The organism is Phycicoccus avicenniae, assembly GCF_050496545.1.
Lineage (GTDB): Bacteria > Actinomycetota > Actinomycetes > Actinomycetales > Dermatophilaceae > Phycicoccus > Phycicoccus avicenniae_A.
This window is the reverse complement of the sequence record NZ_JBNVZV010000008.1, coordinates 54,962-110,500: the sequence shown is the minus strand read 5'-3', so window position 1 is coordinate 110,500 and position 55,539 is coordinate 54,962. Positions and strand designations below refer to the sequence as shown.

Annotated in this window: 55 protein-coding genes and 3 tRNA genes (2 of these 58 only partly in view); 35 read left to right on the top strand and 23 right to left on the bottom strand. The window is 71.4% G+C overall.

Annotated elements, in window-relative coordinates:
* The 4 genes from dxs to ACQZ2A_RS09180 form a co-directional block, all read left to right on the top strand.
* Window positions 1–1,373, top strand: the 3' portion of a protein-coding gene (gene dxs / locus ACQZ2A_RS09195) for a 1-deoxy-D-xylulose-5-phosphate synthase (RefSeq protein ID WP_430209852.1). It extends 496 nt beyond the left edge of the window; only the last 1,373 of its 1,869 coding nucleotides appear in the window; its start codon lies beyond the left edge, outside the window; the stop codon is at window positions 1,371–1,373.
* A 4-nt stretch (window positions 1,374–1,377) separates the two neighbouring features.
* Window positions 1,378–2,037, top strand: a complete 660-nt coding sequence (locus ACQZ2A_RS09190) for a class I SAM-dependent methyltransferase (RefSeq protein WP_430209849.1) — start codon at window positions 1,378–1,380, stop codon at window positions 2,035–2,037.
* Between the two features lie 44 nt (window positions 2,038–2,081).
* On the top strand, window positions 2,082–2,867 hold the full coding sequence (locus tag ACQZ2A_RS09185; RefSeq protein WP_430209846.1) for a maleylpyruvate isomerase family mycothiol-dependent enzyme: 786 nt from the start codon (window positions 2,082–2,084) through the stop codon (window positions 2,865–2,867).
* A gap of 301 nt (window positions 2,868–3,168) precedes the next feature.
* Window positions 3,169–3,795, top strand: a complete 627-nt coding sequence (locus ACQZ2A_RS09180) for a hypothetical protein (protein WP_430209844.1) — start codon at window positions 3,169–3,171, stop codon at window positions 3,793–3,795.
* Here the strand turns inward: ACQZ2A_RS09180 and ACQZ2A_RS09175 are convergent.
* The 3 genes from ACQZ2A_RS09175 to ACQZ2A_RS09165 are packed head-to-tail and all read right to left on the bottom strand — an operon-like array spanning window position 3,783 to window position 7,299.
* Complete coding sequence (locus ACQZ2A_RS09175; RefSeq protein ID WP_430209842.1) at window positions 3,783–5,147, bottom strand: glycosyltransferase; 1,365 nt, start codon at window positions 5,145–5,147, stop codon at window positions 3,783–3,785. The two genes, ACQZ2A_RS09180 and ACQZ2A_RS09175, sit on opposite strands and share 13 nt — an antisense overlap.
* 26 nt (window positions 5,148–5,173) lie before the next feature.
* On the bottom strand, window positions 5,174–6,217 hold the full coding sequence (locus ACQZ2A_RS09170) for a hypothetical protein (RefSeq protein WP_430209840.1): 1,044 nt from the start codon (window positions 6,215–6,217) through the stop codon (window positions 5,174–5,176).
* Complete coding sequence (locus tag ACQZ2A_RS09165; RefSeq protein ID WP_430209838.1) at window positions 6,214–7,299, bottom strand: glycosyltransferase family 1 protein; 1,086 nt, start codon at window positions 7,297–7,299, stop codon at window positions 6,214–6,216. The genes ACQZ2A_RS09170 and ACQZ2A_RS09165 overlap by 4 nt, the downstream gene beginning before the upstream one ends.
* Window positions 7,300–7,574: 275 nt before the next feature.
* Between ACQZ2A_RS09165 and ACQZ2A_RS09160 the strand changes: the two genes are divergently transcribed.
* Window positions 7,575–7,772 carry a hypothetical protein gene (locus ACQZ2A_RS09160; RefSeq protein ID WP_430209836.1) on the top strand — a complete coding sequence of 66 codons (198 nt, stop codon included), beginning with the start codon at window positions 7,575–7,577 and terminating at the stop codon, window positions 7,770–7,772.
* Window positions 7,756–8,094: a type II toxin-antitoxin system PemK/MazF family toxin gene (locus ACQZ2A_RS09155; protein WP_430209834.1), complete on the top strand. Its 339-nt coding sequence runs from the start codon at window positions 7,756–7,758 to the stop codon at window positions 8,092–8,094. Before ACQZ2A_RS09160 ends, ACQZ2A_RS09155 begins: the two co-directional genes overlap by 17 nt.
* Before the next feature lie 52 nt (window positions 8,095–8,146).
* Here the strand turns inward: ACQZ2A_RS09155 and ACQZ2A_RS09150 are convergent, their stop codons facing one another.
* From ACQZ2A_RS09150 to ACQZ2A_RS09140, 3 genes are read right to left on the bottom strand one after another with little or no spacing between them, the layout of a single operon-like run.
* Window positions 8,147–8,431 (bottom strand): ASCH domain-containing protein, encoded by a 285-nt coding sequence (locus ACQZ2A_RS09150; RefSeq protein ID WP_430209831.1) that lies wholly within the window; start codon window positions 8,429–8,431, stop codon window positions 8,147–8,149.
* Window positions 8,432–8,457: 26 nt separating this feature from the next.
* A complete protein-coding gene (locus tag ACQZ2A_RS09145) occupies window positions 8,458–10,005 on the bottom strand; it encodes an acyl-CoA synthetase (protein ID WP_430209828.1) in 1,548 nt (515 codons plus the stop codon).
* A gap of 18 nt (window positions 10,006–10,023) precedes the next feature.
* Entirely contained in the window at window positions 10,024–10,815 is a 792-nt protein-coding gene (locus ACQZ2A_RS09140; RefSeq protein WP_430209825.1) for an SDR family NAD(P)-dependent oxidoreductase, read from the bottom strand.
* Window positions 10,816–10,919: 104 nt separating this feature from the next.
* Here ACQZ2A_RS09140 and ACQZ2A_RS09135 point away from each other — a divergent pair, with 104 nt between their 5' ends.
* From ACQZ2A_RS09135 to ACQZ2A_RS09110, 6 genes are all read left to right on the top strand, one after another.
* Window positions 10,920–11,552: a TetR/AcrR family transcriptional regulator gene (locus ACQZ2A_RS09135; RefSeq protein WP_430209822.1), complete on the top strand. Its 633-nt coding sequence runs from the start codon at window positions 10,920–10,922 to the stop codon at window positions 11,550–11,552.
* 71 nt (window positions 11,553–11,623) lie between these two features.
* Window positions 11,624–12,178: an RNA polymerase sigma factor gene (locus ACQZ2A_RS09130; protein ID WP_430209819.1), complete on the top strand. Its 555-nt coding sequence runs from the start codon at window positions 11,624–11,626 to the stop codon at window positions 12,176–12,178.
* Window positions 12,175–12,996, top strand: coding sequence for a zf-HC2 domain-containing protein (locus tag ACQZ2A_RS09125; RefSeq protein ID WP_430209816.1), 822 nt, complete (start codon window positions 12,175–12,177; stop codon window positions 12,994–12,996). The genes ACQZ2A_RS09130 and ACQZ2A_RS09125 overlap by 4 nt, the downstream gene beginning before the upstream one ends.
* Window positions 12,993–13,859 carry an ATP-binding cassette domain-containing protein gene (locus ACQZ2A_RS09120; RefSeq protein ID WP_430209813.1) on the top strand — a complete coding sequence of 289 codons (867 nt, stop codon included), beginning with the start codon at window positions 12,993–12,995 and terminating at the stop codon, window positions 13,857–13,859. The genes ACQZ2A_RS09125 and ACQZ2A_RS09120 overlap by 4 nt, the downstream gene beginning before the upstream one ends.
* Complete coding sequence (locus ACQZ2A_RS09115; protein WP_430209810.1) at window positions 13,856–14,743, top strand: hypothetical protein; 888 nt, start codon at window positions 13,856–13,858, stop codon at window positions 14,741–14,743. Before ACQZ2A_RS09120 ends, ACQZ2A_RS09115 begins: the two co-directional genes overlap by 4 nt.
* Complete coding sequence (locus ACQZ2A_RS09110) at window positions 14,743–15,363, top strand: hypothetical protein (protein ID WP_430209807.1); 621 nt, start codon at window positions 14,743–14,745, stop codon at window positions 15,361–15,363. The genes ACQZ2A_RS09115 and ACQZ2A_RS09110 overlap by 1 nt, the downstream gene beginning before the upstream one ends.
* On the opposite strand, the gene ACQZ2A_RS09105 is transcribed toward ACQZ2A_RS09110, so the two are convergent.
* The 8 genes from ACQZ2A_RS09105 to ACQZ2A_RS09070 form a co-directional block, all read right to left on the bottom strand.
* The gene (locus tag ACQZ2A_RS09105) at window positions 15,332–15,577 is read right to left on the bottom strand and encodes a hypothetical protein (protein WP_430209805.1); all 246 of its coding nucleotides are present in this window, start codon (window positions 15,575–15,577) and stop codon (window positions 15,332–15,334) included. The genes ACQZ2A_RS09110 and ACQZ2A_RS09105 overlap by 32 nt on opposite strands.
* A 155-nt stretch (window positions 15,578–15,732) precedes the next feature.
* Entirely contained in the window at window positions 15,733–17,274 is a 1,542-nt protein-coding gene (locus ACQZ2A_RS09100) for a helix-turn-helix domain-containing protein (RefSeq protein ID WP_430209802.1), read from the bottom strand.
* Window positions 17,275–17,447: 173 nt separating this feature from the next.
* On the bottom strand, window positions 17,448–19,574 hold the full coding sequence (locus ACQZ2A_RS09095) for a 3-hydroxyacyl-CoA dehydrogenase NAD-binding domain-containing protein (protein ID WP_430209799.1): 2,127 nt from the start codon (window positions 19,572–19,574) through the stop codon (window positions 17,448–17,450).
* A gap of 3 nt (window positions 19,575–19,577) precedes the next feature.
* A complete protein-coding gene (locus tag ACQZ2A_RS09090) occupies window positions 19,578–20,789 on the bottom strand; it encodes a thiolase family protein (protein ID WP_430209796.1) in 1,212 nt (403 codons plus the stop codon).
* Window positions 20,790–20,918: 129 nt separating this feature from the next.
* Window positions 20,919–21,311, bottom strand: coding sequence for a VOC family protein (locus ACQZ2A_RS09085; protein ID WP_430209793.1), 393 nt, complete (start codon window positions 21,309–21,311; stop codon window positions 20,919–20,921).
* Window positions 21,308–21,613, bottom strand: a complete 306-nt coding sequence (locus ACQZ2A_RS09080; RefSeq protein ID WP_430209790.1) for an ArsR/SmtB family transcription factor — start codon at window positions 21,611–21,613, stop codon at window positions 21,308–21,310. Before ACQZ2A_RS09080 ends, ACQZ2A_RS09085 begins: the two co-directional genes overlap by 4 nt.
* 29 nt (window positions 21,614–21,642) lie before the next feature.
* A complete protein-coding gene (locus ACQZ2A_RS09075) occupies window positions 21,643–22,899 on the bottom strand; it encodes an HRDC domain-containing protein (RefSeq protein WP_430209787.1) in 1,257 nt (418 codons plus the stop codon).
* Between the two features lie 7 nt (window positions 22,900–22,906).
* Window positions 22,907–23,491 (bottom strand): DUF3000 domain-containing protein, encoded by a 585-nt coding sequence (locus ACQZ2A_RS09070; protein WP_430209784.1) that lies wholly within the window; start codon window positions 23,489–23,491, stop codon window positions 22,907–22,909.
* A 92-nt stretch (window positions 23,492–23,583) separates the two neighbouring features.
* On the opposite strand from ACQZ2A_RS09070, the gene ACQZ2A_RS09065 reads away from it, so the two are divergent.
* Genes ACQZ2A_RS09065 through ACQZ2A_RS09050 form a run of 4 tightly spaced genes read left to right on the top strand, consistent with a single transcriptional unit; the run spans window position 23,584 to window position 26,534 of the window.
* The gene (locus ACQZ2A_RS09065) at window positions 23,584–24,408 is read left to right on the top strand and encodes an EamA family transporter (RefSeq protein WP_430209781.1); all 825 of its coding nucleotides are present in this window, start codon (window positions 23,584–23,586) and stop codon (window positions 24,406–24,408) included.
* 26 nt (window positions 24,409–24,434) lie between these two features.
* On the top strand, window positions 24,435–25,520 hold the full coding sequence (gene hemE, locus ACQZ2A_RS09060) for a uroporphyrinogen decarboxylase (protein WP_430209778.1): 1,086 nt from the start codon (window positions 24,435–24,437) through the stop codon (window positions 25,518–25,520).
* 38 nt (window positions 25,521–25,558) lie between these two features.
* On the top strand, window positions 25,559–26,014 hold the full coding sequence (locus ACQZ2A_RS09055) for a DinB family protein (protein WP_430209987.1): 456 nt from the start codon (window positions 25,559–25,561) through the stop codon (window positions 26,012–26,014).
* 4 nt (window positions 26,015–26,018) lie between these two features.
* Window positions 26,019–26,534 carry a GNAT family N-acetyltransferase gene (locus ACQZ2A_RS09050; RefSeq protein ID WP_430209775.1) on the top strand — a complete coding sequence of 172 codons (516 nt, stop codon included), beginning with the start codon at window positions 26,019–26,021 and terminating at the stop codon, window positions 26,532–26,534.
* A 9-nt stretch (window positions 26,535–26,543) separates the two neighbouring features.
* Here ACQZ2A_RS09050 and ACQZ2A_RS09045 read toward each other — a convergent pair whose 3' ends face one another.
* A complete protein-coding gene (locus ACQZ2A_RS09045; protein WP_430209773.1) occupies window positions 26,544–27,542 on the bottom strand; it encodes a DUF4349 domain-containing protein in 999 nt (332 codons plus the stop codon).
* Window positions 27,543–27,704: 162 nt separating this feature from the next.
* On the opposite strand from ACQZ2A_RS09045, the gene hemG reads away from it, so the two are divergent.
* Both hemG and hemQ read left to right on the top strand, forming a co-directional pair.
* On the top strand, window positions 27,705–29,138 hold the full coding sequence (gene hemG / locus ACQZ2A_RS09040; RefSeq protein ID WP_430209770.1) for a protoporphyrinogen oxidase: 1,434 nt from the start codon (window positions 27,705–27,707) through the stop codon (window positions 29,136–29,138).
* The gene (gene hemQ / locus ACQZ2A_RS09035; protein WP_430209767.1) at window positions 29,135–29,860 is read left to right on the top strand and encodes a hydrogen peroxide-dependent heme synthase; all 726 of its coding nucleotides are present in this window, start codon (window positions 29,135–29,137) and stop codon (window positions 29,858–29,860) included. The genes hemG and hemQ overlap by 4 nt, the downstream gene beginning before the upstream one ends.
* A 90-nt stretch (window positions 29,861–29,950) precedes the next feature.
* On the opposite strand, the gene msrB is transcribed toward hemQ, so the two are convergent.
* Window positions 29,951–30,382 carry a peptide-methionine (R)-S-oxide reductase MsrB gene (msrB, locus tag ACQZ2A_RS09030; protein WP_430209764.1) on the bottom strand — a complete coding sequence of 144 codons (432 nt, stop codon included), beginning with the start codon at window positions 30,380–30,382 and terminating at the stop codon, window positions 29,951–29,953.
* Window positions 30,383–30,461: 79 nt separating this feature from the next.
* Here msrB and ACQZ2A_RS09025 point away from each other — a divergent pair, with 79 nt between their 5' ends.
* Window positions 30,462–32,630, top strand: a complete 2,169-nt coding sequence (locus ACQZ2A_RS09025) for an ATP-dependent DNA ligase (protein ID WP_430209761.1) — start codon at window positions 30,462–30,464, stop codon at window positions 32,628–32,630.
* 5 nt (window positions 32,631–32,635) lie between these two features.
* Window positions 32,636–33,796, top strand: coding sequence for an alpha/beta hydrolase family protein (locus ACQZ2A_RS09020; protein WP_430209985.1), 1,161 nt, complete (start codon window positions 32,636–32,638; stop codon window positions 33,794–33,796).
* 7 nt (window positions 33,797–33,803) lie between these two features.
* Here ACQZ2A_RS09020 and ACQZ2A_RS09015 read toward each other — a convergent pair whose 3' ends face one another.
* A complete protein-coding gene (locus ACQZ2A_RS09015) occupies window positions 33,804–34,541 on the bottom strand; it encodes a dihydrofolate reductase family protein (RefSeq protein ID WP_430209758.1) in 738 nt (245 codons plus the stop codon).
* 41 nt (window positions 34,542–34,582) lie between these two features.
* Between ACQZ2A_RS09015 and ACQZ2A_RS09010 the strand changes: the two genes are divergently transcribed.
* Window positions 34,583–35,557: a polyphosphate kinase 2 family protein gene (locus tag ACQZ2A_RS09010; protein ID WP_430209755.1), complete on the top strand. Its 975-nt coding sequence runs from the start codon at window positions 34,583–34,585 to the stop codon at window positions 35,555–35,557.
* Here ACQZ2A_RS09010 and ACQZ2A_RS09005 read toward each other — a convergent pair.
* Entirely contained in the window at window positions 35,547–37,199 is a 1,653-nt protein-coding gene (locus ACQZ2A_RS09005) for an acyl-CoA dehydrogenase family protein (protein WP_430209752.1), read from the bottom strand. The two genes, ACQZ2A_RS09010 and ACQZ2A_RS09005, sit on opposite strands and share 11 nt — an antisense overlap.
* 32 nt (window positions 37,200–37,231) lie before the next feature.
* Here ACQZ2A_RS09005 and ACQZ2A_RS09000 point away from each other — a divergent pair, with 32 nt between their 5' ends.
* The 4 genes from ACQZ2A_RS09000 (at window position 37,232) to ACQZ2A_RS08985 (ending at window position 38,738) form a co-directional block, all read left to right on the top strand.
* Window positions 37,232–38,371, top strand: coding sequence for a YihY/virulence factor BrkB family protein (locus ACQZ2A_RS09000; RefSeq protein ID WP_430209750.1), 1,140 nt, complete (start codon window positions 37,232–37,234; stop codon window positions 38,369–38,371).
* 109 nt (window positions 38,372–38,480) lie between these two features.
* Window positions 38,481–38,553 (top strand) — tRNA-Gly (locus ACQZ2A_RS08995).
* Between the two features lie 23 nt (window positions 38,554–38,576).
* A tRNA-Cys gene (locus tag ACQZ2A_RS08990) sits at window positions 38,577–38,647 on the top strand.
* Between the two features lie 16 nt (window positions 38,648–38,663).
* A tRNA-Val gene (locus tag ACQZ2A_RS08985) sits at window positions 38,664–38,738 on the top strand.
* 132 nt (window positions 38,739–38,870) lie between these two features.
* Here the strand turns inward: ACQZ2A_RS08985 and ACQZ2A_RS08980 are convergent.
* Window positions 38,871–39,077, bottom strand: coding sequence for a helix-turn-helix domain-containing protein (locus ACQZ2A_RS08980; RefSeq protein WP_430209747.1), 207 nt, complete (start codon window positions 39,075–39,077; stop codon window positions 38,871–38,873).
* Between the two features lie 307 nt (window positions 39,078–39,384).
* Here ACQZ2A_RS08980 and mobF point away from each other — a divergent pair, with 307 nt between their 5' ends.
* Together mobF and ACQZ2A_RS08970 are read left to right on the top strand one after the other, a co-directional pair.
* A complete protein-coding gene (mobF, locus tag ACQZ2A_RS08975; protein WP_430209744.1) occupies window positions 39,385–43,209 on the top strand; it encodes a MobF family relaxase in 3,825 nt (1,274 codons plus the stop codon).
* Window positions 43,210–43,946: 737 nt separating this feature from the next.
* Window positions 43,947–44,519 (top strand): ATP-binding cassette domain-containing protein, encoded by a 573-nt coding sequence (locus tag ACQZ2A_RS08970; RefSeq protein ID WP_430209982.1) that lies wholly within the window; start codon window positions 43,947–43,949, stop codon window positions 44,517–44,519.
* A gap of 1,924 nt (window positions 44,520–46,443) precedes the next feature.
* On the opposite strand, the gene ACQZ2A_RS08965 is transcribed toward ACQZ2A_RS08970, so the two are convergent.
* A complete protein-coding gene (locus tag ACQZ2A_RS08965; protein WP_430209741.1) occupies window positions 46,444–47,610 on the bottom strand; it encodes a tyrosine-type recombinase/integrase in 1,167 nt (388 codons plus the stop codon).
* 303 nt (window positions 47,611–47,913) lie between these two features.
* Between ACQZ2A_RS08965 and ACQZ2A_RS08960 the strand changes: the two genes are divergently transcribed.
* From ACQZ2A_RS08960 to ACQZ2A_RS08925, 8 genes are all read left to right on the top strand, one after another.
* Entirely contained in the window at window positions 47,914–48,141 is a 228-nt protein-coding gene (locus tag ACQZ2A_RS08960) for a hypothetical protein (protein ID WP_430209738.1), read from the top strand.
* Between the two features lie 26 nt (window positions 48,142–48,167).
* Window positions 48,168–48,590 carry a hypothetical protein gene (locus ACQZ2A_RS08955; RefSeq protein WP_430209735.1) on the top strand — a complete coding sequence of 141 codons (423 nt, stop codon included), beginning with the start codon at window positions 48,168–48,170 and terminating at the stop codon, window positions 48,588–48,590.
* 80 nt (window positions 48,591–48,670) lie between these two features.
* Complete coding sequence (locus ACQZ2A_RS08950) at window positions 48,671–49,177, top strand: hypothetical protein (protein WP_430209733.1); 507 nt, start codon at window positions 48,671–48,673, stop codon at window positions 49,175–49,177.
* 62 nt (window positions 49,178–49,239) lie between these two features.
* Window positions 49,240–49,698: a helix-turn-helix transcriptional regulator gene (locus tag ACQZ2A_RS08945; protein ID WP_430209731.1), complete on the top strand. Its 459-nt coding sequence runs from the start codon at window positions 49,240–49,242 to the stop codon at window positions 49,696–49,698.
* A gap of 653 nt (window positions 49,699–50,351) precedes the next feature.
* Window positions 50,352–50,666 carry a hypothetical protein gene (locus tag ACQZ2A_RS08940; protein WP_430209728.1) on the top strand — a complete coding sequence of 105 codons (315 nt, stop codon included), beginning with the start codon at window positions 50,352–50,354 and terminating at the stop codon, window positions 50,664–50,666.
* 286 nt (window positions 50,667–50,952) lie between these two features.
* Complete coding sequence (locus ACQZ2A_RS08935) at window positions 50,953–51,468, top strand: hypothetical protein (RefSeq protein WP_430209725.1); 516 nt, start codon at window positions 50,953–50,955, stop codon at window positions 51,466–51,468.
* A gap of 80 nt (window positions 51,469–51,548) precedes the next feature.
* Window positions 51,549–52,274, top strand: coding sequence for a helix-turn-helix transcriptional regulator (locus tag ACQZ2A_RS08930; protein WP_430209722.1), 726 nt, complete (start codon window positions 51,549–51,551; stop codon window positions 52,272–52,274).
* Between the two features lie 572 nt (window positions 52,275–52,846).
* Window positions 52,847–53,542 (top strand): hypothetical protein, encoded by a 696-nt coding sequence (locus ACQZ2A_RS08925; RefSeq protein ID WP_430209720.1) that lies wholly within the window; start codon window positions 52,847–52,849, stop codon window positions 53,540–53,542.
* 27 nt (window positions 53,543–53,569) lie between these two features.
* Here the strand turns inward: ACQZ2A_RS08925 and ACQZ2A_RS08920 are convergent, their stop codons facing one another.
* The 3 genes from ACQZ2A_RS08920 to ACQZ2A_RS08910 all read right to left on the bottom strand — a co-directional run.
* Entirely contained in the window at window positions 53,570–53,959 is a 390-nt protein-coding gene (locus ACQZ2A_RS08920) for a hypothetical protein (protein ID WP_430209716.1), read from the bottom strand.
* Window positions 53,960–54,404: 445 nt separating this feature from the next.
* Window positions 54,405–54,911 carry a hypothetical protein gene (locus tag ACQZ2A_RS08915; RefSeq protein ID WP_430209714.1) on the bottom strand — a complete coding sequence of 169 codons (507 nt, stop codon included), beginning with the start codon at window positions 54,909–54,911 and terminating at the stop codon, window positions 54,405–54,407.
* Between the two features lie 41 nt (window positions 54,912–54,952).
* Window positions 54,953–55,539: the end of a right-handed parallel beta-helix repeat-containing protein gene (locus ACQZ2A_RS08910; protein ID WP_430209711.1), read on the bottom strand. The gene runs 997 nt beyond the window's last position; the window shows 587 of its 1,584 coding nt (coding positions 998–1,584); the start codon falls outside the window, past its right edge — the gene reads right to left on this strand; its stop codon occupies window positions 54,953–54,955.

The window sequence follows — 55,539 nt, the reverse complement described above, 5'->3', positions numbered from 1 at the left end:
TGCCGCTCGTGCTCGTCGTCAACGACAACGAGCGCTCCTACGCCCCGACCCGCGGCGGCCTCGCCGACCACCTCTCGACCCTGCGCACCACGCGCGGCTACGAGCGCTTCCTCGACTGGGGCAAGCGGAACGTCTCCCGCGCACCGGTCGTCGGCGGCGCGATGTACGAGACGCTGCACGGCGTCAAGAAGGGCATCAAGGACATCGTCGCCCCGCAGGGGATGTTCGAGGACCTCGGCCTCAAGTACGTCGGCCCGGTCGACGGCCACGACGAGCAGGCCATCGAGAACGCGCTGCGCAAGGCACGCGCCTTCGGTGGGCCGGTGCTCGTCCACGTCATCACCCAGAAGGGCCGCGGCTACGACCCCGCGATCTCCGACGAGGCCGACCAGTTCCACGCCGTCGGCGTCATCAACCCCGAGACCGGCCTGCCGCTCGAGATCGCCGGGCGCAGCTGGACCGACGAGTTCGCCGACACGATGGTCTCGCTGGGGGAGGAGCGCAAGGACGTCGTGGCGATCACCGCGGCGATGATGATGCCCGTCGGCCTCCAGCCGTTCTGCGACCGCTTCCCGGAGCGCACCTTCGACGTCGGTATCGCCGAGCAGCACGCGATGACCATGGCTGCGGGACTTGCCTTCTCGGGCCTGCACCCGGTGGTCGCCGTCTACGCGACGTTCCTCAACCGCGCCTTCGACCAGCTGCTGATGGACTGCGCGCTGCACAAGGCCGGTGTCACGGTCGTCCTCGACCGGTCCGGCGTGACCGGTCCCGACGGCGCGTCGCACCACGGCATGTGGGACATGACCATCTCGGGCGTCGTGCCGGGGCTGCACCTCGCGGCGCCGCGCGACGGCCAGCAGGTGGCGGCTGCCGTTCGGGCGGCGGTCGAGATCTCCGATGCCCCGTCGGTCGTGCGCTTCCCCAAGGGCACGGTCGCCGACCCGATCGAGGCCGTGCGCACCGTCGACGGCGTCGACGTCCTCGCCGAGCCGGACGAGGGCGACGTCGAGGTCCTGCTCGTCGGGGTCGGCTCGATGGCCGCCACCGCGCTGACGGCCGCCGAGAAGCTCGCCGCTGAGGGCCACCGGGTGCGGGTCGTTGACCCGGTCTGGGCGCTGCCGGTGCCGGATTCGCTTGTCGCACTGGCCCGGTCGGCCGGCCGGGTGGCCGTCGTCGAGGACAACGTCGTCGTCGGGGGCATCGGCTCGCAGGTCGCCCAGGCGTTGCGTGACGCCTCGCTCGATGTGACCGTCGACACCTTCGGCATCCCGCGCCGCTTCCTCGACCACGCGTCGCGCGGCCAGGTCCTCGACGCCGTCGGTCTCACCCCGGACGCGGTTGCCTCGGCCCTGCGCGCCCGCCTCGGCTGAGGTCGTGTCCGTGAAGGGCGGCAGCCGCGACGAGGTCCGCACCGCCTACGACACGATTGCCGAGGACTACGCGTCGACCTTCCCCGCCACCGAGGCCGAGGCGCCGGTCGACCTCGCGATGGTCGACCACTTCGTCGGCTGCGTCATGGCTGGGGGAGGCACCCTCGTCCTCGACGCCGGCTGCGGCACCGGCCGGATGGGCCGCTTCCTCACGGACCGCGGATGCTCGGTCGTCGGCGTCGACCTCTCGCCCGGGATGCTCGCGATGGCCCGACGCGACCACCCGGACCTCGACGTGCGCGAGGCGTCGATCACCGACCTGCCGTTCGAGGACGCATCCTTTGACGGAGTCATGTTCTGGTACAGCCTGATCCACCTGCCGGACGCTGACGCGGCGGTGGCGCTGGGGGAGGCGGCACGGGTGCTGCGGCCCGGTGGTTACGTGCTCGTCGCGTCGCAGAAGGGGGAGGGCACGCACGACGTCGGCGCGCGCCTGCGCGAGCGCGGCTACGAGGTCGACCTGCTCCGCTGGCACCGCGGCCCGCGCGAGCTCCTCACCCTGTTGCGCGGCGCCGGCCTCGAGCGCGTCGCCCGCCTGGTCCGCGAACCGCTCGGCCGTGAGCGCGAAGGCCAGGTCTTCGTCCTCGCCCGCCGCCCCGCCTGACCCTCGTCGGGAACATCCGTGACAGCCACCGGGTTGCGAGTCCCATGACGCCGACCCCTGATGCCACCGTCGCCGCCCTACGAGCCACCCACGACGACCTCGCCTCGGTCGTCCGCAGATTGGACGACGACCAGCTCCGCGCCCCATCGGGTGCGAGCGAGTGGCCCGTCGCGCAGGTGCTCTCACACCTCGGCAGCGGCGCCGAGATCGGTCTCGCGACTCTGCGCGCCGCCCTCACCGGCGACCCGGTGCCCGAGGGGTTCAACCAGTCGGTCTGGGACCGCTGGAACGCCCTGAGCCCGCGCGCCCAGGCCGATGGCTTCCTCGCATCCGACGCCGCGCTCGTCGAGGCCGTCGAAGGGCTGACGCCCGCACAGCGCGCGGGGCTCCGGGTCGACCTCGGCTTCCTGCCCGCTCCGTTGCCGGTCGGCGACTACCTCGGCATGCGTCTCAACGAGGCCGCGCAGCACTCCTGGGACGTGCGCGTCGGGACCGACGCGGCCGCGACGATCGACGATGCCACCGCGGCCCTGCTCGTCGAGCACCTTGCCGCTGGGCTGGGGTTCATGCTCGGTTTCACCGCGAAGGCGGACCAGGTGGCCGGTCCTGTGCGCATCGACCTCGTCCCGCTCGGACACGACCTCGCGATCGACGACTCGGTGACGCTCGTGCCGAGCGGTGGCGGGACGGACGCCCGGTTCGAGGGGTCTGCCGACGCCGTCGCCCGCCTGCTCTCGGGCCGGCTGACCGCGGCGCACACCCCTGCGGACGTCGCGGTGTCGGGAGCCGTCACGCTCGAGCAGCTGCGCAGGGTCTTCCCCGGGTACTGAGGGGCGCCGGGAGCTCATCGGGAAGGTGACCGACGACGACCTCAGCGGCGTCGGGGCCGGAGTCGCACGGCCGCTGGGGCGTCGGTCACGGCATCCGCACGAACACGACCTGAGCGGCGTGGACCCGTGGGCGCGACGTGCCTGGGCGCTCGGCTCCACTGCGGTCCTCAGATGCTGTCCGTGGCTCCGATCTTCGTGCACCGATCACGCGACGCGACGAGCCCGTCGCCGAGACTCCTCTCATGACACCTGCGTTCTGCGCCGCGCTACTTGCTATGCCTCTCGTCGACAGGATCCTCTGATGGCGTTGCTGGACCAAGGGGCCGGGCTTCTGTTCACGGCCGCACCCGGCACGGCGAGCACGGCGCTGCGCGCGGCTCTGCTCGACCGCGGTGGTGTCGTCGAGGTTCCCGCCGCCGACGAGGCACGGGTCGACGGCATCGACGTCAAGCACGCGACGGCTGCTCAGCTGTTGAGCGGTGGATTCCTGGCGTCGGACCACGGGCTGCGCGTGGTGACGACGACGCGTAACCCGTTCGACTTCTACGTCGCCGAGTACGAACGCAGCCGCCGTCGCTGGGTGCACGAGCTGAGACAGCCGGACTCCTGGGTGTACGCCACCCCCGGGGCGGTCGGGCGCATCGTGGACGCCGTGACGCTCGAGTTCGACCAGTGGCTGGCGCTGGCCATCGACGGCCCCGGCGAGCGTCGCATCAACCGCGGCCACGTCGACGAAGCCGATGTCGTGCTCCGCATGGAGCACCTCGAGCACGACATCCGCGGTCTCCTCGGCATCGAGCTCACCGTCGCGCCCACCAACGTCACCGACCGCGAGCGTGCCTACTGGCGTGCGTACGACGCCGCCAGCCGCGCCCTCGTGGAGACCGCCCACGCCGCGGACCTCGAGCGGTTCCGCTACGCGTTCTGACCGCGCGACCGACCCGGCCCCTCTGGTCCTGCGATCCCGGCCTTCAGCAGAAGACCCGCTACGCCGGAACCGGTGGGCGTGACGTCCGCCGCTGCGGCGGACACGGTGTGCGGCGTAGCGAGGCTCGGCCTGTCCCACAACGAGGCCCGGCGCAGCGCGCGCAACGACCGGACCTCGAGGAGCGGCCGGCCGTCGTGCTCGACGGCCACCCGTGCGGGGGCGTCGGCGCGGTCCACGTCGGCGAGCAGTCGGTGCCAGGTCGCGGGGGTGGCGTGGGCCGGCGCATGGACGTGGACGTGGCGCCGGAAACGCCCCGCCGCGTCCAGCAGCGTCATGTCGGGGACGTCGTCGACGTCCGCGTCGGGACGACGACGCACCCGGTGCTCGTCGGGCAGCAGCGCGGCGTGGCGACCACCCAGGAGCAGTCGCGCGGTCGGAGCGGCCTGGAGGAGAGGGTCGAGCGTGATGACGAGGCCCGCGAGGTCGAACCGGGGTGACACCGTCACCACCACGTCGTCCGCGCCCAGGTCGAGGGCACGGGTCGTGACTCCGGGAACGCCGACGCGAGCGGCGACGGCGAGCGACTCCAGGTCCTTCGCGTGGCCGGCGCCCTCGATACCCCAGGTCCGGGGCTCCGCGCCCGCGTCGGGCCCGTCGTGCCAGACGGTCGCGTCGGCGGCATGGGCCAGCAGGCCCCCGGCCTCCCACGCGCGCGCGGCCCACTCCCAGTCCTCGCCGCCGTAGGTCGTGAACCCCTCGTCGAAGCCACCGACGTGGTCGAACCACCATCGGCTGCACGCCATCGCCGCACCGATCACGTGGCGGAACGAGAGCGCGTCGGCGTGGAGCAGGTCGGACGAGCCGGCGTACGCCTCCCGCAGCCAGGCCGGCTCGGTCAGCTCGTGCTCGGGCCCAGAGGTCTCGATGGGCGCGTCCACCGGGACGGTCGCGAGGTCGGCGTGCCGTCGCCGGCCGACGACGACGGCCTCCGGCAGCAACCGGGGGAGCCGCGTGACGGCACGGAGGAACGACGGCTCGGGCGTGGAGTCGGCGTCGAGGAAGACGAGCACGTCTGCTCGGGTTCGCCGAGCACCGGCGTTGCGCGCGGCGGCAGCCCGGAAGCCGCGGTCCTCCTGGGTCACCAGGCCCACACCGTCGGGGACGCTCGGGGGCGGGTCGGTGCCGTCGTCGGTGACGACCACCTCGATCGCCTCCGAGGGGTAGTCCTGCCGGGCGAGCGCCTGGAGGGTGCGCTCGAGCTGACGCTGCTGGCGGTAGTGGAGGACCACGACACCGACGGTGCGGACCGGCGCGTCCTGCCCCTCGACCAGGTCCCAGCGGTTGGCCGGCACGGGCGCGCCCCACGGGGGCCGCGGACTCACAGCGCCCACCAGGAGCGGTAGGCCTGCACCACGTCGTCCAGCGTGTGGGGCGGCCGGTAGCCGGGGGACAGCCAGGTCCGCGCGGGGTCGTCCAGCGCCAGGGCCACCTCGGCGGGCCAGGCGTCCAGACCACGGACGCGGTAGGCGCCCGGACGGAGGTCGTCGAGCTCGACCGTGGACGGGTGCTCTCGCAGGAGCGGTCGCCGGCCCGCGGCCACCCAGCTGTTGACCGACCCGGACGCCGAGGGATGGCGGTGGGCCGCCACCGGCACCGTGACCTCGTGCATCGCCCGCGCCAGGGCGTCGTCGTCGAGGTACCCGGTGACGTGCCACTCGACCCCGAGACTGCCGGCCAGGCGCGCCAGCTCGTCCGCGAGCCCGTCGTGCCCGGCCGCCACCCCACCGAGGGCGGCGACGCCGAGGGCGCGTCCTTCAGAACGCATGGCCAGCGCCAGCTCGATGGCCTCCTCGTGGCCCTTGTCGGGGTAGACCCAGCCGACCACACCGATCCACCCGTCCGGGGCACGGCGTGGCGCCGGGGTCGGCAGGACGGCCGAGCCCGCGCCCACGGCTCGCGTCGGTCCGGTCGACCGAGGCCCCGGCACCACGGGGAGCGGGATGACCTCCGGGTCGCGGGACGCCCGGGGCATGGCCGCCGCGGCCAGGGTCGCCTCCCAGCGGCTGTTGACCGCCCAGGCGGACGACCGCGCCACCACGTGGCAGTAGACCGCCGACCGACGACCCCACCGCGGCCCCTCGGCCGGCTGCGGGACGTCGTGCAGGGTGAGGCTCAGACGCGTCCGGGCCGCCCACGCGTCCACGACGTCCCGAGCCGCCTCCGGGGAGTGGAAGAGGCCGGTGGAGAAGTGCAGGTGGACCGGGCGGCCGTGGAGCCAACCCGGCACCTCCTGTCCCCGGACGATCGGGGCGCCGGCTGCGACAGCCACCTGCCGGGCCAGCAGGGTGACCCCGTGCCGTTCCGGACCGGGCAGCCAGTGCACCGGCAGGTCGTCGGGCTGGGGCCCGATCGCCTCGCTCATCGCGCTGCCGCCTCGCGCTGGCGACCGGTGGAGGCCACCGACTCCGTCGACCGCCCTACGGCCCCTGGCGCGAGGAGCGCGGCGTACACCCGCGCGTGCACATCGCGCACCTCCGTCACCTGCCGAGCGCGGGCGTCGGCGTCGGCACCGGGAAGACCCGTGGCGCGCAGCCTGAGCGCATCCTCGACGGCGTCGAGCAAGGACGACTCGTCAGCACCGTCGGGGCGCCACCGGTACACGCCGTCCGGGCCCTGGTCGACGATGTGCCCGACGTCCGGCGCGACCACGCTCGTGCCGAGGTCGTGGCACGCCTCCAGCCATCCCGAGTGCGTCCCGTGCCGGTAGGGCAGGACGGCCACGTCGAGCGAGGCCAGGTGCGACCAGAGGGTGTCGTCGTCCATGGGCGGGTGGATGACGAGCCGGACGCCGTCGGCAGCGGCCTCGGCCAGGGCGCGGCACGTCCGACGGGCCCGGTTGTCCGGCGGTTCGTGCCAGGTCCGCTCGTGCAGCCACACGCAGACGTCGGCCTCGGGCATCGACCGCGCCAGGTGACGGAGCGCAGGCAGCAGGCCGGCGGCATCCGTGCCGGCACGGAGGTCCTTCAACGTCGTCCCAATGACCGGGCGCGTCGCGGGAGCGGCCGCCGTCCGCGCGGCACGTGTCCTCCGCATCCGGGGCAGCGGGACGAGGTGCGGATGCGGCACGACGACGGCCGTTCTGTCCCAGCGCCGTTCGATCTCGGCCGCGGCGCCGGGGGTCAGGGTCAGCACCACGTCGGCAGCCGCGACCAGGACGGACAGCCGCTCCTCGTGGCCGGCCTGGCGGTGCAGGTGGGGGTTCTCCAGGTCGTGGATGGTCTGCACGAGCGGTCGCCCCGTCTCCCGCAGGGCGCGGACCGTCTGCTCGAGGGTGGACAGCGGCACCTGCTCCACACCGAAGTGGACGTGCATGAGGTCGAAGGCGGAGCGCGCCACCCATCCGGGGGTGAGCATCCGCGGCGGCCACCAGCGCGCTCCGGCCGCCTGACCGTCGTGGTCCGGATGAGGGTCGGCCAACGCGGCGAACCCTGCCTCGACGGGCATGACCGTCCGGGAGTACGCATGACCACCGGGCACCACCGCCACCGTGCGGACCCGTTCCGGCCGCCTGACGAGCGCGCGGGAGAGGGCACGAGGCCGGACAGCAGTGGGCACGGATGTACTCCCGGGGATGTTGGACGAGGCCGCGAGACGCTTTCGCCTCGCCGGACGGCATTTCGGCGGTCCTACCCACCCGCAGCGCGGGCCACGCATCCTGCAGTCGGGGGCGGCCCGTTCCTGCTGAGCCCCGTCCGCTCAGCACGTCGTACCGTGGGGGTATGCCCGAGACCACGACGATCCGCGTCAGCCGGGACACGCACGCCCGGGTCAGCCGCCTGGCAGCGGAACGGCACGAGTCGATCGATGCGACCGTCCGCAGCGCTCTCCGGGCGTTGCGCCAGGACGCCATGGGCCACGACCTCGCCGACGAGCTCACCGAGGACGAGACCGCTTGGCTCGATGCTGACGCCGGGTGACATCGTCGCGCTGAACCTCGGTGCTCCAGCCAGCAGCGAGGCCGGCCTGCGCCGTCCCGCCATCGTGACCACCGCGGGGCGTGTCCTGCGCGGCGCGCCGAATGTCGTGCAGGTCGTGCCGTTGACACGCACCATCCGTTCGAGCGGGACGGAGGTGGTGATCGCCCCCGACGACGCCAACGGCCTCACGGCGCCCTCCGCGGCTCAGTGCCAGCGCGTGCGGTCCGTGGCGACCGCGCGCATCCACAGCCGGGCCGGCAACGTCGGCCCGGTGGTTTTGGGCGAAGTCCGCGAGACGCTCGCGCTGCTGCTGGACCTCTGACGCCGGACCCGGCTTCGTAAGTTCTTCCCCAGCCCTCCTCGCCGCGCAGCGGCTACACGACATGGAACTCGACGCGGTGGACGAGGGTGTCGTCGCCGATGGGGCCGGCGTGGGCCGCCCGGTCGCGGAGGGTCTCGAGGTCATCCTCACCTGATGCGGCCACGTCCTCAGCGGTGACGGCGGAGAAGGGCAATACTTCGAGGGAGTCGATCTCGATGACCACGCCGGCCGTCCGGTAGCGACCGCCGACCTTGACCTGCGGCCTGCTCCAGAGCCGGATCGACACCGTCACCTCACCGCAGGCCACCCGGTCACGGAGGTCTCGACTGAACATCATCACGCCACGCTAGAGCCCCGCCCCGCTCAGCTGCCGTCGCGCAGGGTGTCCTTGATGTCCGTCTTGAGGACCTTGCCGACGGTGGAGCGGGGCAGGTCGGGCCAGACCTCGACCTGCTTTGGCGCCTTGACCGAGCCGATCCGCTCCTTGACGAAGGCGACCACCTCGGCGGGATCGGGGGAGCGGCCCTCGTGCGGCTGGACCACGGCCACGACCCGCTCGCCCCAGTGCTCGTCGGGGAGTCCGATGACGGCACAGTCCCGCACGTCGGGATGCGCCAGCAGGGCCTGCTCGACCTCCGTGGAGTACACGTTGAAGCCGCCGCTGATGATCATGTCCTTGGCCCGGTCGACGATGAACAGGTAGCCGTCCTCGTCGAGGTAGCCGATGTCGCCGGTGTGGTGCCAGCCGTGCGCCGATGCCTCGGCCGTCGCCTCCGGGTTCTTGTGGTACCCGGGCGTGACGAGCGAGCCGCGCACGACGATCTCGCCGCGCTCGCCCTGCGGCAGAACGGTTCCCATCGGGCCCATCACCGCCACGGTGACGAGCGGCGTCGGCCGCCCCGCCGAGGCCAGCCGCGACCGTGCCACCTCGCCGTCGGCCGTGAAGTGCTGGGCGGGGGAGAGCGTCGAGATCATCATCGGCGCCTCGGTCTGCCCGAAGAGCTGGCCCATGACCGGCCCGATGCGGGTCAGCGCCTCCTCGAGCCGGGACACCGACATCGGGGCCGCGCCGTACCAGAAGCACTGCAGCGACGAGAGATCCGTCGTGTCGAGCGCCGGGTGCCCGAGCACGGCGTAGATGACCGTCGGCGGGAGGAACGTGTGGGTGACCTGGTGCTCCTCGATGAGCCCGACGAACCGGCCGACGTCGGGGGAGCGCATGACGACCACCTCGCCACCGAGGCTCAGCACCGGGAAGCAGAGCACGCCGGCGGCGTGGGTGAGCGGCGCCAGGGCGAGGTAGACCGGGCGGCCGTCATCGGGGAACGGGTAGCTCATGAGGGTGAGCGCGGTCATCGTCTCGAGGTTGGTGCCGGTGAGGACGACGCCCTTGGGCCGGCCGGTCGTGCCACCGGTGCCGACGATCATCGCGACGTCGTCGATGGGGTGACGGTCGATGACGTCCTCCTCGGCGGGGGCGAGGAACTCCTCGAACCCGAGCGCTCCCTCGACCGAGTCGTCGAGGCAGACCCAGGTGTGCACGAGCGGCAGGTCATCACGGATCTGCTCCACCAGCGGGGCGAAGCCGGACTGGAAGAGCACGAGCGTGCAGTCGAAGAGCGCGAGCAGCTCGCGGTTCTCGGCGGCGACGTTGCGCGGGTTGACCGGGCACCACACGGCGCCGGCCCGGCTGATGCCGAAGACACACGAGAAGGCGACCGGGTCGTTGGCCGAGATGATCGCGACCTTGTCGCCGGGCTCGACGCCGCGGATGGCCAGCGCCGCCGCCACCCGGGACGAGAGCTCGCGCACCTGACCGTAGGTCAGCGACGACCCGTCGGTGGTCAGGCAGGGGGCATCCGACCCGAGTGAGGCTCCCTTGTCGAGGTAGTCGACGAGCCGCATCCCCATGGCGTCAGGAGCCCCGGCTCACATGCCCATCCCGCCGTCGACCGGGAGGCCGATGCCGGTGATGAACTTCGCCGCGTCCGAGGAGAGGAACACGACGGCGTCGGCCATGTCGTCGACCTGGCCGAGCCGACCCGAGGGGGTCAGCTCGATGACGGCACCGACGGCGGCCTCCGGCGAGGGGAAGAGGCCGATCTCGGCGACGTCGTTGGCCAGGCCGGCGCCCATGGCCGTCGGGACGAGCCCGGGGTAGACGCAGTTGACGCGCACGCCGTACCCGAGCTTGCCCGACTCGGTGGCCGCCACCCGGGTGAGGCGGTCGACGGCGGACTTCGTGGCGGAGTACACCGCGATGCCGGGGAAGGCGATGGTCGCCGCGACCGAGGCGATGCTCGTGATGGCGCCGCCCTTTCCGGCCGCGCCGCCCGGACGCATCGCGCGCAGGCCGTGCTTGAGGCCGAGCGTCGTGCCGAGGACGTTGACCTCGAGCATCTTGCGCACGTCGGCGGCCTCGACCTCGGTGATCAGGCTCGTGATCTCGATGCCGGCGTTGTTGACGAGGATGTCGAAGCCGCCGAGCCGCTCGACGGTGGCGGATACGGCTGCCTCCCAGGAGGACTCGTCGGTGACGTCGAGGTGCACGAAGCCGTGGCCGTCGCCGAGGGCGGCGGCGGTCTGCTCGCCGGACTCCTGGACGTCGCCGATCATCACCCGCGCACCGGCCGCGGCCAGCGCCTGCGCCATCCCCTCCCCGAGGCCCTGGGCCCCTCCGGTGACGAGGGCGGTGCGTCCGGACAGGTCGTACGACGTCATGGGCTCGGCTCCTTTGCCTGGGCTCCCGGGTGGGTGGCGCCAGCCTCCACCAGAGTCTTGACAGTCGTCAAGACTTCCGGCGTCATCGGCCCTACGATGTCCGCGTGACCCCCACCCGGACGGATGCGCCGCCGCGCGTGGCCCGCGACGCCCGCACCCGCGAGGCGCGCCGTGACGCGCTCGCCGAGTCGGCGCTGACCACCCTCGGCACGCTGGGCTACGCACGCACCTCGCTGCGCGAGATCGCCGCGAACTCCGAGTTCAGCCACGGTGTCGTCCACTACTACTTCCGTGACAAGACCGAGCTCATCACCTACTGCGTCCGGTACTACAAGGCGCGCTGCGTACACCGCTACGACGCCGTCGTCGATGACTCGCGTACTGCGCCACAGCTGCTGGAAGCGTTCTCGGACAAGCTCGTCGAGACCCTGGTCGACGACGCCCCCATGCACCGCCTCTGGTACGACCTGCGCACGACGAGCATGTTCGAGGAGGCCCTGCGCCCCGACGTCGTCGCCATCGACGCCAGCCTGCAGGACATGGTGTGGCGGGTCGTCTCGCGCTACGCCGAGCTGAGCGGCCGCGGTCTCGTCGTCACCCCGGGTGTCGTCTACGCGATGCTCGACGGCGTGTTCGAACGCGCGCTGCTGCGCCACCTGGCGGGGGAGTCCGGCGCCCTCGACGACCTCCGCGGCGCCGTGCTCGGCGCCCTCCCGCTCCTGCTGCACGCGGGCTGACCCGCCCGGGCCCACCGAGGAAGTGGGCCGAGGGGTGATCCGATCGGGGCCCCAGGCGCGACAGTGTGTTCGTGCAGCACCTCACGGACCCCGAGCTCCTCGGCCTGGTCGGCCAGGGGGACGAGGCCGCGCTGCGCGAGCTCGTCGAGCGGCACACGCCGTGGCTGCTCCTGCGGCTGGGCCGGCGCACTCCGGACCCGGACCTCGCCGCGGAGGCGGTCCACGACACCTTCGTCGCCATCTGGAAGAACCCCCGGTCCTTCCGCGGTGAGGGCGACGTCGGCGCCTGGCTCTGGGGCATCGCCATCCGCCAGCTCGTCTCCCGGCTGCGCCGGCGGGCCCAGCCGATGCCGATGGAGACCCGGCTGCTGTCCGCCCTCTCGCCGACCGTCCGCAGCGCCGAGGACGAGCTCCTCGTCGCGCTCGAGCACGGCGCGGTCGGCGCGGCCCTGAGCACGCTGTCGCCCGAGCTGCGCCAGGTGCTCCAGGCCACCGTCATCGACGGGCTGTCGACGCGCGAGGCCGCCCACCTGCTCGGCATCCCGCAGGGCACGGTCAAGAGCCGCGCCCGCATCGCCCGGTCCAGGCTGCGCGAGCAGCTGATCTCGAGGGAGGCGTGCCCATGAGCTGGCACCCCGATCCGCCTGTCTGGCATGCGTACGCATCCGGCCGGCTCGACCCGGCCGCGGAGATGGGCGTCGAGACCCACCTCACGTCCTGCCCCGACTGCCGCGCGGCGGTGGCGGCGCAGGCCGCACCCGCCTCGGTCGACGCGGTGTGGCGCCGGGTGCGCGACACCGTCGCCTCTCCGGAGCCGAGCCGCGCGCACCGTCTGCTGCGCCGCGTCGGCGTGCGGGAGGACGACGCCGTCGTCGTGGCCGCCGCCGACACCCTCCTCGTCCCGTGGGCGGCGGCCGTCGGGCTCGCCGTCGCGGCGGCCGTCGTCGCCGGGTTCGCCGGCCTGGGACCCGTCGGCCGCGAGGCGTTCTTCCTCGCCCTCGCCCCGCTCGTCCCCGTGCTCGCGGTGGTCGTGGCCCACGACGTCCTCGACCCGCTGCGCGAGGTCGTGGCCGTCAGCGCCTACAGCGCGCTGCGGCTCGCCCTGCTGCGGGCCGTCGCCTCGCTCGCCGTCGCGGTGCCGGTGACCAGCGGCCTCGGGCTCCTCGTCCCCGGACTCGACGGCCTCGCCGTGGTGTGGCTGGCCCCGGGGCTCGGGCTCACGCTCGCCGCTCTCGTCCTCCTCACCTGGTTCGACGCGCGGGTCACCGGTGCCCTGCTCGGGCTCGGCTGGGTGGGCATCGTGTCCGTGCTGCGGCTCGGGGGAGACGCCCACGTGCTGACCGGTGCCGTCGCGCAGGTGCTCTTCCTCGTCGGCGCCGGGGCGCTCGCGCTCACCCTCGTGCTGCGCACCTCAACGCTGCGGCTCCAGGGAGGTGGGCTGTGAGCGTCGTCGCCTCCCTCGACGGGGTCGCCAAGAGCTACGGCGGCGTCCGGGCCCTGCGGCCCACGACGCTCGACCTGCGCCCCGGCGTGATCGGGCTGCTCGGGCCGAACGGGGCCGGCAAGACGACGATGCTCCGGCTGCTCTCGACCGCCCTCCCGCCCACCGAGGGACGCATCGTCGTCTCGGGGTTCGACGTCACCGCCTCCCACGCCGAGCGCGTGGAGGCCCGGCGGCGCATCGGGTACTGCCCGCAGGAGGTCACCTTCCCGCGGGGGATGACCGCCTTCGCGTTCCTCGACTACCTCGCGGTCCTCAAGGAGTGGCGCGAGAAGGACGCCCGCCACGGCGAGGTCCGCCGGGTCCTCGAGCTCGTGCAGCTCGCCGACCGCGGCGCGATGAAGGTGGCCCGCCTCTCCGGGGGGCAGCGGCGCCGGCTGGCCATCGCCCAGGCCCTCCTCGGCACGCCGGACCTGCTCGTCCTCGACGAGCCCACGACCGGCCTCGACCCCGAGCAGCGGGCGTCCCTGCGGGGGCTGCTCTCCGGGCTCCCGGGGACCGTCCTGCTCTCGACCCACCAGACCGAGGACGTCTCGGCGCTCTGCGACCGCGTGCTCGTCATCGATGCCGGGTCGATCCGCTTCGACGGCACCGTCCCCGAGCTGCTGGCCACGGCCGCCGGTCGGGTCCACCTCGGCCCCGTGGCCGCCGGTGACGCGGTGCAGGCCTGGCGCACCGGCACCGGGCTCGTGCGCTCGGTCGGTGGGCGACCCGCCCCCGACTCCACCGTCGTCGACCCCTCGGTCGAGGACGCCTACCTGCTGCTCCGCTCGGAGCCGCACCCCACCGAAGGAGCCATCACGTGAGCACCAGCACCACTCTCGCCCCCGGGTCCACGCTCGGCGTCCTGGCCCGCCAGGAGATCCGCAACTACTTGCGGCACAAGCTGTTCTGGTTCGGCGCGGCCCTCAGCGTGGCGGTCGCCGTCGTGATGCTCGTCGCCGACGACCCCACCTCCTCGGCCGGGTACATGATCGCCCCCGCGGCACTGCTCGGGGTGCTGGGCCTCGTCGTGATGGTCGGCCTGACGCGGCGCTCCGACCGGGCGGCGGAGTCCGCCGGGGCGGTGGTGCTCCCCGAGCGCACCCGCACCCTGGCCCTCGCGGCCGCCGTCGTGGTGCCTGCGGGTCTGGCGTTCGCCGTGTGGGTGGTCGCGGCGGTCGTCTGGTTCGTCAAGCCGGCTGCCGACTACGTCGTCCCGCCGGGCATCGGTGACGGCTTCGTCCTCGCCGCGATGTTCGGCGCCGGCGTGATGTGTGCCGTCGGCGGCCCGATCCTCGGGCTGCTGCTCGCCCGGTACGTGCACACGCGGGGCACGGCCGCCATCGCCGCGGTGTTGCTCGTGCTCGTGACGATCCTGTTGCAGGGCAACTTCACCGGCGGCCAGCCGTACCGGGTGTTCTGGGTCTGGACCTACTTCCTCGGCCAGCTCGGCTGGGGTCCCGACGCCGCCGGCGAGATCCACTTCCGCACCGCACCGGGCAACCCGTTCACCTGGGTCCTCTACCTGGCCGTGCTCTGTGCCGTCGGGCTGGTCCTCGCGCTCCTGCACGACCCCGAGGCCGAGCGCGACGGGCTGCGCCGCGTCGCGGCCGGGCTGGTGGTGGCCGCCCTCGTGCTCGGCGTGGTGACGATGACCCTCGGGTGGACCGACGTCGTCGTCGACCCGCTGCCCTGCACGACCTGCTGATGCCCGGGTACGCCGCGCGGGCCCTCCCGTGGTCGCGGCTGGCCCTCGCGGTGGTCCTCGTCGCGGTGTTGATGGAGCTGGTCCGCTGGGACCCGTGGGTGCTGTGGCCGCTGGAGGGGGCGGCCGTCGGGCTCCTCGCGGGGGCGAGCGCCTGGTGCTTCGACGAGCCGGCCGCCGCCGTGGTCGACGCCTCGCCGCGCGGGCTGGGGTGGCGCACGCTCGCCCGCAGCCCCGGGCCGCTCCTGCTCCTCGGTGTGTGGTCGGCCGTGGTCCTCCACGCCGGTGACGAGGCCCTCTTCGGCCACCGGGACGCGGTCTGGCTGCAGGGAGTCGCGGCGGTGCTGGCCGGGGCGGCGCTGGCCGGGTGGCGTCGGTCGCGGGGGGAGGCGATGCCCGGCCTCGTCGCGGCAGGAGTGCTCGTGCCCGTCACGACCGCCTGGGCGGTGCTGCGCCCGGCCAAGGACCTGCTCGTCGTCTTCCCCTACGGCACGACGTCGCTGCGGGGCTGGGAGGTGAGCGTGGTCGGGTGGTCCGTGCTGGCCGCCGGCGCCGTCGGGGTGCTGGCGCTCGCCCTCTCCGGGCTGCGGGTCAGCCGGCCGCGCGTCGTGGGTGGCGGGTGACGTCGTAGCCGTCGGCCAGCCCGCTGACCAGCACCTCGACGAGGGCGGGCACGTCATCCGGGTCGAGCCGCACGGTGGAGACGCACACGTTGTCGCGCCAGACCGAGAGCACGACCACCCCGGCCTCGTGGTGCCAGGTGGCGCGCAGCGCACGGCCCTCGCCGCGGGTGTCGGGGACGACCCCGGTGCGAGCCGGCTCCGGCGCGCGCTCCATCCACCGATTGTGCGGCAGCGGCCCGTCACCTGTCCACGGTTGGCCCGCGGGCGACCGGCCGACGACACGCAGAACGCCGTCACGCCGTCCCGCCGCACGGCACCGGGGCGCGGACGGACATCGTGTCGTCCGTCGGTCGAGGGAGGACCGGCGGCTCAGATGTCGCGGAAGGTCTCGATCGTCGCGCCGAGGGCGTTGAGCCGCTCGGCGAGGTCCTCGTAGCCGCGGTTGATGACGTAGACGTTGCGCAGCACCGAGGTACCCGGCGCGGCGAGCATCGCGAGGAGCACGACGACACCCGGGCGCAGCGCCGGCGGGCACATCACCTCGGCCGCACGCCACTTCGGCGTGGGGCCGGTGATCATCACGCGGTGCGGGTCGAGGAGCTGGACCTGCCCGCCGATCTTCGTCAGCTCGGTGAGGTAGATCGCGCGGTTCTCGTAGACCCAGTCGTGGATCATCGTCGTGCCCTCGGCGCAGGCCGCGATGAGCGCGAAGAACGGCAGGTTGTCGATGTTCAGCCCGGGGAAGGGCATCGGCGCGATCTTGTCGACGGGCGCGGTGAGCGGGCCGGGGTGGATCGTCAGGTCGACGAGCCGGGTGTGGCCGTTCTGCGCGAGGTACTCCTCGGTGGTGTCGAACTGCAGGCCCATCTCCTCGAGGGTGGCCAGCTCGATCTCGAGGAACTCGATCGGGACGCGCTCGATGGTGATCGTGGACTCGGTGACCACTGCGGCCGCGATGAGGCTCATCGCCTCGATCGGGTCCTCGGAGGGGGAGTACTCGATGTCCATGTCCACCCGGCCGACGCCGGTGACGACGAGCGTGGTCGAGCCGATGCCCTCGATCTGCACGCCGAGGCCCTGCAGGAAGAAGCAGAGGTCCTGGACCATGTAGTTCGGCGAGGCGTTGCGGATGGTGGTCGTGCCCTCGTAGCGGGCGGCGGCCATCAGCACGTTCTCGGTGACGGTGTCGCCGCGCTCGGTGAGGACGATGGCGCGCTTCGGGTGGCGGCTGCGGTCGACGGCGGCCTCGTAGAAGCCGTGCGTGGCCGTGACGTCGAGACCGAAGTGGCGCAGCGCCGACAGGTGCGGCTCGACGGTGCGCGTGCCGAGGTCGCAGCCGCCGGCGTAGGGCAGCTGGAAGGCGTCGTACTCGGCGAGCAGCGGGCCGAGGAACATGATGACCGTGCGCGTGCGGCGGGCGGCGTCGACGTCGATGCCGTCGAGGTCGAACCGCACGGGGGGCACGATCTCGAGGTCGTTGCTGTCGGGCAGCCAGCGGACCTTCACGCCGATCGAGGTGAGCACCTCGATGATCCGGTTGACCTCCTCGATGCGCGCGAGGTTGCGCAGCGTCGTGCGGCCGCGGTTGAGCAGGCTCGCGCAGAGGAGGGCGACGGCGGCGTTCTTGCTCGTCTTGACCGGGATGGAGCCGGAGAGCTTCTTGCCGCCGACGATCCGCAGGTGCTGGGGGCCGGAGTGGCCGAGCGAGACGAACTCGCTGTCGAGCTTCTCGCCGACGCGGGCGAGCATCTCGAGGGAGAGGTTCTGCTTGCCCTGCTCGATGCGGGCGACCGCGCTCTGGCTCGTGCCGAGGAGGTCGGCGAGCTCGTTCTGCGTCAGGCCCTGGTGTCGGCGGGCATCCCGGATGAGGGTGCCGATCCGGGTCAGGTACGTGTCGGAGGTGGTCGTCACGGGCTCCATCGTAGATCACATGTGAGATATCGCGACTTTCGCGGGGCCCGGCTCTCAGCCGTGTCGCAGGTGTCGCGCTGACCTGCACGGATGCCCCGCCCCAGCCACGAACGTGGGTGAAAACCTTCGGCAGGCCGACGGTTTTCACCCACGTTCGGGGTGGTGCGGAGGCGTCAGGCGGTGACCGGGACGCTCGCCACGCCGTGGGGGAGGACCCGGCGGCCGAGCACCCGCTCGGTGACGCCCTCGCGGTCCAGGAGCGGCACGATCCCGCCGTTCCAGAACTGGAAGCCGGCGCCGGTGATCATCGCGAGGTCGATGTCCATCGGGGCCTGGACGACGCCCTCGGACAGCATCATCCCGACCTCCTCGGCGATGGCGCCGAGCACGCGAGCCCGCACGTCCTCCACCGAGAGCTCGACGGGGGAGTCGGGCTGCTCGCGCATCGCCTCGACCTCCGGGTCGGGCACCGGGCGGCCGCGCTCGTCCATGGCGTAGTAGCCGCCCTTGCCGGCCTCGACGATGCGTCGCAGCGTCGGGCTGACGAAGAAGCGGTCGCCGAAGGCGCGGTGCAGCGTCTCGCTGTTGTGCAGCGCGATCGCCGGCCCGACGAGCCCCAGGAGGACGAACGGCGGCATCGGCGCGAGGCCGGCGACGGCGCGGTCGGCCACGGCCACCGGCGTGCCCTCGTCGACGACGCGCGAGTACTCGCCCATGAAGCGGCCGAGCAGGCGGTTGACGACGAACGACGCGGAGTCCTTGCTCCGGATGCACGTCTTCTTCAGCCCCTTGCCGACCGCGAAGCCGGTGGCCAGGGTCGCCTCGTCGGTGCGCTCGCCGGGGATGACCTCGAGGAGCGGCATGACGGCGACGGGGTTGAAGAAGTGCAGCCCGACGACGCGCTCCGGGTGCTGCAACCGGCTCGCCATCTCGGTGATCGAGAGCGAGGAGGTGTTGGTCGCGAGGACGCACTCCGGCGAGACGACGGCCTCGACCTCGGCGAAGACCTGCTGCTTGACCGACATCTCCTCGAAGACCGCCTCGATGACGAGGTCGGCGTCGGCGAAGCCGTCCTTGCTGGTCGAGCCGGTGACCAGGCGCTTGAGGAAGGAGGCCTTGTCGGGGGAGACGCGGCGCTTGGCGAGCAGCCCGTCGATCTCGGCGTGCACGTACCCGACGCCCTTGGCCACGCGCTCCTCGTCGAGGTCGGTCATGACGACCGGCACGCCGAGGCTGCGGGCGAAGAGGAGCGCGAGCTGGCTGGCCATCAGCCCGGCGCCGACGACGCCGACCTTGGTGACCGGGCGGGCGAGCGCCTTGTCGGGGGCGCCCGCGGGCCGCTTGGCGCGCTTCTGGACGAGGTCGAAGGCGTAGAGGCCCGCCCGCAGCTCGTCGGTCATGATGAGGTCGCCGAGTGCCTCGTCCTCGGCGGCGAACGCCTCCTCCCGGGTGGCGGTGCGGGCGGCCCGGACCAGCTCGACGGCGCGCAGGGCGCCCGGCGCGCGGCCGGCCGTCTTCGCGAGCACGACCTTGCCGGCCTTCGCGCACGCGGCCTCCCAGGCCTCCTCGTCGCGGTCGACCTCGCGGCGCTCCACGGTGACAGCACCGGAGAGGACACCTGCCGCCCAGCGCAGCGAGTCCTCGAGGAAGTCGGCCGGCTCGAGCAGCACGTCGGCGATGCCGAGCTCGGCGACCTCCTTGGCCTTGAGCATCCGGTTCTGCGACAACGGGTTCTCGATGACGACCTTGAGCGCGGCCTCGGGGCCGACGAGGTTCGGCAGCAGCCAGCAGCCGCCCCAGCCGGGGAGCAGGCCGAGGAAGGTCTCGGGCAGCGCGAAGGCCGGGACGCCGCCGGACACGGTGCGGTAGTCGGCCGACAGCGCCAGCTCGACGCCGCCACCCATCGCCGCACCGTTGACGAACGCGAAGGTCGGGACGGGCAGGTCCATCAGGGTCGCGAAGGCGCGGTGGCCGGCCTGCGCGATCTCGACGGCCTGGCCGCGCTCGGTGACGTACGGGATGCCGGACAGGTCGGCGCCCACGGCGAAGATGAACGGCTTCCCGGTGACGCCGACGGCCTGGATCTCGCCGGCCTCGGCGCGGGCGCGCAGGCCGTCGAGGGTGGCCTGGAGTCCGGCGATGCCCTCGGGGCCGAAGGTGTTCGGGCGGGTGTGGTCCTTGCCGTTGTCGAGCGTGACCAGCGCCAGGGTGCCGGCGCCGCCGGGGAGGGCGACGTCCTGCACGGGCGTGCGGGTGACGACCTCGGCAGGCAGGGCAGGGGTCTCGGTGGTGGTGGTCATGGCTCAGGCCTCCTTGCCGAAGTCGGCGTGGTGCGGGTTCTCCCAGATGACGCTGCCGCCCATCCCGATGCCGATGCACATCGCGGTCAGGCCGTAGCGGACCTCGGGGTGCTCCTCGAAGTGGCGGGCCAGCTGGGTCATCAGGCGCACGCCGGAGGACGCGAGCGGGTGGCCGGTGGCGATGGCGCCGCCCCAGGGGTTGACCCGCTCGTCGTCGTCGGCGATGCCGAAGTGGTCGAGGAAGGCCAGCACCTGCACGGCGAAGGCCTCGTTGAGCTCGAAGAGCCCGATGTCCTCGATGGTCAGGCCCGCCTTGGCGAGCGCCTTCTCGGTGGCCGGGACCGGGCCGATGCCCATGACCTCGGGCTCGACGCCGACGAAGGCGTAGGAGACGAGGCGCATCCGGACGGGGAGGCCGAGCTCGTCGGCAGCGGACTGCGACGCGAGGAGGCAGGCGGTGGCGCCGTCGTTGAGGCCCGCGGCGTTGCCCGCGGTGACGTTGCCGTGCGGGCGGAACGGGGTCTTGAGGGAGGCGAGCTCCTCGAGCGTGGTGCCCGGGCGCGGCGGCTCGTCGGTGGTCGCGAGGCCCCAGCCCTTCTCGGCGTGCCGGGTGGCGACGGGGACGAGGTCGGGCTGGACCTTGCCGGCCTCGTAGGCGGCGGCGAGCTTGCGCTGGCTGGCCACGGCGAACGCGTCGGAGCGCTCCTTGGTCAGCTGCGGGAAGCGGTCGTGGAGGTTCTCGGCGGTCTTGCCCATGACGAGGGCCGACTCGTCGACGACGCGCTCGGCGATGATCCGCGGGTTGGGGTCGATGCCCTCGCCCATCGGGTGCCGGCCCATGTGCTCGACACCACCGGCGATGGCGATGTCGATGGCGCCCACGCCGATGGCGGACGACACGTTGGTCACGGCCGTCATCGCGCCAGCGCACATCCGGTCCACGCTGTAGCCCGGGGTGGACTTCGGCAGGCCCGCGAGCAGCCCGGCGAGGCGCCCGAGGGTCAGGCCCTGGTCGCCGATCTGGGTGGTCGCGGCGATGGCGACCTCCTCGACCCGCTCCTTCGGCAGCTCGGGGTGGCGCCGGAGCAGCTCACGGACGCACTTGATGACGAGGTCGTCGGCGCGGGTCTGGGCGTAGACGCCCTTCTCGCCGGCCTTGCCGAACGGGGTGCGGACGCCGTCGACGAAGACGACCTCCTGGAGCTCACGGGGCACGAGGTGGCCTCCCTGGTCGGGTGCGGGGGATCGGCCCGGCGCGGAGCCGGACACGGCGATCCTACTAAGCAAGCGCTCAGTCAGAACAGGGGCGGCCGGGTGAGCGCCGTCACGCGAGGGCGGGCGCCATCAGGCGCCGGCGGGCGCCATCAGCTGGACGAGGTTGCCGCAGGTGTCGTCGAGGACGGCGGTGACCACCGGGCCCATCGCCGTGGGCGGCTGGGTGAACACGACGCCGCGGTCGGTGAGGCGGGCGTGCTCGGCCTCGACGTCCTCGACCGACAGCACCGCGACGGGGATGCCGTCGGCGGCCATCGCCTCCTGGAAGGCCGTGGCCGCCGGGTGCTCGTTCGGCTCGAGGACGAGCTCGACGCCGTCCGGCGCCTCGGGGCTGACGACCGTGAGCCACCGGTGCTCGCCGAGGGGGACGTCGTGCTTCGTCGTGAGGCCGAGGACGCCGGTGTAGAAGTCCTGGGCCTTCTGCTGGTCGTCGACGAACACGCTGGTCAGGGCGATCTTCACGGGTCGGTCCTCTCGTCGGGGCGGGCCCAGCGCTCGCGCAGCGGGTCCAGGGGGGTGGTGTCGAGGTCGTGCAGCCGGTAGCGCCCCTCGCGGCGGACCCGGACGAGGCCGGCCGCGGCCAGCACGTCGAGGTGCTGGGAGATGGCCTGCCGGCTCGAGGTGACGCCGGCGCCGGCCATCCGGGCGCAGAGCTCGAAGAGGGTCTGGCCGTCGCGCTCGACGAGGGCGTCGAGCAGGGCCCGCCGGGTGGGGTCGGCGAGGGCACGGAAGAGAAGGTCCTCGGCGGCGTCGACGATAGGCAAGCGGCTACTTGCCTGTCAACGGGGTCCGCTCAGGCGTCGGGGTGCTCGGCGAAGGCGGTCGCCAGCAGCGGCGCGACGACGTCGGCCTGCCAGCGGCGCACGCCGTGGGCCGTCAGCGCGGCGGTGAACCCCTCGACCGAGCGGTCCTCGGGCGGCGACCACACCACGCGGCGCAGGGGGTCGGGCGAGCAGACGTTCTCGACGGGGATGGTGTGCTCCTCGGCGAAGGCCGTGAGCGCCGCCCGGGTGTCGCCGAGGCGCTCGGCCGCGACCGGGTTCTTGTCGGCCCAGACCCGCGGGGGCGGCGGTCCGTCGTTCGGCAGCGTGCGCGGGGGCAGGTCGTCCTCGTCGAGGGCCAGTGCCCGCTCCACGGCGTCGAGCCACTGCCGGGCGTACCGCTTGATGGCCCGGTGCCCCGAGGGCAGCTCGGCGACCTCGCGCGGCGCGACGCGGGCGATGTCGACGAGCGAGGCATCGGGCAGGACCCGGCCGACGGAGGTGTCGCGCTCGCGGGCGATGGCGTCGCGGGCGTACCAGAGCTCGCGGACCACGCCGACCGACCGGCGCGAGCGCAGCGTGTTGATGCCGGAGGTCCGCCGCCACGGGTCGACCCGCTCGGTGGGGGTCCAGTCGAGGAGCGCGGCGAACTCCTGGCGCGCCCACTCGTCCTTGCCCTGCATCGCGAGGTCGACGCCCATGAGGTTGCGCAGCTCGCCGAGCACCTCGACGTCGAGCGCGGCGTAGCGCAGCCAGGGGTCGGGCAGCGGCCGGGTGGACCAGTCGACGGCGGAGTGCTCCTTGGCCAGGCGCAGCCCGAGGTAGTGCTCGACGACCGCGGCGAGCCCGACGCGGGGCAGGCCGAGGATGCGCGCCGCGAGCTCGGTGTCGAAGAGCTGGCGCGGGCGCAGGCCGACCTCGGCGAGGCAGGCGAGGTCCTGGGTCGCGGCGTGCAGGATCCACTCGGCGGCACCGATGGCCTCGGCGAGCGGGGCGAGGTCGGGGACGGCGATGGGGTCGACGAGCCAGGTGCCCGAGCCCTCGCGCCGCACCTGCACGAGGTAGGCGCGCTGGCCGTACCGATACCCGGAGGCGCGCTCGGCGTCGATGGCGACGGGACCCACGCCGGCTGCCACCGCGGCCGCGGCGGCATCGAGAGCCCGCTCGCTCTCGACGACGGCGGGCACGCCCTCGGCCGGCTCCTCGAGGGGGACGGGTTCGGGCAGCACCGGGTCGGCGCCGGCGGGCACGTCCTCGCCCCCTGCCGGCACGTCGGTCACCGGGCTCATGCGGCGGTCACCGTCGCGGCCCCGGGAGGGCGACGACGCCCTCGGGCAGCGGGGGCAGCCCCGCGATCGTGCACAGCAGGTCCGACCACGCGAGCAGGTGCTCGCCGACCTCGGGGCCGAGCGGGGTCCACGACGCGCGCAGCTCCATCTCGACGCTCGCGGGGCGGTCGGAGAGCCCGCCGAAGCTCTCGGAGACGACGCGGGTGACGGTGCCGGCCTCGGCGACGAACGGGACACCCCGCGCGGTGAGCGCGTCGGTGAGCCAGCTCCAGCCGACCTCACCGAGCAGCGGCTCGGACGCGAACTCGGCCTCGAGCTCGGCGCGGGCGAAGGTCACGGCGCGCCACTGCCCGCCCCACGGTTCGGGGGCGGAGGGGTCGTGGAGGAGGACGAACCGGCCCGAGGCGAGCTCGTCGTCGGGGTCGCGCGGGTCCATGACGTCGGCGGTCAGGGCCACGGCGTGCGGGGCGATGCGCTGGGGCGCCGGGACCTCGGTGAGCCGGATCTCCGGCCGCAGGCGGGCACGGTGGAGCTCCTCGAGAGCCTGGGCGAAGTCCGGGGACTCCCTCCCGGTCAGGGTGCTGCGCGTCACGGCAGCAATGTAGGACGCCCACGGCGCGGACGGCGTGAGGCCACGCCGGACGGGGCGGCGCGTCCTGCCGTCCGGCGCCTACGCTGCCGAGCGTGCCCGCCCTCCTCGCGCTCGCGTCCTCGGCCGTGTGGGGGACCTCCGACTTCTTCGCCGGGCTGGCCTCGCGCCGCCGCCCGGCCATCGCGGTGGTCGGCTGGACCCAGGGCCTGGCCCTGCTCGTCGTCAGCACGATCGTGGCGTTCCGGTGGGACATGGTGACCTTCGAGGTCTGGCCACTCTGGGCCGTGGCCGCCGGGCTGTCGGGGATGACCGGCCTCATCTGCTTCTACACGGCCCTGTCCACCGGGACGATGGGCGTGGTCGCCCCGATCGCCGCGCTCGGCGTGGTCGTGCCCGTCGTCCTCGGGGTGGCGAACGGCGACGCCCCCTCGCCGTGGGCCTGGGTCGGGATGGCCGTCGCCGTCGCCGGGGTGACCCTCGCCAGCGGCCCCGAGCTGAGCGGTGCGGTCTCGGCGCGCCCGGTGATCCTCGCCTCGGTCGCCGCCGTGGCCTTCGGGCTTGCCCTGTTCTGCCTCGACCGCGGCGCCCGCGAGTCGGCGCTGCTCACCCTCTGGGGGATGCGCCTCACGTCGGTCACGGTGCTCGTCGTCGTGGCCCTGGCGCTCCGTTCGAACGGCGGGGTGACCGTGCGCGAGGTGCCGGGGCTGCTCGTCATCGGCTGCGGGGACCTCGCGGCCAACTTCCTCTTCGGCATCGCCTCCTCGCGCGGGCAGGTGAGCATCGCGTCCGTCCTCGGGTCGCTGTACCCCGTCGTGACGACGTTGCTGGCCCGGGTCATCGTCAAGGAGCGGCTGCGGCGGGTGCAGCAGCTGGGCGTGGTCCTGGCCGTCGGGGGAGCGGTGCTCATCGCCGTCTAGACGGGGGTCCGTGGCCGCCGTCACGGATGGGAGGATGGGTCACCGTGACGACCCCCTCGAGCACCGGTACCACCACGACCGCGTCCCCGTCCGACTCCGCGCTGGTGCGCGCCGCCCGCGGCCTGCCCGTGCCGCACACCCCGGTGTGGTTCATGCGCCAGGCCGGTCGCTCGCTGCCCGAGTACCGGAAGGTCCGCGAGGGCGTGGGGATGCTCGAGTCCTGCCGCCGCCCCGACCTCGTCACCGAGATCACCCTCCAGCCGGTGCGCCGGCACGGCGTCGACGCGGCGATCTTCTTCTCCGACATCGTCGTCCCGCTAGCGGCGGTCGGGGTGGACCTCGACATCGTTCCGGGCGTCGGGCCGGTCGTGGCGGAGCCGGTGCGGACCCGCGCCGACCTCGCGCGGCTGCGCGACCTCGTGCCGGAGGACGTCCCGGACATCGCCGAGTCCGTCCGGATGCTCACCGCCGAGCTCGGGGCCACGCCGCTCATCGGGTTCGCCGGAGCGCCCTTCACGCTGGCGTCCTACCTCGTCGAGGGCGGGCCCTCGAAGAACCACGAGCACACCAAGGCGCTCATGCACGGGGACCCGGAGCTGTGGCACGACCTCTGCGCGCAGCTGGCGCGCATCTCGGGGGCGTTCCTGCGGGTGCAGGGGGAGGCGGGCGCATCGGCGCTGCAGCTCTTCGACTCCTGGGCCGGCTTCCTCAGCCGCGCCGACTACACGCGCTTCGTCGCGGAGCACTCGGCCACGGCGCTGGCGATGGTTGCCGACCTCGATGTGCCCCGCATCCACTTCGGCGTGGGCACCGGCGAGCTGCTGACGCTGATGGGCGAGGCGGGCGCCGACGTCGTGGGCGTCGACTACCGGGTCTCGCTCACCGACGCGCTGGAGCGCACCGGTGGCCGCTGGCCCCTGCAGGGCAACCTCGACCCCGCCCTGCTCTTCGCGCCGTGGGAGGCGCTGTCGCGCAGGGTCGTCGAGATCGTCGAGGAGGGCCGGGCCGCCCCCGGCCACGTGTTCAACCTCGGCCACGGCGTGCTGCCCGACACCGACCCCGACGTCCTGACCCGTGTCGTCGAGCTCGTCCACGAGGTCTCGGTCCGGTGAGCCACGACCACGGCACGGGAGCCGTCGGCGAGCGGACGATGCTCGACGCGTTCATCGACGAGCACCGGGCCGGGCTGCGGGAGAGCCTCACTGGGCTCACGGAGGAGCAGGCGCGCCGGCGGCTGGTGCCCTCCGCCACGACCCTGCTCGGCCTGCTCAAGCACGCGACGTTCGTCGAGCGTGTCTGGTCCGAGGAGGCGGTGCTGCGCCGGCCCCGCACCGAGATCGGGCTGCCCGCGGCGGTCGAGGACTCCTTCCTGCTCACGGACGACGACACCATCGAGTCGGTTCTCGCCGACCACGAGCGGGCCTGCGCCGCAGCACGATCCATCGCCGAGCCGGTCTCCCTCGACGACCTCGTGCACGGCAACCGGCGCGGGCCCCTGCCGTTCCGCTGGGTGCGTCTGCACCTGCTGCGTGAGCTGGCGCAGCACGCCGGCCACGCCGACATCCTCCGCGAGCAGGTGCTCGCCGCGGACGCCGACCGGGGCTGACCCGGTGCGGGAACCGTTGCGCCGCAAGCTCGTCGGCGACGGGTTACGCCTCGAGCCGCTGCGGGTCGAGCACGCCGGACCGATGGCCGTCGTCCTCGCGGACCCCGCGCTGTACGAGGTCATCGGGGGTGCCCCGCCGACCGAGGACGAGCTGCGCGAGCGGTACGCACGCCAGCTGCGCGGCCCGGAGGACGCCGACGAGGAGTGGCACACCTGGGTGGTGCGTGAGGGCGAGGACGGTCCGCTGGTCGGGTTCGTGCAGGCGACGCTCACCGGTGGAGGCCACACGGCCGAGCTCGCGTGGGTGGTCGGGGTGCCGTGGCAGGGACGGGGGTTCGCGCGACGTGCCGCCGCACTCGTGCTCGAAGAGGTGCGGCGGCGCGGCGTCCGGACCGTCCTCGCCCACGTGGCGCCGGGACACCGGCCGTCCGAGCGGGTGGCCGCGGCCCTCGGCCTCGCGCCGACCCCGGTGGAGGTCGACGGCGAGGTCCGCTGGGCGCTGACGCTGCGGGAGGGATGACCCCGAGGCTCAAACGTCGGCGGTGACCGGAGGTGCCGGGGGCGTCACGGTGACGCGGCGACGGCGCCACCACAGACCGAGCGGCACGAGGACGAGCGCCCCGGCGACGGCGAAGGGCAGCAGCGCCCCCATGAGCGTCAGCACGAGGCGCACGGAGGTCGTGAAGGCGTCCCATCCCGAGGCCAGCCCGGCGACGAAGCCCGTCGGGTCCTCCTCCGGGGTGGGGGTGCCGGAGTCGCTGAGGGAGACGGTGATCGGGGAGAGGGTCACCTGGTCGTCGAGCGCGGCGAGCTGGCGCTCCATCGCCTCGAGGTCGGCCTGGCGGCGGGAGAGCTCGGCCTCGAGGCTGACGACGTCGGCGAGCTTGTCGGCCTTGGACATCAGGGCACGCACACGCTCGACGCTGGCCTTCATCGTCTCGACGCGGGCCGTGGTGTCGACGTACTGGCCGGTGACGTCCTCGGTGCTGCTCTGGCGCGACAGCACGGTCCCGACCTTCGCGACCTCGTCGAGCGTGGCGTCGAGCTTCTCCGTCGGGACCGAGATGGTGACCGTGCCGCCACTCGTCCGGGCGTCGCTCGTGGTGCCGTCGCCCTCCTCGGGGGTGGGCGAGCCGGGGTCGGTGGAGACCTCCTCGGAGACGACGAGCCCGCCGGCCCGGCCGGCGATCGTGCGCAGGGTGGAGGCCGCGCGCGACACGTCCTCGACACGGAGCGAGACGTCGGCCCGGCGGGCGAGCTTGCGCTCGGCGACCGCGGCGGCAACCGCGGCCGTGTCGGTACCCGACACGGGGGCGGCGGGCTTGCCGGCGGCGTCGGGGGCCACGAGGTCCTGGCGGGACGCGGCACCGGAGTCCTCGGCGGTGACGCCGCTCGAGCCTCCGGCGGCGGAGGCGGCCCCGGAGTCGGCCGAACCGCCGGCGGAACAGGCGGTGAGGGCGCTGAGCGCGAGGACGCCGGCGAGGGCGACGGTGGCCGCTCGGGACGAGGGGTGGGGAACGGCACGCACGGTGGCTCCTTCGGTCGTGGCTCGGTCGTGGATCGGTCGGGCTCGGTCGTCGCTGGGGCGCCGGTGGTGGACGAGAGGTTCCCGGTCGGTGGTCTCGATCCGGTCACGGGAGCGCGGCGGACCGGTGACGGCTCGCGGGGGACCGCGTGAGACGCTGGCGGCATGTCCTCGGCGCCCGTCTCGACCCGGCCCCACGTGGCCGTCGTCGGGGGCGGGATCGCCGGCCTGAGCACTGCCCTCGACGTGCTCGACGCCCTCCCCGACGCCCACGTCACCGTCCTCGAGGCGGGGGACCGTTTCGGCGGCAAGCTGCGGGTCGAGCCGGTCGCCGGCTGCGTCGTCGACGTCGGGGCCGAGTCGCTGCTCGCCACCCGTCCCGAGGCCGTCGACCTCGCCCTGCGCGTGGGGGTGGACCCCGCGGACGTGGTGTCGCCGGCCACGACCTCGGCCGCGGTCTGGAGCCGCGGAGCACTGCACGCGCTGCCCCGCGGGACCGTGATGGGCGTGCCCACCGACCCGCCGTCGGCCCTCGGCGTGCTCACCGCCTCCGAGGTGCAGCGCGCCACCGCCGAGGTCGCCTGGCCCGGGGGTGCGGTGGCGGAGGACGTCTCAGTGGGCGAGTACGTGTCCGCCCGGATGGGTCGCGCCGTCGTCGACCGCCTCGTCGAGCCCCTGCTCGGTGGCGTCTACGCCGCTCACGCCGACCGGCTCTCGTTGCGCGCGACCGTGCCGGCCCTGTGGGAGCGGGCCGTGCGCGGCGCATCGCTCCTCGACCCGCTGCCCGTGCGTGCCGACGGTGCCCGCCCGCCCTTCGCCGGGCTGCGCGGCGGGGTCGGGCGGCTGCCCGGAGAGGTCGTCGAGGCGCTGCGGGCGCGAGGAGCGCTGCTGCGCACCGGCGCCGTCGTTCGCGGGCTGGAGCGGGCGGGGGAGCGCTGGCGGCTGGTCGTCGGGTCCGCCGCCGACCCCGTGGCCGTCGAGGCCGACGCCGTCGTGCTCGCCGTGCCACCGGCCCCGGCATCGCGTCTGCTCGCCGAGCTCGCGCCGGCCGCCGCGCGTGGCCTCGCCGAGGTGGAGACCGCATCGATGGCGGTCGTCACCCTCGCCGTGCGCCGTGACGGCCTGCCCGACCTGCCCGGCTCGGGGTTCCTCGTGCCGCCGGTCGAGGGGCGGGCCATCAAGGCGTCGACGTTCAGCTCGGCCAAGTGGGAGTGGGTGGGGCAGCTGTCCTCGGACGTCGTCCACCTGCGGGCCTCGCTCGGCCGCGCCCGCGAGGAGGCGGTCCTCCAGCGCGACGACGCCGACCTCGTCACGCTGGCCGTCGCCGAGGTCGGGGAGGCCCTCGGCCGCCCGCTGCCGCCCGTCGTCGACCACCACGTCCAGCGCTGGGGCGGCGGCCTGCCCCAGTACGCGGTCGGCCACGTCGAGCGCGTGGCCGCGATCCGCGCCGAGGTCGCGCACCTGCCCGGCGTCGAGGTCGCCGGCGCCACCTACGACGGAGTCGGCGTGCCGGCCGTCATCGCCTCCGCCGCGCTGGCCGCGCGCGGCGTCACCGACCACCTCACGACCAGCACCGCGTCCCCAGGAGGGTCCCGATGAGCACGCCGTCCCGCCCCGCGCCGAGCAAGCCCGGAGCCGCGCGCATCCGCGAGATCAACGACACCATCCGCTACGCGATGTGGTCGGTGTTCGCGCTCGCCGAGCCGATCGGCGACGAGGACCGCGACGCCATGGCCACCGAGGTCGAGGAGCTCTTCACCGACCTCGCGTCGCGCGACGTCGTCGTCCGCGGTACCTACGACGTCGCGGGCCTGCGCGCCGACGCCGACGTCATGGTGTGGTGGCACGCGGAGACGATCGAGGCCCTTCAGGAGGCCTACCACGCGTTCCTGCGCACCGCGTACGGCGAGCACCTCGACCCCGTGTGGTCGGTGGCGGCGCTGCACCGCCCGGCCGAGTTCAACAAGAGCCACATCCCGGCGTTCATGTCCGACGAGGAGGCGCGCGACTACATCTGCGTCTACCCGTTCGTGCGCTCGTACGAATGGTACCTGCTCGACGACAAGGAGCGCCGCGACCTGCTGGTCGAGCACGGCCAGATGGCGCGCGAGTACCCCGACGTGCGGGCCAACACCATCGCGTCGTTCGCGCTCAACGACTACGAGTGGATCCTCGCCTTCGAGGCCGACGAGCTGCACCGCATCGTCGACCTGATGCGTGAGCTGCGGGCCTCCGGTGCGCGGCGGCACGTGCGCGAGGAGGTGCCGTTCTACACCGGCCCGCGCGTGCCGGTCCGCACGCTGGTGCACCGCCAGCGCTGAACCGGTCGAGAGACGAGAACATGCCGTCGCACCCTCGGGTGTGACGGCATGTCCTCGTCGTTCGTCGGGAGGATCGCCCTCCCTTGACGGTCAGGCGGGGTCGGCCGGCTTGAGGGTGAGGCTGATCGAGTTGATGCAGTAGCGCTGGTCGGTCGGGGTGTCGAAGCCCTCGCCCTCGAAGACGTGCCCGAGGTGGCTGCCGCAGGAGGCGCACCGCACCTCGACGCGCTTCATCCCCATCGAGCGGTCCTCGAGCAGCTCGACCGACTCGCCGGCCAGCGGGCTCCAGAACGACGGCCAGCCGCAGTGCGACTCGAACTTGGTGTCGGACTCGAACAGCTCGGCGCCGCAGGCCCGGCAGGCGTAGACCCCGACGGTCTTGGCGTCGGTGTACTCGCCGACCCAGGGCCGCTCGGTGCCGGCCTCGCGCAGGACCTGGTACTCGGCGGGGGAGAGCTGCTCGCGCCACTCGGCGTCCGAGCGCTCGACGGTGTACTCGCGTCCGGTGGGCTTCATCGTCATGTCCGTCCCAACACCGGTGGGCACCGGATGGTTCCCGCGCCGGCCCCGTCCGTCGGCGCTCGTCGTTAGGCTCCGGACCATGGCCGATGCGCAGATCGTCGAGGTCGAGGGTCCGCACGGGGTGCGGGAGGTGCGCCTCAGCAGCCCCGACCGGCTGATGTGGCCGGACGCCGGCATCACCAAGGGGGACCTCGCCGGGTACGTCATGGCCGTCGGCGACCACCTGGTGCGGCACATCGGCGACCGCCCGGTCACCCTCCAGCGCTTCCCCGAGGGCATCGAGGGCGAGGAGTTCTACCAGAAGAACCCGCCGAAGGGGATGCCCGACTGGGTCGGCACCACCCGCTGCCGCTACCCCAGCGGCCGCCGCCACGACCAGATCGTCGTCGACGAGGTGGCCACGGCCGTCTGGGCGGTCCAGATGAACACCGTCACCTTCCACCCGTGGCCGGTGCGCACGGGGGACAACGACAACCCTGACGAGCTGCGCATCGACCTCGATCCCCAGCCCGGGCGCAGCTTCGTCGACGCGGTGGAGGCGGCGCAGGCGCTGCGCGAGCTGATGGCCGAGCTCGGCCTCACGGCGTGGGCCAAGACCAGCGGCAACCGCGGCGTCCACGTCTACGCCCGCATCGCCCCCACCCACGAGTTCCTCGACGTCCGCCACGGCGTCATCGGCATCGCCCGAGAGCTCGAGCGCCGGCTCCCCGACCTCGTGACGACCTCGTGGTGGAAGGAGGAGCGCGGCGAGCGGGTCTTCGTCGACTTCAACCAGGCCTGCCGCGACCGCACCATCGCCTCCGCCTACAGCCCGCGCCCGCTGCCGGGCGCGCCGGTCTCGATGCCGGTCACGTGGGACGAGCTGGCCACCGTCGCGCCCGGCGACTTCACCGTCCTCACCGTCCCGGACGTGCTCGAGGACCGGGGGGACGCCTGGGCCGGCATCGACGACACCGTCGGCGACGTCGCCACCGCGATCGCCCTGTGGGACAGGGATGTCGAGGAGCGCGGGCTCGGCGAGCTGAACTTCCCGCCGGACTACCCGAAGATGCCCGGTGAGCCGCCGCGCGTACAGCCCAGCAAGCGCCGCCAGGACAAGTCCGACGACGAGTACATGGCGCCCAAGGCCGAGCGCGACGCCGCGCTGCGCGAGGAGTGGGGGATGCCCCTCGTCCCGCCGATCCCGCCGATGCTCGCCAAGCCGGTCAAGGGCCTCGACGCGAAGGCGGTGCAGGACACCGAGGTCGTCTACGAGCCGAAGTGGGACGGCTTCCGCTCCATCGTCTTCCGCTCCGGCGACCGCGTGGAGATCGGCAGCCGCAACGAGAAGCCGATGACGCGCTACTTCCCCGAGGTCGTCGAGGCGGCGCTGGCCAACCTGCCGGAGCGCTGCGTGGTCGACGGCGAGATCATCGTCGTGCGCCCGGGGGAGGACCGGCTCGACTTCGACCTGCTGAGCCAGCGCATCCACCCCGCCGCCAGCCGCGTGAAGAAGCTCTCGGTCGAGACCCCGGCCCGCTTCGTCGCGTTCGACCTGCTGGCGCTCGGCGACGACGACCTCACCGGCCGGCCGTTCGCGGAGCGGCGCTCCCTCCTCGAGCAGGCCCTCGCGGGCGCGCAGGCGCCCATCCACCTCACCCCGGCCACCGACGACCCCGCGGTGGCCGCCGCGTGGTTCACCGAGTTCGAGGGCGCGGGGCTCGACGGCCTCGTCGCCAAGCCCGTCGACGGCACCTACGAGCCCGACAAGCGCACGATGCTCAAGATCAAGCACGAGCGCACCGCCGACTGCGTCGTCGCGGGCTACCGCACCCACAAGTCCGGCCCCGACGTGATCGGCAGCCTCCTGCTCGGCATCCACGACCCCGACGGCACGCTCGTCTCGGTCGGCGTCATCGGTGCCTTCCCGATGGCGCGCCGCAAGGAGCTGTTCGACGAGCTCCAGCCGCTGGTCACCGACTTCGACGACCACCCGTGGGCGTGGGCGAAGCAGGAGGAGGGGAACCGGACGCCGCAGAACGCCGCGGGCAGCCGCTGGGCGGCGGGCAAGGACCTGTCGTTCACGCCGCTGCGGCCCGAGCGGGTCGTGGAGGTGCGCTACGACCACATGGAGGGGGTCCGGTTCCGGCACACCGCGCAGTTCGTGCGCTGGCGCCCGGACAAGGACCCCGCCGACTGCACCTACGACCAGCTCGACGAGCCGGTCTCCTACGACCTGTCCGCCGTCCTCGACGGAGGGCGCGGGTGAGCCGGATGCCCGCCGCCCGTCGGGTCGCCGTCGCAGGTGCGGCCGTCGGCGGGACCGCGGCCCTCGCCTCGGGCGGCGGCTCGCTGGCCGCCGCGGCCTACTTCGCCCGCAAGGTGCTGACCCCGGATGCCCGCCGCCCCGACGACGTCGTGGTCCGGGCCGCCGACGCGCACAGCGTCACCCTCGACACCACTGCCGAGACCGTCGTGCCCGGCCGGTACGGGCTCTGGCTCGAGGAGGGCGAGGGGCACGCACGGGTCGGTGAGGTCCTCGAGCTCGACGCGGCCTCGGGCACGGTCCGGCGCGAGCTGCTTGGTGTCGACCGCGGCGTCCTCGGCCCCGGCCCGGCGCGGTGGAACCAGTACTTCCACGGGTCGCCGCCGGACGAGAGCCTCGGCCTGGCGACCGAGAACGTCACCTACGAGGGCGAGCTCGGGGCGATGCCGGCCTGGGTCGTCGCACCCGACGGCGTCACGACGTCGCGCTGGGCGGTCCTCGTGCACGGGCGGGGTGCCCGCCGCGAGGAGGCGATCCGCGCGATGCCGCCGCTGCTGGCCGAGGGCTGGACCTGCCTCGTCCCGACCTACCGCAACGACGAGGGCGTGCCGGAGGGCCCGGACCGTCGCTACGCCCTGGGCCTCTCCGAGTGGCGCGACGTCGAGGCCGCGATGGCCTACGCCGTCGACCGCGGGGCCACCGAGCTGATGCTCGTCGGGTGGTCGATGGGCGGGGCCATCGTGCTCCAGGTCCTCGACCGCTCCGACCTCTCGCCGATGGTCGGCCGCGTCCTCCTCGACGCGCCGGTCGTCGACTGGGGCGACGTGTTGGCCCACCACGCGCGCCAGCACCACATCCCCCGGCCGGTCGGCTCGCTGGCGCGGGTGATGATGCGCCACCGCGTCGGCCACCGCCTCGTCGGCGTGCACGAGGGCGTCGACCTCGCCCTCACCGACTGGGTGCGCCGGGCGGACGAGCTGGACCACCCGCTGACGATCATCCACTCGGCCGACGACGAGTTCGTCCCGTTCGGGCCCTCGCTGGCCCTGGCCCAGGCCCGCCCCGACCTCGTGACCTTCCACGAGTGGCGGCTGGCCAGGCACTGCAAGGAGTGGAACACCGAACCCGACCGCTGGGAGTCGATCGTCCGCGAGTTCGCTTCCGGCTGATCGGGGTTCAGCGCACGCGCCACAGCCCCAGCAGGGTTCCGGACTCCTCGACGAGTAGGTGCGGCCGCAGCGCGACGCCGTCGGGGGCGTGCACCGGGGGACCGGCGACGATGCGGGGGAAATCCCCGCCGACGACCGTCGGGGCCAGCGTCAGTGCCATCTCGTCGACGACCCCGGCGGCCAGCGCGGTCCCGAGCAGGGAGGGCCCGCCCTCGAGCAGCACGTGCCGCAGGCCGCGCTCGGCGAGGACGTCCAGCGCGGCGGGCAGGTCGACGGTGTCCTCCCCGCAGACGAGGACGGCGTCCTCGCCGAGGACGGAGCGTGCACGGCCCAGCGCGGGGTCGCCGGCGGCGGCACAGGTGACGAGCAGGCCCGCCCCGCGTCCCTCGGTGGGGGTGCGCAGCCCCTCGGGCACGGAGCCGCTGCGGGTGACGGCGACGAGCGCGGCCGGCTCGGGGGAGCGACGGGTCGGGCGCACCCGGGTGTAGCCCTCGTCGCGCACCGTGCCGGCGCCCACCATCACGGCGTCGGCGTGCTCGCGCAGGACCGCGAAGACCTTGTGGTCGGCCGGCGTGTTGACCGATCCGCTGCGCCCGTCGGCGCCGACGGCGGACCCGTCGAGGGTGGTCACCATGTTCGAGCGGACCCAGCGCCCGCGCGGTGGCCGGTAGAGGTCGCGCAGCGCGTCGGCGCCGAGACGGCTGCCCGGGGAGGCGGGGCGGCGGGGGTCGATGAGCACGCGCACGACGGCATCCTCGCAGGCCCGGCTCTGCGAGGATGCCGCTCATGGCCAAGCGCACGAGCAAGGGCAAGGGCAAGAGGACCAAGGGCGTCGACCCCGCCGAGCTGACGGGCAAGGCCGCGAGGAAGGCGCGCAAGAAGCGCGAGGCGGCGGCCGAGGCGCGGTCCGACGAGGCCGTCGAGGCGACCTCGTGGTCCGAGGCGCTGCGCGTGCGGCCGGGCTTCCGTCTCTCCGACCTCGACCCGCGCGCCACCCCGGGCTTCGACGGCAAGAAGGCCGACGGCGAGGAGGTGATGGAGGAGCTGCAGCAGCGGCTCTCCGACCTCCAGGAGCGGCTCTTCGCCGAGTCCAAGGGCGGCGGCACGCGCTCGGTCCTGCTCGTCATCCAGGGGATGGACACCTCCGGCAAGGGCGGCATCATGCGGCACGTCGTCGGCGCCGTCGACCCGCAGGGCGTGCGCATCACCTCGTTCAAGGCGCCGAGCGCGGAGGAGAAGCGGCACCCGTTCCTGTGGCGCATCCGCCGCGCCCTGCCGACGCCGGGTCTCATCGGCGTCTTCGACCGCTCCCACTACGAGGACGTCCTGATCGTGCGCGTCCACGACCTCGTGCCGCCGACCACGTGGTCGCGCCGCTACGGGCAGATCAACCGGTTCGAGGAGGGGGTCGTCGCCGACGGCACGACCGTCGTCAAGGTGATGATGCACCTCTCGCCCGAGGAGCAGAAGGCACGGCTCGGGGAGCGCCTCTCCCGCGGCGACAAGTACTGGAAGTACAACCCGGGCGACCTCGACGAGCGGGCCCGCTGGACCGACTACATGGAGGCCTACCAGGTTGCGCTGGAACGGTGCTCGACCGACGCTGCGCCCTGGCACGTCGTCCCTGCCGACCGCAAGTGGTACGCGCGGCTGGCCGTCACCAACCTGCTCCTCGAAGCGCTCGAGCGGATGGACCCGCAGTGGCCGGCGGCCGACTTCGACGTCGAGGCCGAGCGCGAGCGGCTCGAGCTCAGTCCCTGAGCGCCCGCTCGAGCAGCACCGGTGAGACCGACTGCGCCACAGCCGGTTCCAACGTGCCGAACACGGCACCGTGCTCCCCGCGGACGCGGCTCGCGATGAACGCGTCGGCCACCGGGCCGGGGGAGTACCGCACGAGCAGCGCGGCCTGGAGCGTGACGGCCAGCAGCTCGACGAGCCGTCGCGCGCCCCACGGTGCGTCCTCCGCGAGGGCCGCCGCCCCGGCGGCCTCGCACCGGTCGATCGCGGCGTCGAGAGCGCGGTCGTGGCCGCGCGCGAGGGCCAGCTCCTTGCCGAGGGCCGCGAGCGACTCCGGCTGGCGGGTGACGGCCCGCAGCACGTCGAGGGCGTTGACGTTGCCCGACCCCTCCCAGATCGAGTTCAGCGGCGCCTCCCGGTAGAGCCGGGCGAGCCCGTTCTCCTCGACGTAGCCGTTGCCGCCGAGGCACTCCAGCGCCTCGGCGACCATCGCCGGCGTGCGCTTGCAGACCCACGACTTGCCGAGGGCCACGCCGAGCCGGGCCAGCTCGTGCTCGCCGCTGTCGACGGCGTGGGCCAGCCGCATCGCCAGCACCGTCGCGGCCTCGGACTCCAGCGCGAGGTCGGCGAGCACGGCACGCATCAACGGCTGGTCGACGAGCCGGGCCCCGAACGCCGAGCGGTGGCGCGCGTGGTGCACCGCCCGCACGAGGGCGGCCCGCATCGTCGCCGTGGAGCCGAGCACGCAGTCGAGGCGGGTCGAGGCGACCATGTCGATGATGGTCCGCACGCCGCGGCCCTCGTCGCCGACCCGGACCGCCCACGCCTCGTCGAGCTCGATCTCGGAGGAGGCGTTCGAGCGGTTGCCGAGCTTGTCCTTGAGGCGCTGGAGCCGGAGCTCGTTGCGGGTGCCGTCGTCGAGGACGCGGGGGAGCAGGAAGCAGGTGAGCCCGCCCGGGGCCTGGGCCAGCACGAGGAAGCCGTCGCTCATCGGGGCCGAGCAGAACCACTTGTGGCCGGTCAGGCGGTAGGTCTCGCCCTCGAGCGGACCGCCGGGGGTCGCGACCGCGCGCGTGGTGTTGGCGCGCACGTCCGAGCCGCCCTGCTTCTCGGTCATCCCCATGCCGAGCGTCAACCCCGCCTTGGTCGAGCGCGGACGCAGCACCGGGTCGTAGCTGCGCGAGGCCAGCCCGGGGAGCCATCCCGCCGCCACGTCCGGCGCGCCCGCGAGGGCGGGGGCCGCCGAGTAGGTCATCGAGACCGGGCACAGGTGGCCGGCCTCGACCTGGGACCACACGACGAAGCCGGCGGCCCGCCGCGCGTGGGCCCCGGACCCCGACGGCCGCGTCCACGGCTCGGCGGTCAGCCCGGCGCCGACGGCGGACTCCATCAGCCGGTGGTAGGCCGGGTGGTACTCCACCTCGTCGAGCCGCTCGCCGGTGGGGGAGTGCGTGCGCAGGACAGGGGTGACGCGGTCCGCCTGGTCGGCCCAGTGGCGGGCCTCGGCGGAGCCGGCCGACCGGCCGAGCTCGCTCAGGGACGCGGCGGCATCGGCATTGTGGGGCTGCACCCACCGCTCGACGGCCTCGGACAGGGCGGTGTCGCAGGCCAGCACGTCGTGCCCCTCGAGCGGCGGCACCTGGTTGGACACGTCGTGGGTGCGCACCGTTGCACTGTACGGCGGATACCGTGGGGCGCATGACCGACGCGAAGCGCCGTGTGCGCCGGGCCCTCGCGCGGGTCCCGGGGGCGCTGGCGGTCGCCCGGCTGACCGTCGTGACGACGCGGATCTGCCTGCGCTACCGGGTCACCGGACTCGCGTCGGAGGCCGGCTTCTTCGCGCTGCTCTCGCTGCCGCCGCTCGTGCTCGGGCTCTTCGGCGGCCTCGGCTACCTCAGCAAGCCGCTCGGCCAGCAGACCGTCGAGACGGTGCGCGACAACATCCTCGACTACGCCTCGCGCTTCCTCACCCCGGACGTCATCAAGACCGTCCTCGGCCCGACCGTCGACGACGTCTTCCGGGGCGGGCGCGCCGACCTGCTCTCCATCGGCTTCGTCCTGTCGCTCTGGTCGGGGTCGCGGGCACTGAACGTCTTCGTCGACACCATCTCGATCATGTACGGGCAGTCGGGGGTGCGCGGCATCGTCCAGACCCGCGCCCTGTCGTTCTCGCTCTACGTCGTCGCGCTCGTCATGGGCGTCATCACGATCCCGCTGGTCCTGCTGGGCCCGTCGGTGCTGAACGACCTGCTGCCCGACCCGTGGGACTGGCTGACGTTCCTCTACTGGCCGCTCGTCACGCTGCTGACGGTCGGCGGGCTGGCCAGCCTCTACCACGTGTCCACGCCGCGCCGGTCGCCCTGGACCCGCGACGTCCCCGGCGCCGTGCTCACCCTCGTCATCTGGGCGCTGGCCTCGTTCGTCGTGCGCGGCACCATCGGCGCCTCGATCGGCGGGACCTCGATCTACGGCCCGCTGTCGGCGCCCATCGTCATCCTCATCTGGCTCTACGCCCTCGCCATCGCGGTGCTCATCGGGGCCGCCCTCAACGCCGCGATCCGCGAGCTGTGGCCGTCCGAGGAGCGCCGGGCCCTGCACACCCGCTTCCTGGCCCGCGTGCGTGCCGCGCGCTCCGACCGGTCGCCGCAGGCCGGCCAGCCCGTCGTCGACCCGTTCGCGGGCTACGCGATGGACGATGACGACGTGCCGGACGACCTCGACCTGCAGAGCCTGCGCCGGGCCGCCGCCGGCCCGCTCACGCCCCTCGCGCAGACCCGCGCCGACGACGGATCGGTCGTCGCGAAGGACCCCGTCGCGGCCGTCGAGTCCGAGCGCTGAGCCACGGCACGGCCCGGGCCGCCCCCGGTTTGGAGTTCCCCGCGCGGATCGTCTAGTGTTTCGGAGCACGCCGCGAGGGGATGCCGGAAGGGATTCCATCGCGATGCGCGCGGATGTAGCTCAGTTGGTAGAGCGCAACCTTGCCAAGGTTGAGGTCGCCGGTTCGAACCCGGTCATCCGCTCGGAGGGTTAGCCGCCCCCCAATGGTGGAGTGGCCGAGAGGCGAGGCAGCGGCCTGCAAAGCCGCGTACACGGGTTCAAATCCCGTCTCCACCTCGAGAAGTACCCCCTCGGGCGATTGGCGCAGTGGTAGCGCGCTTCCTTGACACGGAAGAGGTCACTGGTTCAAACCCAGTATCGCCCACCATGAAACCGCAGGTCAGGCCCCCTTTCGAGGGGGCCTGACCTGTTCCTCGGGACATACGAGGAACAGTGGCTGTGCACCGCGTGTCACGTTCTGGTAACGGATGGAATAGGGGCGACACTGCCGGGCTGGTCTTCAGGCGGCGCCGCGGCGGGGTCTCCCGACCGGGCGGGCCGTGACGAACCGGTCGATGGACTCGACCCGGATCCGTAGTGTCCGGTGGCCGAGGCGGACGGCGTCGAGCTGTCCGTCGGCGATGTACCTGCGCACGGTGCGTGTCGAGACCGCGAGGGCGTCGGCCGCGTCGGCGAGTGAGACGAGCTGGTGGTGGATCGTGGCCACGGTGACCTCCTGGGCGGGGCCGGTCCGATCCTCGGACCGGCATGGTTCCCAAGGCCGCAAACGCGACGCTGGCGGACACCTTCGGCGGAACTGGACGCAAAGACACGCACGATCACACCAGCGATGACCCGCCCCCGTAGATCTCACGACCCCAGCCAAGGTCCCCACGTCGATTGACCGCCTGACCCACACCGGCGAACCGGCCTCCTGATCCAGCCGAAAGAACAATCACGGGACACACACCTTTTTCATCCAGGTCGGTTCCGTGTCCGCCCAGCGCCTCCTGCGCGCCTTTGGGGGTGTGACTATGACGCTGCACAAGCTGTCGGCCGGGTCGGGGTACGAGTACCTGACCCGGCAGGTCGCGGCGGGCGATGCGACCGGGCTCGGGCCTGGTGGGCTCGAGGCCTACTACTCGGAGAAGGGCGAGGCGCCGGGACGGTGGGTCGGCACCGGTCTGGTCGGGGTCGACGGTCTCGAGGCCGGGGACGTGGTGACTGCCGAGCAGATGCGCCACCTGTTCGGCAGTGGCTTGCACCCGGTGACGGGTGCCGCGCTCGGCGCGCGGTACCGGGTGCAGGGCGCCGACGGGTACGCCGGCTTCAACCGTGAGGTCGCGCGACGCGTCGCGGCGAGGGGACCGGTCGGACACGAGGAGCCCGACCCCGCAGCCCGGGCCGCGGCGGTGCGCAGCGAGGTCGCCCGTGAGCTCTTCGTCCGGGAGCGGGGCAGGGCGCCGCGGGATGAGCGCGAGTTGGCCTCGGCCGTGGTCCGGTACTCCCGTCCGCAGCGGGTCACGGTGGCGGGCTTCGACCTGACCTTCAGCCCGGTCAAGTCGGTTTCGGCGCTGTGGGCGGTCGCGCCGCCGGAGGTTGCCCGGGCCATCGAGCTGGCGCACGCGGCGGCCGTGACGGAGGCGCTGGCCTACATCGAGCGTGAGGTCCTCTTCACCCGCGAAGGCAAGGACGGTGCGCGACAGGTCGAGACCCGGGGGCTGGTCGCCTCGGCCTTCACCCACCGGGACTCCCGGGCGGGCGACCCGGACCTGCACACCCACGTGGCGGTCGCGAACAAGGTGCAGACCGTGGAGGGCAAGTGGCTCTCGGTGTACGGGCGGGTGCTGCACCAGCACGTGGTCGCGGTGTCGGAGACCTACAACACGGCACTCGAGCGGCACCTGGTCGCCGACCTCGGGCTCCGGTTCACCGACCGGGCCGAGGCGCCCGGTGAGCGGCGCCCGGTCCGCGAGGTCGTCGGCGTCGATCCCGGGCTGTGCCAGCGATGGTCCCGTCGCCGCACCGACATCACCGCGCGGCAGCGCGAGCTCTCTAGCGAGTTTCGCCGGGCGCACGGCCGGCCGCCGACCCCGGTCGAGGCGATCGGGCTGGCCCAGCGGGCCAACCTGGAGACCCGTGAGGCGAAGCACGAGCCGCGCTCGGTGGGGGAGCAGCGGGCTGCCTGGCGGGTGGAGGCCGTCGAGGCCCTCGGATCTCCTGCCGAGGTGGAGCGGATGGTGGTGGCCGCGCTGCAACCGAACAGGACCCCGCAGCCCGGGCTGTCGGCGGCATGGGTGCGGGAGGCGGCGGGGCGGGTCGTTCGTGAGGTCGAGTCGCGGCGGGCGACCTGGCAGACGTGGCACCTGGCCGCGGAGGCGCAGCGTCAGGTGCGTGACCTCGACGTCGCACCGGGGGATGTTGCCGAGGTCGTCGCCCACGTGGTGCAGGTCGCGGCGGGTGAGCTGTCGGTCAACCTCACCCCGGAGCATGATCCGATGGTGGACCCGGCCGTCCTGCGCCGGGCCGACGGCGCCAGTGTGTACCGGCACACGGGCAGCGACCGGTTCACCAGTCCCCGGATCCTGGCTGCCGAGCAGCGGCTGACCGCAGCGGCCGGCCGCGCCGACGGGATCGTCGTCGACCCCGAGGACGCGCGGCTGGCGGTCCTGCAGGCCTCGCTCACGGGTGTTGCGCTGAACCGCGGCCAGAGCGACCTCGTGGTCTCCCTCGCCAGCAGCGGCCGCCGGGTCCAGCTCGCCCTCGCCCCGGCCGGCTCCGGCAAGACCACCGCCCTGGCCGTGCTTGCCGACCTGTGGCGGGGCCAGGTCGGGCCGGTGGTCGGGGTGGCGCCGTCCGCCGCCGCCGCGAGCGTCCTCGGGCAGGCCACCGGCATCCCGGCCGACACCCTCGCCAAGGTCGCCCACGACCTCGAGAGCGGCGGTAGGTCCGTGGTCGCCGACGCCATCGGAGCCGGCGCGCTCGTGCTCGTCGACGAGGCCGGGATGGCTGACACCCTCACCCTCGAACGGGTCGTCACGCACGTGCTCGGGCGCGGAGCGTCCGTCCGGTTGGTCGGGGACGACCAGCAGCTGGCCGCCGTCGGGGCCGGGGGAGTGCTGCGCGACATCGCCGCCGCTCACGGCGCCGTGCGCCTGGAGGAGGTGGTCCGCTTCCGCGACCCGGTCGAGGCCCACGCGACGCTGGCCCTGCGTGAGGGCGACGCGAGTGCCTTGGGGTTCTATCTCGACCGGGGACGGGTCCACGTCGGCGACCTCGCCACGAGCGTCGACGCCGTCTTCGAGGCGTGGAGCTCCGACCGTGCTGCCGGCAGGGACTGCCTGATGCTCGCGCCGTCACGCGACCTCGTCGCCGCCCTCAACGCCCGCGCCCGCGCCGCTCGGCTCGACGGGCAGGCACCCGGGACCGAGGCGGCCCTGGCCGACGGGTCGCACGCGTCTGCAGGCGACGTGGTCATCACCCGCCGCAACGACCGGCGGCTCGTCACCGGGGGGAGCGACTGGGTCAAGAACGGCGACCGCTGGCTCGTCACGAGCGCCGCCGAAGGCGAGTTGGCCGTCCGTAGCATCGGGTCGCGGGCGAGGGTCGTGCTGCCCGCCGACTACGTCGCCCGGCACGTCGAGCTCGGCTACGCCACAACGGTTCACACCGCCCAAGGCGTCACCGCCGACACCGTCCACGGCATCGTCACCGGCCACGAGACCCGGCAGCTGCTCTACACGATGCTCACCCGAGGCCGCCTCGAGAACCACGTCCACGTCCATTCGCCCCTCGCCGACGGCGACCCGCACCTGCTGCCGGTCACCGACACCCTCAGCCCGGCCACAGCAACCGAGACCCTCGAGGCCATCCTCGCCCGCGACGGGTCGGCCCTCTCCGCCACCAGCACCCAGGCCCGCGCCAACAGCCCGGCCGTCCAGCTGCACGACGCCGCCACCCGCTACGACGACGCCCTCCTCGCCGGCGCCCAGACACTGCTCGGGGACGCGTGGTTCCGCCGGCTGGAGGAGTCGGCCCAACAGCTCGTCCCCGGCCTCACCGAGGCCGCCGCGTGGCCCGGGCTGCGAGCCAACCTCGCCCTCACCGAGGCCGACGGGCACGACGCCACCACCGCTCTGCGCGCCGCGGCCGGCCGGGCCGGTCTCGACGACGCCATCGACCCCGCCGCCATCCTGCTGTCCCGCCTCGAACAACCATGTCCCGCAGGGCCGCTGCCGTGGCTACCCGCCGTTCCACGGCGTCTCACCGAGGATCCGGCGTGGGGGCCGTACCTCCGGGCCCGGTCGACCCGCGTCTCGACACTCGCGGCCACCCTCCGACAGCAGGGGCCACCCGCGGCCGGGGCCTGGCTTGCCTCACTCCCCGAACGCGCCGACGCTGACCTGCTCGCCGACCTCGCCCTCTGGCGCGCTGCTCGCGACGTCGACGACACCGACCGCAGGCCCACCGGTCCCCCACCGGTCGGTGGAGGAGCGGCCGGGCGCCACGCCGCGCGCCTCGACCAGCGGATCCGCGCCGCCTACCCCGATCCCGTCGAGTATTGGGAGCAGGTAGTCCTCCAGCACGTCGGGCGGCGCGACGGATTCACCACCCATCTCGCCGAACGACTCGACCGCATCAGCCGAGACGGCACCGACGTCCCCACCCGGCTCGCCGCCGCGATGGCCGCCTGCGCGCTCCCGGACGACCACCCCAGCGCCGCCCTCTGGTACCGCATCCTCGACCCCGAGGCGACCGCGAGCGACGCAGCGCCACGGCCCGACCGGCCCCCGGCCGCAAGGCCCGAGGACCGACGCCGCATCACGCGTCCAGCAACGCCTCGCAGCGTCCTCAGGTGAAGTGGCCTGCCGTCATTGACGCGGGATGAGGCCGTTCCGGTCGCTCACATGGGTCTCCGCGCGGGCCGTGGTTGTGCCACGCGACGGCGGCGACCTGGCGTGCACCCATCGTCAGGGGGTGGTGCGGGGACCACTGAAGACGGACACGCGCCCGAGTCTTCGACGGTGTCACCGAGCGTTTGCGACGAAGGTGTGGGACCCTCCACCTACGAGGCCAGCAAACCAGTTTGGCGCAATGACCGAACGGAAGTACTGACATGGGGACTAGATCACGTCGTGCGGCCATCGCCGCGGCATCCTCGATCGCTTTAGTTGCCTTCGTTCCGTCCTCGGCCATGGCAGAGGGCGGCTTCACAGCGGGATTCTCAGGCATCGCCGGCAAGGAATCGAGCCGCTGGACAGATAACAACCTCGACAATGTGTCAGGGTACGCACAGTTCACGTCGTGCTCGCCAACACCTACGGTCACCGTCCTGATCAGCGTCTACAAGGACCAAGTCGGCATCGACCCAGTCGTTAAGGGCGATAAGCCCACCTGCAACGCTCAGGTAACGATTGGCGACGTGTCCGCCGGTCAGTACTACGTCCGGTACCGGCAAGGGCCCGCACCCATCAGCGCTAGCCTTTCCGTCCGCTACTGAGGATCAAGATTGGTTCAGCCGTCTATCATTTCCCTGCAACGACTGCGCTACACATACTCGACGGGGGAGACTGCCTTGCGCTGCGCCTCCTTCGCGGTGGGCCAAGACGACCGTTTCATTCTGGTCGGACCGAATGGGTCGGGCAAATCGACTTTGCTGAAGGTCGCTTGCGGCCTGCTCACTGCCCAAGAGGGTGCGATCACGGTGCGTGGCAGGCCAGTGACTAGCCGCCGGCAACTCTTTCGGGCCGTGTCCTGGATGCCACAACATGTGGTTCCCGTCGCAGGACTAACTGTTCAGGAACAGGTTCGCTTGTCGGCTTGGGTCGCCGGAGTGCGGGCACGATCCTTGACCTCTGCAGTCGAGGAGGCTCTGCAAATAGCTCAACTCACAGCATTGGCTCGAAAGAAAGTCAGGCGACTATCCGGAGGGCAGCTGCGCCGAGTGGGTTACGCCGAAGCATTGGCTCGCCAAGGAGATGTCCTTCTCTTGGATGAGCCAACCGCTGGATTGGACGAAGAAAGCTTGGAAGCGCTGACCTCGTCTTTGAGGAGCACGCCAAGGCCTATTGTAATTGCTACTCATGACACGGCGGCCATGGCGCAACTTCAAGACTTCACGATTGTCGGGATGGCAGAGGTCGATCCTCGGAGGCGTTCGGCCGCGTGAGCTACTTGCGAGCCATGTGGTTTACTCGCGCGCCCTTCCTAGCGCTGGCTTGTGCCGCACTTGCGTTTTATTTCTCATCCGAGAGTGCTGAGTTCCGGACCGGGTACGCGTTCACAGATATGGGCGTCCCGCTGTATAGCCTGACGGTGATAGGGCCGGTTTTGGCGTGCTGGGCCGCATACGTCGCAGGAGTGCTGGACCCATTCTTGCTGCGGCCCGCGCACTTACGCAGTTCGATGCTCCGAGTTTCAGGCATGCTGAGTCTGTCCCTCGCGTTGGCAATTCTTGCGTCATTGTCAGTCATTGTGTTCACCGTGGGACAGAGCGTTTCGAACCAACTTGCATTACGAGGACTCGTCCCCTTCGCTGCAGGTGCGCTGCTCGCGGCAGCAGTCGGTCTCTGCCTTGGATTTGCGTTTTCCCGGTTCGTCAGTATGCCGGTGGCAGCCGCGCTGGCGTGGATTTGGTTTTCGGTACCCCAGATCAGCCTTTGGACGGGTGGTCGGGTCAGTAACGTCACGACAACATTCGCCGTGTGTTGCACTAGGTTGGAAGAGCCCTCCGATCTGTCGCTGAGCTTGAGCCTGCTCACCTGCGTGATGGCGCTCAGCGTGCTGGCGCTTTCGCTCGTCATCCGCCTGAGTTCGGGGGAAGGGCGACGTCTGCGAGAATGGGCTGTGACATTGCTCGCCCCAATTGTGGTGATCTCTCCTGCTCTAGTTGTCCCGGAGGCGGACCAAGACTTGGTTGCGCAGCCGCGGCAGGGGGCCACCGTTTGTCGGACGTTTGACTCGGTCCGAGCGTGCGTTTGGCCCGAGGCGGCTGCTGGCCTGACGGACTTCGGCCAATCTGCCGCGGCGTTGACGTCAGCGGCGGACGAGGCGGGGTTGGCCACTCCAAGAACGTGGTCCGAGCGCGCGGGGGATGGTGGGGTGACGCTCGAATGGAACCCAGCGACCCCCGAGTCTTTGAGGCCGTCGGTGGTAGCGCTAGCCCTGGTGCAATGGTGGCGGTGCGACCCAGCCCAGGTCGACGAGTTCACTGCGTCTTTGAGCCAACCCGCTCTCGGCATTAATCGAAGAACTGCACAGGTAATTCAAGAAGCTTGCGATGCTACTGGCTCTTAGGGCGTTCAATGCTTTTACGCTGTTTGTCGTATCTGCGGGCATCGCGGCAATGCAAACGCGGTTAGACGCACCGGTACGCATCCCCGCGCTGCTTGGTGGTCAGGACACAGCGCTTATCCCTTCATGGCTAGGGCTAGTCGCTCTAAGTGCACTACTGGCATTCTCGATGCGCAACTGGAGGGCGCCGACCGTAAGACGCGCAATCCGCCGAGTGGAGTGGACTCCGAGCGTCGTGGCCGTCCTGACCGTCCTTGTTTCTGCCGGAACGTACGCAGTCTTAGGCGGTTCGCACGTGCGTGGCTATGTGGGAGCGCTGACATTCGTTGTTGGCTTGACTCTCGTCAGCTTTGTGCTCGTTAGTCCCATAGCTTCGGCGGGCGTGACGACATGTTTGCTGCTTTGCACCATCGAGTACGGTTCTAGTCTTCCGTTGGCGAGTCACGTGCGGGTCCTCGACGTTGATAACCCCTCCCCGCACATGTGGTTTGGCGCGACCTTGTTGCTCGCGGGAACGCTGGCTGTGGCGCTTGCTCGCCCATCGCACATTGACACGTCCGCTCTTCGCCGTTAACCGATCCGAAGCCGTTGCTTGAGGACTAAGAGTTCAGAGCAGCCCTTCTGATCGAAACTCGATCCGACGGCTCTCGACGAGTCCTAGTCAGGCTTATCCGTCGGACGAAGACACTTCGCAATGCCTCCGCCGCGGCAGGGCCGAAAGTGCCTGTCGTTCTCGGTTTGACGACGGCGAGAAATGGGAGACGGCCCGCGTGCCGGTCTTCATCGCTGAGGTCCTCGCCTCACTTGGTACTACTGGCGGCACGGGCGAGTTCGGAGAGGCGTCGAGCGATGTCGGCGTCGCGACCGGCGGCCGCGTGTTGGTAGCGCATCGCGGCCCCCGGGGTGGAATGGCCGAGGCGCAGCATCAACTCGGCCAGGGTGGCTCCGGTCTGTGCCGCGAGGACCGCTCCGGTGTGGCGGAGGTCGTGCCACCGCAGGTCCTCGCGACCGGCGGCCCGGCGCGCAGGATAGAAGACCTTATAGAGCGTTGAAGGAGCCAAGTGCTGCTCGACGTTCGCGGCAGCCGGGAAGAGCAGCGCCTCGCGTCCGGACCCCGTGTGCTCGGCCAAGTGGTGCCGCAGCGCTGGCAGCAGGTGCGGCGGGATGGCGATGTCGCGGATGCCGGCCTCGCTCTTGGGCGGACCAATGATGTAGGCGCCTCCGGCGTGCACGACTCCCCGGCGGACCTTGACGCGGAGGTTGCGCAGGTCGATGTCGCCCCGCCGGAGCTCTGTGAGCTCGCCGAACCGCATGGCGCACCACGCTGCGAGCAGGGTCATCAAGCGGTAGCGGTCCGGCATTGCGCCGACGATGGCTTCGAGCTCGGCCAGTGTCGCTGGCTCGACCTGGTGCACCCGACGCGCAATGCCGGCCCCACGGATCGTCGCGGGGTTGTAGGGGACCAGGGGAGTGGGGCGGGTGGACGCGGCACTCGCGAAGATGGTTCGCAACAGGCTGTAGGTGTGGGCCCGTATCGTCTCGCGGCCCGGTGTCAGCGTGTCGTACCAAGCGCCGACGTCCTCGGGCGAGATCCGATCGATGGGAATGTCACCGAAGGTTGGGTAGATATGCCGGTCCAACATCCCCCGGTACATGGCCTTCGTCCGCGGCCGCAGCTCCCGGCCCCTGACCCGACGAGTGGTGAACCAGTCCTCTGCGTAGGCCCGGAAGGTAGGCATCTCGCGGCTGCGGGCCGATCGTGCCGCAGCGTCGGGTGCCCAAAGCTCCATCGCGATCTCCGCCCGGCGGGCCGATAGCCACGCGACGGCGTCGTCTGTGGCGTTGAACGTGACTGGCGCGCGGTGCAGGAGCCCGTCGGGACCGGTGTATGCAGCTCGGTAGCGGCCCGAGCGGACCCGCTCGACCCGTCCGAACCCACGTCGGGTCCGCTTCGATGTGGCCGCCACCTAGTGTCCTCCCAGTGTCGCCTCACGAGGAACATATGAGGAATATAGAAGTCGCTCTGTGTCCGCTGGTGTCCTCGGTTGTCCAATCGGCTCATGCCCTCTGACCTGCAAGTTTACCCGTTTGGGTAGGGTATGCGAGGGCCGGAGATAATCCTTCAAGAATTGGTTCAAACCCAGTATCGCCCACCAGTTCGGAACGGCCCCTGACCTGCGGAAACGCAGAGCAGGGGCCGTTTGCGCGTCTGGCCGTGCTACGCACGTGCTATTCGCTTTCGGCTCATGCTCCTCAGCTCGAGGAGACCCATGTTCCGCATCCCCAGCCATCTCCGTCCCGCCCTCTACCTTCTCGCCGCCATCGCCGCGTTCGTCGGGGCGCTCGTGTGGGCGTTCCGCTACGAGGCCGCGATGGACCCGTACGAGCGCCTGTACGCGCTGACGACGGTGGGTGTCCACGCCGTCGTGGCCTGGGCGGACGTGGCGCTGTGGTTCCGTGCCGAGCGCCGACTCGACCACGCGGAGTCGTGCCAGTGACCTCGACCGATGATCCAATCCCTCCTGTGGATGTCGACGAGACGAGACGCGACCGTGAGATCCGGCCCGGCGTGCCGGTCCAAGTCGAGACGAGTGACGGGGTGTGGGCCGACGGCATCGCCGCGTCCACGATCCTCGGGAAGCGCACGAAAGGGCGCTACAAGCGGGAGGGGACCGTTCAGGTTCGCTTGCTCCAGGAACATCAACCACTGCCGTTCAAGGAGTCGCAGGTCCGACTGGGTGACCTTCCAGAGACGACGCCCGACGGTCGTCGGCTCATGAAGCTGAAGGAGGCGGCTGCCCTCTATTCGGTGAACTACGAGCTGTTGTACCTGGCCGCGCGCGGCGGTGACCTCCCGGCGGTACGCCCGGGCCACGCATATCTCGTCTCACCCGCAGAGGTCCAGATCTTCCTCAATTGGCGCGACCTGGAAAGGAGAAACCGCTAACAGCAAGACGGCCCCGACCGGTGCTGGAACACCGAGCCGGGGCCTCGACCGCACACCCTGAAGAGACCAGGAGAACGACCGTGAACGACAGCATGCAGCAGACGCAGAACGAGCACCTGAGCACCGCGACTCAGATGGACGACCAGCCGAGCGGGAACCCACCATTCGCCTGGAGCGGCAGGGTCGGATGGTTCCTCGCCGACGTCGCAGGCTGTCTCCAGCGTCGCGCGCACAGCGTGACGCGAGGGATGACGCCGACCAAGCAGACCGACGCATCTACGAGGGTTGCCGCCGCGTGGAGGCTCGGGCTCCTGGATGGGATCAAGCACGCGCAGGCCACCTTGCAAGGCTGCCCGCCGTGGTGCAACGACCACCGGTTCGCCAACCCGCTATCCGAGACGAGCGACGAAGACAGCTGGCACCAGCGCGCCGCCTGGGTGGGTGACGACAAGTTCGAGATCGCCATTGAGGAGAACGGGCCCACCATGTGGCTGCCTCAAGCCGAGGGTGTGCCGCTGCCGATGGCCCGCGAGTGGATCAGCGCCATGCAGAGGGTCGTGGACGAGTTCGAGCGGCTGAGTCGTTAGGCGCTTCGGCGTGCCGCCGGGACGCCTACCTACCTAGCGACTCCCGGCGGCACACTGGCGTGATGCGGCTCTCGTACAACTTCACCGAAGTGCGCCAGCTCTTGCAGGTGGACCTTGAACTGCTGTTTAGAGCCGTGCATAAGACCGATCCGTACACCCACCCCTATCCGCCGATCCTGCCCGTTGCCGGCCAGCACGGGTACGGAGGCAAATACGCCATCCTTAGCTCTGACGTCTATGAGTGGGGGCAGAAGCTGATCGAGCCGGGACTGCGGCCACTTGAGGAAGACAGTTGGGATGCCATGAAGAAGCAGCCAGTTCCGCGCATGGCTCTAACGGTCCGTGAGGCAGCCCAGGCGGTGGGTGTGTCGCCGTCGACCATCCTCAAGGCGATTAAGGCCACGAACCCGCGGGAGTACCCCCCACCGCTCAAGGCCGGACGCCACGGGCCGACTGGGCGCTACTCAGTCCGACCGGCAGACCTTGAAGAATGGGTCAAGTCGCTCGGTCAGTGGTGGTAGCCGTGACGGAGCGTCGACCCAGCGTGGCGGAGCGGTGTGCCGCCCTCCGCGACGCCGGCCTACCTGTCTACCTCACGCCCGTGGAGGTGGCCGAGTTGTTCGACCTGCCATCGGATCGCTACATCCTTCGCAACGCCGATCGCTGGCCGCACGTGCGAATTGCTAGGCAGATTCGATTCACGCCTGAGCAGGTCGAACAGATCGCAGCGGCTCACCTGTCGAGTGTGGGGAAACAGGAGGCGGGCCAACCGTTCGCGAGCGAGAAGACGCGGGGTAGCCGCTACCGGCACTTGGAGGACTAGACCACCGCAGGGGAGAGCGACCGCGCTCAGACTTCCACCCGAAAACGCCAAGCCTCCAGCACGCCGCGACTCCTGCGTCACGAAGATCGAGCCGTAGACGAGGGCGTCCACTTTCTGTTACACCGGGGCATGCCAAATCGGGGGATGGTCGTGGGATGTGTATCGCTGCTCTTAATTGCAGGGTGCGCCGGTTCGGAGGGCGATAGCGCATCACCACCTGCGCAACCTACGCCTACAACCTCGTCGTCCTCAGCAGCCGCAACGCCTGAGCAAGTCGCTTCGATCATCGCGGGCGGTATCGAGTCGTGGCGTGGCGTCTACGAAGAAGCTTCAAGCTGTCGGCTGGCGCTCGTGCTGAAGGACGATGACCCGCTCGAGAAAGCGAAGCGGCTTACTTGCTACACCAACGAGGTAACCGCTGGGCTGAAGGCCGAGACGGCGCTTCGAGACCTCACCGCGCTTGACATCCCTTCCTCCATGCAGGGCCTAGTCTCCGATACCAGTGCCGCCCTACAGGGTGTGGTGGATACCGACCTTGAGAGTGCCTGCGGGGAGGCAATGTCGGAGCCTTCAGACTCAAAGCAGTGCGACGACGCCCTGGGCGCACGGTTCGCGAGCTATGTGGCGTTGGCGTCAGAACTGGAGAGATGGTCGCCGTACCTCTAGGGCTCGCGCATCGCTCGCCGCTGCAGTTGTGGAGGCTTGAGCGCCGCCTCAACAGCGATGATGGAAAAGTTCCATGATGAGTTGGCATCGCCATCTGCAAGTATGAGCGGCGTACCGAACAGTTGTACGCATCGAGGAGGCTGGGGTGGAACTGACTTCGTCAGCGCCCTGGCCTGACCATCAGAAGCCATGGTGGAAGGGAGTGCTGCAGGCCGCTCGTAGTCGAGGCTGGTCGTTGGTTCCGCATCGCGGTCACAGCTGGGGCACGATCAAGTGTCCATCCGGAGTGTGCAAGTACTTGATCTTCTCTACCGGCGACAACTCTGAGGCCGCCGCGAAGGAGGCCAAGAAGTTGGTTGACCGCTGTCCGCACGGCGAGAAGACGATCGACCCACTAGTCGCAGCGGAAAGTCATCTCGATAAGGCGGAACGCCTGATCGACGCGGCGGCCTCTCTGTCGGCTAGCAGTTCGGCCGCGGAGCGTGCAGAACTGCTAGTGATGGCGGAAGACGCGCTGTCGGACGAGACGACGCTACGGGCGCTAGATGAACTTCTGATGCAAGCCTCGACCCAGAAAGAGTCGGCAACCCGAGCGCTTGGCGATCTGAAGAGAGATGGGGACGACGCAGAGGCCGTGCTAGATAGGGCCGAGCACGAGGTCAAGCACGCGAAGGCTGGGTTGCGGGGCGCCCGTAGTGCCTTCGCGCGAGCTCTGAAGGAGAGAGCCGCCTCCCTCCTCGCACGGATATCCGAGCTGCGGACCGTTCACGATGGGAACGAAGAGGTGGCGCGCGAGCGTTAGGCATACTAAGTTGTCAAGTGTCAACCATGCTTGACGCCACTCGCGAGGAGTGGTAGCCGCGTCCGAGAAGGTGAAGTGACATGAGCGCTGCTGTGCGTCTGCAGGTCGAAGGGGTCGACCTGCAGAACGAGGAGACCTTGGAGCGGCTCGCGATGTACTTTCACGGGTTGCTGTGGGGGTCGACCGACGGCATCGTGACGGCAACAGTGTTCACAAGCTCGTCCGATCCCGCCTCCGAAGTCGTAGAGGCGGCCCGCGAGATCGAGCACCGCCTTCCGAAGGCGCAGGTCCGTCGAGTCCAGCGCGATCTGGTAACCCAAAGCGACATTGCCTCACGAGTTGGGGTGTCGAGAGAAGCTGTCCGCAAGTGGACCCAGCGAACTAGCGATGCGTTTCCGACCCCATTCGCCACCGTGGGAAGCGACGTGCGGACCTCGAGGGTGTGGCAATGGGCCGATGTCGTTGAGTGGCTTGAGCGGGTATACGGCATGGACATGAATGAGAACCTGGCGAGCGAACCCGTCCTTGCGCAGGTAGATGCATGCCTGGCAAAAGCCAAGAGCTACCTCGATCGTCGTTGGCAGACTGTGTCCGAGCCTGGCGAGGTTTCGCGACCTCTCGTCGCGGTGGCACGAGACCTACGGGCCGTGCCAGAGATGGTCGGTGCCGGCTGGATGCCACAAGTGGCCTTCGTCCAGTGCTTTAGGTCGGACGTCGTTGGCGACTCGTACGTGGGCGACCCGCTGGACGCTGTAACTTGGAGCGCCCATTTGACCCGGGGAGAACGGGCAACTCCCGGTGCCTGAAGAGTTTCAGGGTCCCGACAACGGCCTGACACTGGAAACGCTGGTCGGGGCCGTAGAGCTTCGCGACCTCCGGTTGCAGAAGTTTACGGGCGAAGTACTTCGAACGCCGCCAACGGACCTCACGGTCAAAGTCTCAAACCCCTTACCGCAGTTCTACCTTCAGCCGAACTCCAGTCTGCTTGTGCTGTTCACAAGCCGTATCGACTATGAGGGTCCTGAGGACGGGAAACCTGGCACAGAGCCCGTCGCGCATGTCGAGGTCGTACACATAATGGAGTTTGGGCTCCGCGAAGGCGTTCGGCCCTCAGACGACTTAGTCTCCGAGTACGTGCGGGAGGTCGCGCTATTTATGGCCTACCCATACGTCCGCGAGGCACTTCACCGGCTTCCAAACGAATTTGGTCTACCTCCCATCCTTCTACCGGTATTGCGCCGAAGCGACGTCTCAGGGGTAGAAGCAGAGCCAACGGCCGGCTCGGAGTAAGCAGCCGTGAGGCACCTCGGGTTGGACTGGCTCGCTCGTCGGACGGCAGGCGAGGTGGTTGCGCTTATCGCGCGCCGGCTCGGCGGAGATGGAGCTGCGTATGCAGATTGATCCAGCGTGGGGTTTCAATCCAGCCTCGGTTTCGGCCGTAGCGACCGCTTGCGCTGCGACCGTAGCCGGCTATGCCTACCTGCTGTCCGTGAAGCAGCGCCGCCGAGAGTTTGAGGATCAGCAAACCCGCCAAGCGCGCCTAGTGCAGGTCACGTTCCGGTACACGCAGCGCCCATCGCCCCTGAGTGAAGGTGCACTCCACCAGACGCTCATAGTCAATCTCTTCAACGGAAGCCCGTTGGCGATCCGTCCTGGGAATCTGTATGTCAGGGCCGAAAATGTCAGTCGCTCGATCAAGCGCCCGCTGCATGGGGAACATCGAGAGCGCACGAGAATACTCGGTTGGGAGCCCTACAAACTGAGCGCCACCCGGTGGCGTTTTGGCGGCACGGTCGAGGTTGAGTGGTACTTCGCCGGCATCCTTGGCGAGGACCTGGTCGAGCCGGGAGCGCATGTGGTCGTAGAGACTCGCGTTGGGCCGCACGCAGAGGACTTCCGGCTCGTGCGAGGCGCAGGGATGGCGGTGTCTTTCACGGATGTCAATGGACGCGGGTGGTGGCGGCGCGGGGACGGCCTCCTGGTGGCTGACCGTATGGGCAAGCGTGTGATTGGCGATGGCGTGCGAGGGCTGCGGGGACCGGGCCCCGAGGAGCTGCGCGATCCTCAGATCTAGGACCGAGGTTTCGGGGCGCGCGGTCCGTCACTCCAACGCTGCCGGCGCAGTGCGCGGCGGTGAAGATCTAGATACGGTTCCCGGGTGCACGGTGAAATCGACCGTCGGGGCGACAATTCCGTTGTGTCCTCGCACCCAGCGCTCGACTGGCTGGCACGACGCCGTGCTGGCGAGTCTGCCGCGCTCATCGCACGCCGCGCAGGCGTTCACGTTGAAACCGTCCGGCGAGCCACCCGCAACTACGGCCCCTTCCCGCGCCCCACACAGCGTCTGGGTGTCACCGACCTCATGCTCGAGGTGGCCGACGAGCGGCAGCAACGCTGGGTCGAAGCTCGACGTCGCGGACTGACCGTTAAGGAGATCGCCGCAGCCGAAGGCGTGAAGCACCAGGTCGTCAGCCGCGTCACCGTCGACCACGGCCCGTTCCCCGCCGCCGCAGTCGTTGAGGCGTGGGTGGGCGCCCGCAGAGCCGGTCAGAGCCTCGCGAAGGTGGCGGAGGCCGCAGGAGTGCGCGTTGGCGTTGTGCGCGTCGCGACGAGGCCGCACGGGCCGTTCCGGACAGGCCAGGGATCGCGGACGCCACCCGGACTAGAAACGGTGGAGACCATCTCTCGGCGACTCGGCGTCAGCGCCCCGACGGCAGTGCGGTGGCGCGACATCGGGCGGCTGCCTACACCGGACTTCGTGACTGCGCGAGGACGACACGTTTGGCTGCCCTCGACCGTCGACCGCTGGCTAGACAGCGACGACGCCCCGTCGCAAGTGTGTGACAAGTGCGGCGCCCGCTGCTGGTCGCTGACCCGGCACGTAGGGCAGGCGCACCGTGGCGACACCTGACGCGGTAGTACCCGACGGGGCCTTCTCAGTTCGCACCGAGCAGGCGATCCAAGACATCCATAGTCCCGGCGATTCCCACATGTTCGAACGTGCAGCGGTCGAAGCTGCCGTTGTCGACCACGATGAGCCCCTCGTACGACTGACCCTCCGCGCACATCATCAACATGGAACTGCGCACGATGCTGTTCCATCGAAGGTCCGTGCGGGGGAAGAGGATGGCCGGCCCGATCAAGTGACAGTCGGTGAAGTGTGTGTTCTTGATCTGTGGAAATCCCTCATCGTTCGTCACTAGGTCCAGCACCTTCACGTGCTCGTTCTCGAACCGATTGACCAACGTGAAAGAGGCCTCTTGGCCCTCGAGCTCTGGGCCTGGGAACGCCTCTTCCATCCGCCAGATGTGCCACTTGTCGCATTCCGGGCAGTCGAAACTTGCCGTCTCGATCGGCTGCGAGGCCAACATCTCGTAGGGCAGGCCGAACCTGGTGTCGACCGGCTTGTTTGTGTTTGGACAGGTGATCATCACGCTTCGCATGGCCCCTCCTGACTGTCGTCGAGAACAGATTGCCACCCCGCTCACTCCGGCGGGGTAGCGCTGACCGACGCAAACTGCGCCGTCACAGATGCCGACTCAACGTAGTAGCTCGAGGTCGAGTTGTCGGTGACGACGTTAGGCGCGACCCGATGCTGGCCGTAGTTCGGGAAGGAGGCGTTGCCGTAGAACGCGATCCCTCGTGCGTTGCCGGTGCACACGTTGGCGCCGATGGCGGTCTGGTAGCCGGCGATTCCGATGCCGGCGTTGGTGTTGCCACGACAGGTGTTGCCGGTGATGGCGACGCCCTTGGCGTTGTTGAGGTAGATGCCGTGGATGCCGTTGCCCTTACAGACGTTGCCGGTGACGGACGCGCCGACGGCGACTGGGGCCGCACCTGCTCCCGTTTTGGTGGGGTCCAGGGTGATGCCGTGTCCGGTGTTGCCGATGGCGGTGCAGCCCTTGATGGTGAAGTCGCGACCTTCGGTGATGGTGGTGGACCCGCCACCGAATGCGATTCCACTGCCGGCGCAGCCGAGTGCGGAGAGGCCGTCCACCTTGGTGGCGTGCCCGTACTGGCTGACGAACCCATGACCGCCGGCGGTGTCGACGAGGCCGCCCTGCACGAAGG

What these genes read in the sequence shown, in the direction of transcription:
- ACQZ2A_RS09125 (WP_430209816.1), top strand. Translation starts at nt 12,175, where the DNA reads ATGAGCTGGCACCCCGATCCGCCTGTCTGGCATGCGTACGCATCCGGC.
- ACQZ2A_RS09110 (WP_430209807.1), top strand. Translation starts at nt 14,743, where the DNA reads ATGCCCGGGTACGCCGCGCGGGCCCTCCCGTGGTCGCGGCTGGCCCTC.
- hemE (WP_430209778.1), top strand. Translation starts at nt 24,435, where the DNA reads ATGGGAGGATGGGTCACCGTGACGACCCCCTCGAGCACCGGTACCACC.
- ACQZ2A_RS09000 (WP_430209750.1), top strand. Translation starts at nt 37,232, where the DNA reads ATGACCGACGCGAAGCGCCGTGTGCGCCGGGCCCTCGCGCGGGTCCCG.
- ACQZ2A_RS09075 (WP_430209787.1), bottom strand. Translation starts at nt 22,899, where the DNA reads ATGAGCCCGGTGACCGACGTGCCGGCAGGGGGCGAGGACGTGCCCGCC.
- ACQZ2A_RS09170 (WP_430209840.1), bottom strand. Translation starts at nt 6,217, where the DNA reads ATGAGCGAGGCGATCGGGCCCCAGCCCGACGACCTGCCGGTGCACTGG.
- msrB (WP_430209764.1), bottom strand. Translation starts at nt 30,382, where the DNA reads ATGACGATGAAGCCCACCGGACGCGAGTACACCGTCGAGCGCTCGGAC.
- ACQZ2A_RS09165 (WP_430209838.1), bottom strand. Translation starts at nt 7,299, where the DNA reads ATGCCCGTCGAGGCAGGGTTCGCCGCGTTGGCCGACCCTCATCCGGAC.
- ACQZ2A_RS09185 (WP_430209846.1), top strand. Translation starts at nt 2,082, where the DNA reads ATGACGCCGACCCCTGATGCCACCGTCGCCGCCCTACGAGCCACCCAC.
- ACQZ2A_RS09105 (WP_430209805.1), bottom strand. Translation starts at nt 15,577, where the DNA reads ATGGAGCGCGCGCCGGAGCCGGCTCGCACCGGGGTCGTCCCCGACACC.
- ACQZ2A_RS09010 (WP_430209755.1), top strand. Translation starts at nt 34,583, where the DNA reads ATGGCCAAGCGCACGAGCAAGGGCAAGGGCAAGAGGACCAAGGGCGTC.
- ACQZ2A_RS09025 (WP_430209761.1), top strand. Translation starts at nt 30,462, where the DNA reads ATGGCCGATGCGCAGATCGTCGAGGTCGAGGGTCCGCACGGGGTGCGG.
- ACQZ2A_RS09095 (WP_430209799.1), bottom strand. Translation starts at nt 19,574, where the DNA reads ATGACCACCACCACCGAGACCCCTGCCCTGCCTGCCGAGGTCGTCACC.
- ACQZ2A_RS09155 (WP_430209834.1), top strand. Translation starts at nt 7,756, where the DNA reads ATGCTGACGCCGGGTGACATCGTCGCGCTGAACCTCGGTGCTCCAGCC.
- ACQZ2A_RS08930 (WP_430209722.1), top strand. Translation starts at nt 51,549, where the DNA reads ATGAGCGCTGCTGTGCGTCTGCAGGTCGAAGGGGTCGACCTGCAGAAC.
- ACQZ2A_RS09140 (WP_430209825.1), bottom strand. Translation starts at nt 10,815, where the DNA reads ATGACGTCGTACGACCTGTCCGGACGCACCGCCCTCGTCACCGGAGGG.
- mobF (WP_430209744.1), top strand. Translation starts at nt 39,385, where the DNA reads ATGACGCTGCACAAGCTGTCGGCCGGGTCGGGGTACGAGTACCTGACC.
- hemG (WP_430209770.1), top strand. Translation starts at nt 27,705, where the DNA reads ATGTCCTCGGCGCCCGTCTCGACCCGGCCCCACGTGGCCGTCGTCGGG.
- hemQ (WP_430209767.1), top strand. Translation starts at nt 29,135, where the DNA reads ATGAGCACGCCGTCCCGCCCCGCGCCGAGCAAGCCCGGAGCCGCGCGC.
- ACQZ2A_RS08925 (WP_430209720.1), top strand. Translation starts at nt 52,847, where the DNA reads ATGGAGCTGCGTATGCAGATTGATCCAGCGTGGGGTTTCAATCCAGCC.
- ACQZ2A_RS09160 (WP_430209836.1), top strand. Translation starts at nt 7,575, where the DNA reads ATGCCCGAGACCACGACGATCCGCGTCAGCCGGGACACGCACGCCCGG.
- ACQZ2A_RS09020 (WP_430209985.1), top strand. Translation starts at nt 32,636, where the DNA reads ATGCCCGCCGCCCGTCGGGTCGCCGTCGCAGGTGCGGCCGTCGGCGGG.
- ACQZ2A_RS09150 (WP_430209831.1), bottom strand. Translation starts at nt 8,431, where the DNA reads ATGATGTTCAGTCGAGACCTCCGTGACCGGGTGGCCTGCGGTGAGGTG.
- ACQZ2A_RS08915 (WP_430209714.1), bottom strand. Translation starts at nt 54,911, where the DNA reads ATGCGAAGCGTGATGATCACCTGTCCAAACACAAACAAGCCGGTCGAC.
- ACQZ2A_RS08945 (WP_430209731.1), top strand. Translation starts at nt 49,240, where the DNA reads ATGCGGCTCTCGTACAACTTCACCGAAGTGCGCCAGCTCTTGCAGGTG.
- ACQZ2A_RS09055 (WP_430209987.1), top strand. Translation starts at nt 25,559, where the DNA reads ATGCTCGACGCGTTCATCGACGAGCACCGGGCCGGGCTGCGGGAGAGC.
- ACQZ2A_RS09180 (WP_430209844.1), top strand. Translation starts at nt 3,169, where the DNA reads ATGGCGTTGCTGGACCAAGGGGCCGGGCTTCTGTTCACGGCCGCACCC.
- ACQZ2A_RS09145 (WP_430209828.1), bottom strand. Translation starts at nt 10,005, where the DNA reads ATGGGGATGCGGCTCGTCGACTACCTCGACAAGGGAGCCTCACTCGGG.
- ACQZ2A_RS08960 (WP_430209738.1), top strand. Translation starts at nt 47,914, where the DNA reads ATGTTCCGCATCCCCAGCCATCTCCGTCCCGCCCTCTACCTTCTCGCC.